Below are 56,649 nucleotides of genomic sequence, written 5' to 3'. Positions count from 1 at the left end.
GCAACGGGCTGCGGACGGGCGGAGCGTGGAGATGACGGTGGAGGAGCTGGCCCGCGCGGTGGGCGCCCGCCTCTGGGACGTCCACCGTGACGAGCCGGCGGGCTGAGCGGTTACCGGCGGGGCCCGTTCGCGGCCACCGGCGGGCTGGCTGTGGCCGGACCGGCGGGCTGACCGGGTAGTTGGCCCGGGGCGCGTGGTGTGTGGGCGGATCGGGCGACTGCTGCCTGGGCCAGGCGGATCGCCGGTTCCCGTTCGGCGGGCAGGGTGGCTTCGCGGGCGTCGATGACGCAGCCGATCGCCTGCAGGGCCGTGCGGCTTTCGGCTTGGGCGACTCGCAGGTCCGCCGCAGACCTGGTGATCCGTTCCAGGTCGTAGAAGGCCGGCGCCTGGCCGGGCCGGGTCATGGCGTGCAGGCGGTCCTGATGCACGACGACCGCATTGGACGACACGACGAGCACGGAGCGGATATGCATCGCCGAGCGCAGCAGCGGGTCCTGAATCGGGTGTTGGACCGCGATGGTCTCCAGTTCCTCGATGGGCTGGGCCCAGGCTTTCTCGATCATCGCGGTGGCCTGGTCGAAGACCGTGGTTTTGGGCATGGGTGAATTCCTTCTGCTCGGAGGGGGTTTGGGTCAGCGGCCCGGCCCGGGGTGCTGCGGGTGTTGCGGAGCGGGGGGCTGGTGTGGTCCCGGGATGACGGGCCGGGTGGCCGTGCCGGGCAGCGCGAAGGTGGTACGGGCGTTGGCGGCGTGGGCGCGGAGGATGTCCAGCAGTGTCGGCACGATGGGCGTGACCGGGGTCGCGGTTGCCTGTGGCGGCAGGTGCCGCAGGTCGTCGCCGTAGCGGATGAGCGGGGCGGGGTCGGTCAGGGCAGTGTTCATCGCCGCGACCAGGCCCTCGGGAGTGAGGGAGGAGGCGGTGGCGTACCACTGGTTGCCGGGCGGGCCGGCAAGGGTGAGCCAGCGCTCCTGGTACCCCGTCATCTCGTCGTCGTGGTCGAGCAGGCTGCGGCGCAGTTGGACCTCGGCCAGGCCGTCCGGGGAGCGGACGGTGAAGACGTCGTCGATTCCGAAGCGCTGGCTCCACCCGGCCGCCGCCAGCGGAGCGATGACGTTCATCACCGCTTGGTAGTCGTCGCTGTAGTGGAGGTAGGAGTCCGGGCCCTGGGCGTAGGCGGCGGCGAGCGCGGTGGTGAAGCCCGCGACGATCTCGGTCGGGGCGCTGTCCTGGAAGGTGACCAGCCAGCGGGCCGTGGCGAAGGAGTCGGAGTACGCGGTGATCTTCCACAGTGCGTCGTCCTCGCCTTCGGGCAGATACCCGAGCCGGACCCGCTGGTCCGGGGCGTCGGCATAGATGTTGCCCAGCTTGTCGTGGGTCCGGGTCCAGCCCTGGCCGAGCAGGGGGCGAAGTGCGGGTTCGCCGGTTTCGGTGGGTCCGGCGAGGTAGCGGGGCGTGACGTGGAACTCGCGCCACCGCTCGCCGTTGGGGTCGTAGACCATGGCTTCCTCCCGAAGTTCAGCGGTGGCGAGCCGGGGCCGGCCGGCTGGCCGGCGGGCTGGACCCGGGGGTTGGCCCGGGACTGGCCGACCGGTTGGATGCCGGGATCGCGGTGCGGCTGCGGGCGGCCCGGACGCGGAGGTCAGCCGGAGTCTGGCGGGTTTGTACGGCGCGTTGGACGGCCTGGGTGACGGCAGTGCGGCGCACATCGAGCGGCGTCGGTGCCCGCGGGGCTGCCGGTGCGGAGGGGTGGACGGGAGTGAGGGTGACCAGGTGCTCCATGGCGCGGTCGATCGCATGGCGTTCCCGGACTACCGGCGCCGGGTCGGCCATGGCGGCGGCGGTGGCGGCGATCAGGTGGGAGGGGGTGCGGGCGGTGAAGACGGCCTCCGCGCGGGTGCCCCAGCCCGGGGGCCCGGCCCACAGCGTCACGGTCTCGTCATCCCAGCCCGAGAGGCGGTTGTCGATCAGAACGCCCGCTTGCTGATCGGGGGCGATGATCTCGACTGTGCCGCGCTCGGCCGCGCCGTCGTACGTCCAGCCGGCATCGGTCAGAGGCTGGATGCGGTCGGCCCAGTACAGCGACGGGCGGTTCAGGAAGCGGGCGTTGCCCTCGGCGGCGTCGGTTTCGGCGTAGTCGCGGGCCAGGGCGGTGGTGAGTCCGGCGACGATCTCTGCCGGGGTGACGTGGTTGAAGGTCGCGGTCCAGCGGGGCGCGGAGACGGCGTCCTCGGCCGCGGTGACTTTCCACAGCTCGAAGTCGTCGCCGAACCAGCCGATGCGGATGCGTCCGTCGGGTGAGGTGACCAGGAGCTGGCAGGGGCCTTCGTCCAGGTGGTGGTGCGGCCAGTGGGCGACGGGTGCGAAGCCGGCGTCTCCGGTTCCGCTGGACCCGGCCAGGTAGCGGGGCGTTACGTGGTACTCGGCCCACGGATAGGCGTTTGCCGTGTACGGCATAGGACTGCTCCTCCGGTGGTCAGCGGCGCCGGAAGGGCACGGGCGGGGCGGAATCGGGGATGGTCGTGCCGGTGGGCGGGGTGGTGGTCGGGTGGGTGTGCGGGGTGCGGGCGAGCGCGGCCGAGCGGCGGTGGTCGGGGCCCGGTTCGGGGGCGGGCGTGGTGGTGACGTAGGGCAGGTTCCGCTCCGGGATGCCGGAGCGGGGCCGCTCGACGGGCTCGGTGCTGCTGAACGCCCGCACGGTCTCGGTGACCAGGTGCAGGGGCGTGCGGCTGGTGAATTCGGCCTCCCAGCACTCGCCGTTCACCTCGTCCACACAGGCGGACATCGTCCACATCGCCTGGCCGTTGCCGTCCAGTTCGTCGTAGTCGTCGAGGTCGTAGCCGCGCTGGCTGAGGCAGGCGTGTCCGTCGGGTGAGCGCCGGCGCAGGTCCATGTCGGTGTCGGCGTTGTGCCAGCCGCGTTCGGCGGGGATGGCGGCCGGTGAGGGAGCCTGGTCGTACGGGCCGAGCTGACCCGGGTAGTGGTCGTCGGCAACGCACTCGGCCAGTGCGTGGGTGAAGGCCGCGACGATCTCGGTGGGAGTGTCCCGGCTGAAGCGGGCCGACCATTCCGGCATGCCGAGCGGTGCGTTGTACTGGGTGAACGTCCAGCCGCCCCAGGAGGTATCGGGCAGATGGGCGGCGTACAGGTCCTGGCGGGGGCTGATGAACAGGTGCCCGGAGGCGGTGGTGGCCTGGCTCCAGTTGCTTTGTGCGGACAGGGCGTTGGAGACGGCGTCGGGGTTGCCGCGCCCGGCCAGGTACAGGGGGCTGACCAGGAGCTGCGGGTCGGGGTGCTGGTCGTCGGGCTGCTGGGTGTTCATGAAAGTGCGCTCCGGGGTGGGGTGGTGGGGCCCGCGCGCAGCCGGGAGCGGCGCGAGGGACGAGGACCGGCGGGACGGTGGTTCTGGTTCTGGTTCTGGTGCTGGCGTCCATGGGGGTCACCTGCCGCGGGAAGGGGTGGATCGGGTGGTGATGGTGACCGGCACCCGCGGTTGCGGTGCTGGGGCGTGGCTGAACAGGCCGTTCGGTGCGGCGGGACTGCGGCGCAGGGCCGCCGCGGTCCGTATCCCGTCCGAGCCGGGCGGGCGCGGGGCATGGGTACGGGTGGCGGTCGCAACAGGATGGGCGGTGAGCCGGGTTGCGGCGGTGGGGTTGCCCCAGTGCTCGACGGCAACGTAGACCGGGCCCAGGGCCTGGCCGGCGGCGGTGAGGGTGTAGGGGTCGCCGTGGCGGGGGCCGGTGCGGGTGACCAGGCCGTCGGCCTGGAGACGGATCAGGCGCTGCCAGGTGTAGGGGTCGTCCAGACCGACCGCCTCGGTGATACGGACGAAGCGCATGGGCCCCTCGTCGAGGGACTGGATCACGGCGGTCGTGTGGCGAAGTTGGAGTCGGCGCAACGCGTCCTCCACACGCTCGGCCCCGGCCGTCGGACCGAGCGGGAGGTGGGCCTGGGACCAGTGGGCCAGAGCCTGATGGACCTGGGACAGTGAGGCGCCGGCCCTGGTGAGCTGGTACGGGGCGCCACGGAGATCTTCGGCACGGGTGACGAGCCCGTCGGTCTGCATCTGGGCCAGCCGCTTGCTGAGGACCGGCTGGCTGGTAAAGGGAATCCGGGCGCTGATGTCCCGCACCCGCATCGGCTCGTTCTGCTGGGCGAGGGTCTGCACCACCCAGGTGGTCCATTTCGGTGCGATCAGGGACAGCGTGTTCTCGACGCGCTGGGCGTCAACGGCGCTGATTTGCGGGGTGCCGGGCTGAACGATGGCGGACACGGAGTACTCCATGAGGTCGGGAAGCTACAGAAGGGCGGGCGGTTCAGCGGGTGCGCTCCGCGCGGAGCTGCTGGAGAAGGAGGCCGAGGCGGCGGTTGCTGATGTGGATGCCGTAGTCGTGCAGGGCCGGGCGCAGTGCGTCGCGGGTGAGGCGCGGCAGGAGGTCGGCGGCCTCGCGGGCGGCGTCCATCAGGTCTGCGTCCTCGGAGGCGGGACCGGTTCGCCGGGACGAAGGACCGGCACCGGGCTGCTCCAGCAGCAGGCGGATGTCGAGCAGGTCCCACACCGCCTCGGCGTGGGACTGCTCCTGCCGTTCCAGGTCGAGGAGTTCGGCGATACAGGGCCGCAGGCGATCGTCCCGGGTGTATCCGTCGGCGCGGGCGTCCTGCCAGGCGGCGTGGAGGGAGCGGCGTGCGGCGCGGGTCTGTTCGCCGGTCCGGGTGAGGGCGTCGAGGCGGCGCAGTACGACTGGTAGGACGGGGTCGTCCGAGCGGCTGCGTGCGGCGTCGCGCCGCAGATCCTCCAGCGGGCGGCCGTACCGGTGCTCGACCAGACGGCGGGTGTGGGTCACGGTGGACATGGACGTTCCTTTCGTACGGAGGCAGCAGTCAGCGGGTGCGGGTCGGCTTCGCCTGACCGGTGGCCCCGGCCTCGGCGGCGGGGGTGTCCGCCGGCGAGAAGGGACGGGTGCTCCTCGCGCTGCGGCTGAGGGCTGCGGCGGCGCGCGGGTCCTGGGCGCGTGCGGCGCGGGCGGCGACATCGTCGGCGGCACGTAGGGCTTCCAGGCCCAGCGGGGTTAGCGACAGGAGCTGTCCCTGTATGGGCGTGGTGCTGGTGTCCGCCTCGAGCAGGCCGTCGGCGAGCATCCGCTCGACGGTCTGGACCCAGACCGGGACCGTGACACCGCTGCCGCCGGAGAGATACCGGTCCTGCTCGGGCAGCGCGCTCTGCTTCAAGAGAAGCCCACCCTGCTCGACTGCCCGCAGGGCCCTGGTCTGCCGGTCGCCAGCAACGGCCCAGTCGTCGTCGTGGCCCGGTGCCTGACCGGTCGTCTGTTTCCGGTTCCGGCCTAGCCCGGCGGATGCTGCTTCAACGGCTGTTTCGGGAAGCAGCCGCCGGTAGGCGGACACCGCGCGGGCCAGGTGCTCGTAGGCCGCGCCTCGCCGGGTCGCGAGCCGTTCGATCCGCGGGCCGGCGGCGCCCAGGACTCCGTACGACCCGCGTATCTGGGGGGCTTTGCCCTGGCGGAGGGGTTCGAGTAGGTCGATCGTGGCCTGGGCGGTACGGATCAGGTCGCTGTGCAGGTCGTCGACCTCCTGCGCGGCGGTGGCGACCATCCGGCCCACGATGCCCAGGGGTTCGTGCGGCAGATGACGGGTGAGGTCCCAGGGACCCCCAGGCCGAGTTCGGCGGCGACCAGGTGGGCGCCGGGCCGGATGGCGGGGTCGTGGGGGTTCACTGGACGTCCTCCATCTCCATGCGGGTGAGCAGGGAGCGGACCAGGGTGGGCAGACTGCCGGGGTCCTCGCCGGTGGCGGCGTGGTCGAGGGAAGACTCGGTGGCGACGTACGCCGCGTCCTGGCGCAGACCGGAGACGATCTCCGCACAGTCGGTCCGGAACGTCAAAGCGGCGGCGTAAGCCAGCCCGGCCGCTGCCACGTATCCCTCGACGGTCAGCCCGGCCGTGGCGGCGGCGTCGGCGACGGTGTCCCACTGCTCGTCGGTGAAGAAGACGCCGAAGTCCTCGAACAGGTCTTCCGTTCCCTCGGCTTCGGCCTCCTGCGCGCTGCCGAGGACGGCCTGGGTCACCGAGTCGATCAGTCCGGGAATGAGATCCACCGTGGTGGTCAGCTCCACCAGGCTCTCGGTCAGCCAGCCGAGAGCGGAGGCGTAGGAGGCCAGGGTGAACAGCCCGCCGCTGCTGGCAGGCAGCGGTTCCGCGACGAGCGTTTCGAGCCGGTCCGTCAGCTCGGCGACGACGCCGGGGCCGGTCAGCAGCACGCCGAGGACCGGACGCAGGTAGGGACGGCTGGTGGGGGCGGCGTACTCGGCGGTCAGGATGCCGGAGATGCTGTGCCCGGCACGGTCGAGCAGTTCGGCCATCCCGGTCCGGTCCAGAGGGGTGCGGTCGGCAGTCATCGCAGGGCCTTTCGGGCGGTGTTGGGTGTGCTGGTGCTGTACGCGACCGGTACGGACTGGTCGGAGGGCGTGAGTGCGCCGGCGTGGGGGGAGCGGGCGCGGGCGGCGCGGACGCGGGCCTCGGTAGCCGGATCGAGTGGCGGGGTCTGGGTGCGGCCGGTGCGCTGCTGGGCGGTGCGGTAGACCTCGTAGTCCGCGCGGGGGCCGGCCGCGACCAGGTACACCTCGCGCTCGTGCTTCGAGGTGGCGGGCGCGGGACGGAACTGCACCACCAGCCGGTGACTGGCCCAGTCCGATCCCACCCCGAGAATCACCTTGTGGAACCCTTCGAGGCGCCCGGTCAGCCGCTTGGCCACCGGCTCACCGTGGACGAGGTCCTGCAGGTGCAGCAGCGCCTGGTCCCGTATCGGCTCGGGAAGATTGCGCAGGTCCGTGATGGCGTCGGGGTGGGCGGCGAAGGCGCGGCGGGCGAAGGTCACCGCGACCTCCCCGGGTCCTGCTGCCGCACAGCGGGGGTGGACGGTACGGGGCCGCGGTCGAGTCCGCAGGCGGCCCCGCGCACTGGTCCGGCGGAGCGGGTGAGCGCGGCCCGGGTGCGGAGTCCCTCGGCGTCGTTGCGGTCTTCGGGCGGCCCCGGCAGGGGGCTGTTGCGGTCGTCGAGCCAGTCCTGGGCGGTGTCCTCGTCGGGGAACGCCCCCTCGCGCAGGGTGTAGGTGAACGCCTCGGGGTTGCCCTGTTCGAGGAAGACCCGAATCGGGTCCTGGGCCGCGAGGGTGTCGCGGGCCAGGGTCCAGGTCTCGCACGGGTCGTAGTCCCAGGTCTGGGTCTCCAGCACTTCGTAGCGCTGACCGCCGTCACGGACCTTCTGCTCGATACGACCGGTGAGGTCGTCGGCGGCCGCCATGAAGTCGCCGTCCCGCACGGTGATCTTCTCCGGCGGGCAGCCGCGCTCGATCAGCCAGGATTGAGCGAACGGCAGCGCCGCGTGACAGGCGCTCTCCAGGGTGAACGTGCCCAGGCTGAAATTACGGGCGATCTTGACCGCGACGAGTTGCGGCGCCCCCGGCGCCCCCCAGGTCGCCGACTGGTCGTGGGCGACGAAGTAGCTGTGCGAACCGTGCGGGGTGGTGTGGTATTCGGCCAGGACGTACAGGTCACCGGCCCACAGGACGCTTTCGGCCTGCTCGGAGTCGAGATCGGCGGGATCGAGATCATCCAGGGCGAAGTCGGGTTCGGCAGTCACGCGGCCAGCCCCCACTGCCGGGGTGCCGGAGTGGCCAGCACACGGTGGGTCGGGCGGGCCGGGCTGGTCGTGCACGCCGCGAACGGCCCATCAGGAGCCCGCAAATGGGCGAGGGTCTGGTCGAGGTGGTCGCGGTGCCAGACAGAGGGACCGGACAGTCCCGCCTCGGCGTCGGTGAACTGCTGCCAGGCCAGCCACAGCGCGTGCAGCCGGGCGACGGCCTCGGGGTGCTCGTACCACTGCTCGCACCACGGGCGGGTGGTACTGATCTCCCGCCCGTAGACCGGCAGGAACAGGTAGTGCACCCAGCCGGCGAGCGCGGCCAGCTCGGTGGCGTACGCCTCGCCCCCCAGGGCGAGGATGAACAGCGAGGCGGGGCCGTCTGCTCGTTCGGTCTCCGTGGCGGCGTCGGCGGGACCGGACTCGGCGGCCGACCGGGCGGGAGGCTCGGGTTCGGTGCTGAGGCGGTCGAGGATGACACCGTGCTGGCGGACCTCGTCCATGGTCCTGGCGAGCGTGCTGGCCAGGTCATCGAGATCCTCGTCGGGGACGCGGAACGGCTCGTGGTCGGGGGCGGGGGCGGCCTTGCTGGGTTCGGACATGGTGGATCCAGGGGGTGAGAGCGAGCAGAGCGGGTCAGGGCGCTCGGCGCTCTTCTGCTGGTCATCACGGGGCTCCTTCGGGTCCGGAAGGTGTTGGGGGAAGGATCTGCCGAATCCGGGATTTGGTCCGACCGGGAAAAGGCGGTAGTAGGCCGCGTACTGTCTGTTCCGGGCGGGCTTCCGCGCTTCCTTTCCGGACCGGTCGTGGGCGGATGACCACTTCACGCTCTACGGTGGACCTCGACATGACGGTGTGTCGGCTGACGAAGGATCCCTTGGAAGTCGACTCGGCGGGGCGGGTGACGAGGCAGCTCGTGGATTGGGTGAGGCGGAGCCTTGCGGTGCGGCTCGGTCGTTCGAGCGGGTGTGTCGGCATCGCGTCACGGGACTCCGGCATCACAGAAGCTTCGGGGGATGGCGGATCGGTGTGAGCAGAAACGGGAGTGGTGATCGGCCGGTGACGTCGGTCAGTAACGATTTGTCGGGGGTCGTCAACGGCCCGGTCGTGCAGACGGGGTCCGTGCTGGGCGACATCCACTTCCACGTGACGTCCCCGGCCGAGCCGGATTTGAGACGGCGGCCGGATCAAATGCCGCCGCGCACCGTGAGGTTTATCAACCGAACGTACGAACTCATCGAACTGGACCAGCTGTTCGGTCCTGCTGACGCCGCCGCCGAGACAGTGCGCCTCGGGACGTTGAGCGGGCTGCCGGGCGTCGGCAAGACCGCCGTGGTCTCACGGTGGGCGCAGACGGCCAAAGACCGGGGCTTCTTCCCGGACGGGCAGTTGTACGTCGACTACGCGGCGCTTCGCCACCGGGCCGGAAGCGACGTGTCGGAGGCGCTGGGGATCTGTCTGCGGGAGCTGGGGGTGGGCGAGAGTAATCTGCCGGCCTCGCTGGAGGAGCGGACCGCTCTGTATCGGCGGCATACCGCCGGGCGTCGGCTCCTGGTGGTGCTGGACGGAGTCAGCAAGGCAGTACAGGTCAGACCGCTGCTGCCCAAAGGATGCGGCAGTGTGGTGCTGGCCACCAGCCACCGCCGGCTGGGCGATCTTGTGGCTGTCGACGGTGCCCGACCGGTACCGGTGGAGCCGTTGGACGACGACGGCGCCCTGCGGCTGCTCGCGGACCGGTGCGGTGCGGAAGTCATTGATGGCGATCCGGCTTCCGCACGAAGGCTGGTGGACCTGTGCGGTGGGTTGCCGGTGGCCCTGCACCTGGTGGCCGCCCGGTTGCAGCTCCGGCGGCGGCTCACCCTTTCCGTACTCGCCGACGAACTGGCGGACGAGTCCCGCAGGCTGGCCGGCATGTTAGAAGGGGAACACTCTGTGTCCGCAGTCCTTTCGCTGGTCTACGGCGACATGCCAACGGATGAGGCCCGCTTCTTCCGGTTGCTCGGATGGCTGCCCGTCCGGGTCTTCGACGCCGCGACGGCCGCGGTCGCGGGCGATCTCGACCTCGCGGCTGCGGAACGCCTCCTGGAGCGTCTCCTCGATGCGAGCGTCCTGGAAGAGTTGCCGGACGGCCGCTTCCGTATGCACGACCTGGTCCGGCTGTACGCCAGGGAGCGCGCCGAGGCAGAGGAACCACCGGCCGAGGAACGCGCCCTGGTGGAGCGGGTCATCGGCCGCTACCTCCTGCTGACCGCGCTCGCCGACCGCGCGGTGCGCGAGGACCGGCTGCGGGTCGCTGACCTGTCCGCCCTGCTGTCGGGGGCACGGGACCCCTTCCGCGCGGTCGGCGGACCGCGTCCGCTTGATTGGCTGGAGGCGGAACGCGCCGGAATCCTCGCCGTGCTGAGAGCAGCGGCCCGCGGTGGGCTTCATACACCGGCGTGGCAGCTGGCGGAGGCATTCACTGTGCTGTTCCTGCACCGCAGGCACTTGGGCGACTGGATGGAGTCGCTGGAACTGGGTTCCCGGGCGGCAGAACACTCCTCGGAACCGGCAGCCGAAGCGAGGCTGCGCAGTCTGCTGTCCCGGCCGCTGATGGACCTCGGAGAGTACGAGCGCGCACGGGAAGAGCTGGACCGCGCGCTCGCCTGTGCGAAGGCCGCAGGTCCCGAGCACACTGATGTCGCCGCGTCCGTGCAGGAGTTCGACGGGCGCTACTGGGACCGTTTCGACCCTGCCAAGGCCGTAAGCGCCTACGAGCGGTCACTTGAACTCAACGCCGTGGCGGAGCTGCCGCGTGGCGAGGCCATCGCCGCGTATTTCCTCGGATGCGCGCAGGACGCGCGAGGCGATCACGTGTCCGCCCTGGTCACCCTCCGCGACGCGCACAGGCGTCTGCTGCGACTGGCCAAGGGGCCCGACTGGAGGATGGCGGCCCGGGCGCGCGCCGCTATGGGGGCCGCGTACGACCATGCGGGAGAAACCTCCGCGGCGGTCCGCCACCTGACCCTGGCCGCCCAGGCGCTCCAGAAGCGGGACGGCAGCCACTACGAGGCCCAGACGCGCGTCGTGCTCGCCGACCTCATCGAGCGGACCGGCGGCTCGCCCGAGCACGTACGGGAACACCTCGCCCGCGCTCTCGCCATCTACGACAGCGGCGGCAGCCCGAAGGCGGACGAACTGCGAGCCCGTCTGAACCGCCTCCGCACAACCGGAGAAGACTAAGAGGGCGTCTCACGTGGCAAGTTTCGCGAGCTTCCTGTAGCAGGTCAGGGCAGCGGCCAGGCCGAACGGAGGCCGCGTCGACGATCGCCGAGGTCCGGTCCACCTCGCCCCGGGCCCCGCGTTCGTCCAGCACCGCCCGATGCAGCCGACGCCACAGGGTCGGCCTCGGTCCGTACCGTGAAGCGGCGGTGCGCGGTGGCGGAGGACGTGCCGAACGTCGGCGGCAGATGCCTCCGGGCACAGCCGCTGGTCAGTACGTGCACCACCGCGGTGAACACGGCCCGCTCGTCACGCGGAGCGGTCCCGCCACCTTGCGGTCGAGCCGCGAACGACGGCAGTAACGGGGCGACTTGCTCCCCTGGTCATCGGGAACCAGACGCTTCGACAGATCAGCGCTCACGGCCGGCATCATGCCGCTCGAACATCACATCATGTGGGACAGCTTTCTATGCCTTGACTGATGCGGCCGATCTGGCGGCCTGCTCGATCTTCGCGCAATAGGCGGTGCGGGCGTCCTCGTCGATCTGCATCTCATGTTCGGGGCGCATCCCGGTTCGGCCGTCGATGCCTTCGCGCAGGATGTCGGCGTGCCCGGCATGCCGGTTGGTCTCGCCGAGGACGTGAACCAGGACGGCGAACAGGTTTGTGCTGGCATAAGGCTCCGGCCACCACGGCACGTGGCCGGCGGCATCGAGGGCAAGCTCGTCGATCGTCGCGTCTGAGTGTTCCCACGTGCGCCGGTAGAACTCGATGATCTGTTCGCGTGCCTCGTCCTCAACCGCCCATAGATCGCTGCCGTCGTGGTCCTGCCAGCGGGGCAGCGGTTCCGGGGAGGGCCGGTCGAAGACCTCGCCGAAGTACCTGGCCTCGACGCTGGCCACGTGTTTGACCAGGCCGAGGAGGTTGGTCCCGGTCACGGTCAAAGGTCGGCGGGCGTCGTACTCGGACAGGCCGTCGAGTTTCCAGATCAGCGCCATGCGGTCCCGCCGCAGTCTGCCGTGCAGGCTGGTCTTCGCGAATTCATCGATCATGCGGCATGAGCCTGCCATGGGCTACTCGTGGCCTCAAGATCCCGTACACGGACCGCAACGACCGGCAGAGCCGAAGCCCGGCCATGGCCACCGCCCTGAGCTACTCAAGAAGCTCGCGGAACTTGCCACGTGAGACAACCTCTAAACCGATGACGTCCGATGAGGCCCGCGTCCCGGAAGCAGGCGGAGTACGGCGTCCGCAAGCCGGCCGGGCCCGGTGCGCAGAGTCAGCGTGGTGTCCAGCGGGAGGTTCGCGCGCAGGCACGCGTAGACCAGCGCCGCGGCCAGTCCGGTGTCCAGATCCGGATCGGTGAAGGCCACTTCCACGACGCGCCCGTCCCGTACTCCCACGCAGTGGCCGCCGCCGGTCATCGCGGTTGATGCCAGCAGGCTGCCGGGGTAGCGCCGGAGCGCGGACTCGATCCACGCCGCCGCGCTTGTGGTGGTGGGCGCGGGACGGGACCGCAGCAGTACGGAGGAGTTCTCCCGTACCCGGATGTCCCGCTCGTCGTCGGTGGCGGCCTGGTGGACGTACCGGCCGGGCGGCTCCTCCTGGAAGTCGTCCCCGGTGTTCCGGATGTCGTCTTCGGCGTGGACAACGGCGGGACGCCGGTCGGTGGTGATCACCACGCCGTCGTCGTCTTCCGTCACCGTGGCAGCAACGAGCCATGACGTCACCCGGACGGAAGGCTGGTCCGGGGCGGGCAGGGAGAGCACGGGCGGCGGGGACCGGTCGGGCTCGGACAGGCGCAGGAGGTCGTAGAGCACGGTCCGTAGCAGGCCGGAGGCTTCCCCGCGGTGTGCGAAGGCACCGGCGACGACGTCCGAGAACCGGTCGGGGGCATGCGTTGCCAGGACCGATTCGATCTGGTGCCGCACGTCACCGCCCGGTTCGAGATGCGGTGCCGTGCTGCCCAGTCGGGCGATGGCCGTGCCGGGCACGGCGTCACTTCCGAAGGCGCCGAGCAGCACAGGCTTGCCGAGCGCCGCACCGTACAGGGTCACCGAACCGTGGTCGCCGATCACCAGGTCGGCCGCCACCAGCGCGGGCCGCCAGATGTGCACCGGTGGGATCAGCAGCAGCCCGGCGTCCAGCGCGTCGGCCAGCAGCGTACGGATCTGCCAGGCGCCGTGGCCGGCCCATACGTTGGGGTGGATGATGGCGGCAACCTGGTACTCGTCGTAGGGCAGTGACGCCAGCAACTGTGCCGGGAGGCCGGGGTGCCGGCCGAGCAGTGACGTCGGTCCCCATGTGGAGCTGAGGACGACGAGCCGTCGGCCAGGGGTGACGCCCAGCCCGATGCGGTAGTCCGCTGCCCGGTCTGTGCTCGTCGACAGTTCGTCGAGAACGGGGTCGCCGACCACCGCGGTTCGGCCTGCGGCCTTGGGACGGGCCGCGATCAACTGCTCCTCTTGAGCGGGGTGCGAGACCGCGAGCAACACCCGGCCCGACTCCAGGAGCGAGTCGGGCACCACACCGGACAAGCGGGTCCCGGCCGTACGGGAATCGGGCACCATCTTCTGGAAGCCCACACCGTGCGGCAGCACCAGCACGGGCCAGTCGCCCCGCGGCACGTCGATGTTCTCGCTGGCCGATATCAGGAGGGCCGGGTCGGCATCGGTCATCCTGGGCCAGGGGATGGTCCGGCAGCCCGCGTCTTTGAGCAGGTCGAGCACCCCGGTACTGAACGCGGAGGTCGCGTCGTAGGCGAACACCGTGCTGATCCGCCCGTCACCTCGTACGAGCGCGGGAAGCGTCTCCAGCATCCGTACGGTCGAGGTGACGGTACGCGCGGCGACCACGAGAGTCCGCTCGCTGCGGAACGTACGCCACCGCTCGGCCTCCTGGCCGACGGGAACACGGAGCGGTCTGCACGGGCTAGTGTCCACGGCTACCTTGCATGCCTACCGGTGTGCCCACGGAGGTAATACCGCGGTAACTCGCGGCTCGCGGCTCGCGGCTCGCGGCTCGCGGCTCGCGGCTCGCGGCTCGCGGCTCGCGGCTCGCGGCTCGCGGCTCGCGGCTCGCGGCTCGCGGCTCGCGGCTCGCGGCTCGCGGCTCGCGGCTCGCGGCATTGTGGTGTTAGCGGATGTCACGTCGCGCTTCAACCCTTTCAACGTGATCGACGGCATTGCCACGGTACCGCCCTGCGCCCAGGCAGAGGCGGCACGGCAGGCACTGGGTAGCGCGGTATACCCTGTTCCGCTCTCTCGGGCTGCTTCGGATTCCTGGACCGGTGGAGTCAGCGATCGCGGCAGCCACAGCGCCGGTGAAACGGCGGTGCGAGCAACTGAAGCGCTCGGGCGGCTTGTTGGGGGATGACGCCGTTGCCGAGTGCGGTGAGCTGGGCCGGTCGGCCGAGGCCTGGGGTGTCGGCGACCCAGCCCGCGGGGAGCCCTTGCATCCATTCGACGAAGTCAGCGCGCAGGCGTCCGGCCGCGTCGGTGGGTGGTGGTGCGGGGCGGGTGAGGGTCTCCCATCGGGTGATGGCGGCGGCGTACGGTCCCCATCGCCTTTCGCTTCCCCCTCCGATGGGTCCTCCGCCCACAGCGGCAGGACCGCCGCCGACAGCCGCGGCCGCCGGCTCTTGCCCGGACGCTTTCCCGGGGCGCCGGTGTTGCTCGCCCTGGGGGTGGGCCGCAGCGAGGCCGCCGCGCTCGGCAGGGTCAGGTCGCCGTTGCCGTGGCGCTGGTTCGGTGAGCCCTTGATTCCGTCCGATGCCTTCGGGGTGGGCAGCAGCCACTCGATCTCGTCGGCTAGGTTCGGTCCGTGGCCGCCGCTCTTCCGCTTGACCGGGTGCTGGGAGCCGCCGTTGGAGCCGATGTTGCTCGTCGGCGTTTTGAGGAGGGTCGTCGGCGGGCCAGGCGGTGAGGAAGGTCCGTTCGCGGCGGTGGGGTGCTCCGATGTCGGAGGCGCGTAGCACGAGCCAGCGTGCGTCGTACCGGAGGTCGGCCAGGGAGCCGAGTACGGCGCCAAGTGCCCGCAGAGGAGGCTGGGCTGGGTCGTCTCCCAGACACCACGGGCAGGGTTCCACGTCGCCAGGGGTACCGGCGCTCGCGGTGAGGAGTCCTCGGACATTTTCGATCACCACCAGGCAGGGGCGGAGGGCTTCGACCGCGCGGGCGACGTGCAGCCACAGCCCCGAGCGGGTGTTCGCGTTGAGTCCGGCGCGGCGGCCGGCGACGGAGACGTCTTTGACACGGGAAGCCCGCGGTCAGCACGCAGATGCGCGGTACGTCGGACCAGTCGATGGTGGTGATGTCGCCGAGGTTGGGTACGCCGGGCCAGTGGCGGGCCAGGATCCGTGAGGCGTCGGGGCTGGTCTCGGCGTGCCAGGCCACGGTGCCGCCGAGTACGGCCTGTACGCCGAGGTCGAGTCCGCCGTAGCCCGAGCAGAGGCTGCCGATCGCGGGCCCGGTGGCTGATGGGGGCGGCATGTTATCGGCCCTTCGCGGCGGTGGGTGCCACGGTGGAGGGGGCCGGGGCGGGCGGGGTTGCGGGCATCGGGGCGCTTTGTCCGAAGAGGGAGGCGTGGGGCGAGCGGGCGGTGGCCTGTGCGTGGGTGGGGGACGGTGCCAGGCGGCCTGCTGCCGTGCGGAGATCGTCGGCTGCGGCTTCGAGGATCTCGTCGGCTGCCTCGCAGCAGCCGGTGATGATCTCGTTGGCCTGTCGGCGGGAGTGGTCAAGGCCCGACGGGTTGTCGCGGTGGGCGGGGTGGGTGGTGAAGTTGAAGTACGCGATCTCGGCTTGCGCGCGTCCGAGTTCGGTCATGGCCTCGCTCAGCGGGGGGAGGACGGCGCTGTATGCCTCGACGGTCTTCTTCCCGTCGCCGTCGAACCCCCCTTCGGTCAGACGGTGTTTGACCTGGTCGCTGACCGAAAGGGTGATCGCGGCCAGGGTATGGACGTAAAAGGACACCTCGCTCACAGACGGGATAGCGGGATCACGGTCCAGGGCGCGCAGTTGGAAGTTGAGCCGGTCGATCTGATTGGCCGTGTCGTACAGGGCCAGGGCCTCGGTGATGCTGGTCATGGTGCGTTCCTCGGGGAGTTGGTGGTGAGTGGGGCGCCCCTGGGACGGGTGACGGGTGTCCGGACGGGGCTGGCTCGCGGATGGCCGGTGCATCAGCGCTTGTGCCCCGGGTTCGGCGGTAGCGGCGTGTTGGAGCTGGCGGGGGATATGGCGGCGCGGCCTATGGCGGTGGTGCCCGCCTGGCGGCTGCGGGCGTGGGCGGCGCGCAGGAGTTGTCCGCCGGCGGGGTTCGGTGTGCGTCAGGTGCCGCAGGTAGCCGCTGGCCTCGGTGAGGTTGGCGCGGGCGGTGGTGAGCGCGGCGGCGATCCGGGTGCGGGCGAAGGCGGTGTCCGCGTCGGGGTTGCCGTACCGGTCGGCGGCGCCGACGGCGTGGCACAGCTCTGTTGCGGTGGCCGCGTGGGAGGACCGGTCGGCGGGTGAGCAGGTGGCCAGCGCGTAGTGGGCGTCGTGGATCTTGGAACCGAGGCGCGCGGCGAGGTCAACGACGGTGGTCATGCGCTCGGACAGGTGGTGCTGGACGGGGTCCTGGGCGCTGAAGGAGTGCAGCACGGTGCCGAACTCAACGGCGAGCGCGTCAAGTTCGGCGTCCGGATGGTGCGGCTGGTTCATGTGTGGCTCCGGTAGGACGGCCGTACCGGCGGCACGGCAGAGGGAGTGGCGGGCGCCCCGGGCGCTGAGGCGGGCGGGGTACTGCGGGCGCGAGCGGCACGGACTTGCGCGGGAGGCGGCCCGGCGGCGGGTTCGCCGTAGACCGGGGGCGGTCCGGGCGGGTGGGTTCCGGTGGTCCGGCGCTGCCGGACACCGTCGAGAACACCGAGGGCGGCCAGGGCCTGGTTGATGAGCTGGCCGGGCGCCAGTGCGTCGGTTGCGGCCAGGTCGCGGATGGTGCGGGCGGTGGCGGCGGCAGTCCGCAGCAGCGCGGAACGGGTCACCTGCTCGCCGAGCCACTGCGCGCTGCCGGGTCCGACGCCGTCGCAGATCGCGGTGATCTGCTCGCCGGTCACCGTGCCGTCGGCCAACAGGCCGCGCCGCTGGGCCTCCCACAGCAGGGTCAGCCGGTCGATGGGTTCGCCGCGGTGGTGCAGCGCGCTCAGACAGCGGTAGAGCTGGCGATGGGCGGGGCCGGTGAAGTCCTGGGGCCGTAGCCAGCCGACGACTTCGTCCATGCCGGACGGCCGCTCGGTCAGAGCCGCCAAGAGCAGCCGCTCCTCGTCCGCGACCATCTCGGCCTCGGCCGGGGCCGGACTCGCGGGAGCGAGGAGCGGCGCCGGGCCGGCGGGGCGGGGTTCGGTGCCCCAGCGCCGGGCGAGGTCCTCCAGCACAGCGGCCAGTACGTCCGCGTGGTGGAGGGTGGTGCCGACTTCGCCGCGCACCGCGTCGGCTCGGGCGGTCTGGTGGAGGCGTACGGCGTGCTCGGTCACCGTGCGGTGGATCGCGCCTTCCAGCACCATCCGCCCGTAGACCGGGGCGTGTTCGGGGCGGGGGCAGGCCGAGACCAGCGTGTGCGCGTACACGACCGTCATACCGGGCGAGTGCCGGGCGGCTTCGGCGACCGCGTCGTTCACCCACGACAGCGGGACGGTTCCCGTGGCGGTCCGGGCGGGGTGGCCGGCGGTGCGGAGTTTGCGCAGCGCGGTGAACAGCGCCTGGTGGGAGGGCCGGTAGAAGTGTTCCGGGTCCAGCCAGTCGAGCTGGTCGAGTCGGCCGGGGTCGAGGAGTACGGCCCCGAGTACCGCCTGCTCGGCGGCCAGCAGCGGCTTCACGGCTACCGCCCGGACCCGGGGGTGGGCGGTGTGTTCGGCGCGGCCCGCAGGTCGGCAACGGCGCGGTCGGCGGCTGCCATCGCTGTGGCGAGACGGTCCAGTTCGGCGGCGAACGCCGGGTCGGTGGCGGGTATGGAGCCGGCGTCGCTGACCAGCCACCACCGGCCGCCATGTCGGACGATCGGCGACGTTGCGAGCCTTCCGGTTCGCGGCGGCCGGGCGCTCACGACGCCGCCTCGAAGTCGTCACGGACCAGGGTTTTGGCGATGGCCCGCTTCGTGATGGCGGACGTGGCGGCGGCCGAGGCGGGGCTGATGGCCTTGGCGGAGGGTTCCTTGTACCAGGGCTTGAGGTCGAGCATCGCGGCCCGGATTCCGGTGGCGAACAGCAGCGCTTTGCCCTTGGGCAGCGCGCGGATCGCGTCAGGGGGCAGGATCCGCTCGGTGCGCATGCTGACGGAGGTCGACTTGCCGGACTCGGAGGTGGAGACCGAGGTGGTCTGTACGTCGTGGTCGCCGATCATCCGGGAGAGCCGGTCGGCGAAGTCGGCGTCGTCGATACCCGATCCGATGACCTTGACAGTGGCGGCGGACCACAGGGCGTCCATCCCGGCCTCGCCCCAGCACTTCTGCCCCTGCCGGTAGGACTGCAGGATCGTCATCGGGATGACGCCCCGGCTGCCCAGGTGGGAGTAGAGGTCGGGGAGGTCGGAGATTTTGCAGACGTTGGCGGCTTCGTCCAGGACGCACAGCGCGGGCGGGTCGAGGCGTCCGCCGGAGCGTTCGGCGACGACGACGGCCGCGCGCATGACCGCGTCGGCGGCAGCGGCGATGATCGCCGAGGCGGAGCCGCCGCCGTCCTTGCTGAGCAGGTACAGGGTGTCGCGGGAGGTGGCGAAAGCCGTCGGTCGGAACTGCGGCAGGTGTTTGGCCGGGGTGACCCAGGCGGCGACGTCGGGGTCGAGGAGGCAACTGGCGTACTGGCGTGCGGTCTCGTAGATGCCGTCCCGTGTTTCGGTCGCTCCGGAGACGGTGCCCTGGAGCTGGGCGGCGACCGCGTCGTGGCCGGCATCGGTGAGCAGGTCGACCGGGGTGCGGTCGGCGGGGGCGGCGAGCCAGGCCAGGACGTCGGTGATCGGGCGCCGGTGGGAGGCGGCGGCCAGGAACAGCGCGCCGAGGGTGTTGGACGCGGCGGTGGACCAGAAGTCGGAGCCGTTCGATTCGTCCACCGAGGCGGCGACGAAGTGCCCGGCCAGGCGTTTGGCTCCGGCCAGGTCGCGGGCGTCGGCCAGAATGTCCCACCACATCTGCCTGGGGTGGTGGGCGATCTGCTGCGGGTCCAGCGTCCAGACCGTACCCACATCGGCGCGGGCGCCGACCGTGGTGGTGAAGGCGTCGTTCGCGGCCTTGTTGCTGGTGAGCAGGACCGGTCCGGGGGCGGCGAGGATCGCGGGGATCGCCAGACCGGACGTTTTCCCGGAGCGGGGGGCCATGATGGCGACGATCACGTCTTCCCAGGAGGCCCGGATCTCGGTCCGGCCCTGGGACAGGGTGCCGAGGAGGATGCCGCGGTCAGCGGGCGCGACGTCTTTTGTACTCCCGGCCATTCAGGCTCGGCCGCAGGCTGCGGGCCTTGGCGGTGATCTCCTTGCCCAGCAGCGGGGCGAGATCCTTCTTGCGTGCCAGGCCGGTCTTCGCGCCGCCGCGTATGCGCAGCCACCACGCGATGCCGGTCACGGCCAGGCTCGCGGTGAGCAGGCCGGGGATGATCCGGGCCCCGGTCAGCAGGGCGACCGGGCTCAGGGAAGGCCACAGCACGTCGGGGTGGAGCAGGGCGACGGTGGCCCGGAACGGCGCCCAACGGCCCGAGCCGACAAGGGCGTTGGTGAGGTTGCCGGTGATCCAGGCCAGGGAGCCGAAGGCGAGGGCGGCGCCGAGGACGCCGAACAGGAGGACCAGGAGTGCGTCGGTGCCGGTGGTGGTCGAGGGCGCGCGGGTACGCGGGGTGGGCATGGCGGAGTCCAGGAGTGTGAGGTGGCCGGGCGGGTGGCGGGGCGGCGGGTTCTTCTGCAGGTCACGGCGGGGTTCCTATCGGGTGCGGCGGATCAGCGTGGGGGCGGCCGTTGGTGATGAGGGCGACGCCGCGGGCGCGGGGGCTGTGGGCCGGTGGGTGCCGGTGGCGGGGGATGGGCGGGTGGCCGCCGCGTGCTGCAGGCGGCGGGCTTCGGCGAGGCTGGGGGGAAGGACGACGTCGTCGTAGAGGTCGGGATCGATGTTCACGCTGAAGCCCGACAGGGCCAGGGATTCGGCGACCTTGCTGGCGCGGATCTTCTGTTCGGGCCAGGACAGGTCCGCGACCAGTTCGTGGGCGTCGATGATGCCCGGGTGCCAGATCCGGGCGAAGCCGTACGACTGCAGGAGCTGCCGTGCGCTTTCGGGTATGCCGGTGCGGGTGTCGGCCCAGATACTGCGGTCGCGCCAGAGGAAGATCTCGACGTCCACATCGAAGTCATCGGCACGGTTGAGGTGTGCTGCGCGAGTGATCGTGTTCTCCTGACCGGTGTTGTGGGCTATGGCCGCACCGGTGGCGTCGCCGATGCTCGGATAGGACTTGGGCACGAGGGCTCCTTCGGGTGGGGGCCGGGCGGGGAGCACATGGTGGTGCGCGCCCCACTGCCGGGCGGGATGGGACGTGGGAATCCGGGCTGGTCTGACGGCGGGTACTGCCGTCACGGGGGTCATGCGGACACCGTCAGGGTCAAGCCCTCCGCCACAGCTCCCAGCCGCTCGTGGGCGGCTCCGGGGCTGTCGGCGGTGATGATGGCGAAGCCGACGCGGGCGGTGTCGAGGTTGCCGTGCGGGGGCAGGGCGACCCGGTCGCCGGCTTCGCGCAGCCAGGTGACCTGGTGCAGCCAAGGGTGCCGAGGGCCGGGCTGGAGCGGGAGCGCGCGGGCGGTGAGGGTGCCGGTGGCCGGGGGATACAGGATCTTGATCGCGGCAGTTTGGTGTGCTGTCTCGGTCAGGGAGGGAACGTTGCCGCAGGCGATGTCGGCGGCGATGCGGGGCAGCTCCAGGCCGGTGGCGAGGCGGACGAGTGTGCCGATGAGGTCGCCGCCGATACGGGAGTTGACCTCGATGATCCGGGGGCCGGAGGCGGTAAGCCGCATCTCGACGTGCTGCACGCCGTCGGTGATGCCCAGCGCCCGTACGGCCTGGGCGGCGATGGGCGCGACGCGGGGCAGGAGCGGGTCGCCCGCGGTGACGGTGTGGCCGGTCTCCTCGAAGTACGGGGCGAAGCCGACCTCCTTGCGGGTGACGGCGACTGCCGTGGTCATGCCGCGGAAGGTGACGCACTCGACCGATATCTCGGGGCCGTCCAGGTACTCCTCGACCAGGACTCCGTGGCCCTCCGGCCCCTGCTCACCGGCTCCGGCGGCGGCGAACTCCCAGGCTGCGGGCAGCTCTTCGGGCTTGTCGACGCGGATGACGCCGATGCTGGCCGCGTGCGAGGCGGGCTTGAGGACGACGGGGAAGCCGGTGCGGGACGCGGCGGCCGTGGCCTGGTCGAGGGTGTCGACGCGGGTGGACGTCGCGGAGGGCACGTGGTGCTCGGCGAACAGGTGGCGGCCGGCGGCCTTGTTGCGGGCTGCGTTCATCGACTCGACGCTGTTGCCGGGCAGGCCGAGGCGGACGGCGAGGTTCGCGGCCGGGACGAGGGCGTATTCGTCCCAGGTGACGACTCCGGCAATCGCGTGCCGCTCGCCCAGCGCCAGGCCGGCGGCCACGATGGCGCCCGGGTCGTGGGTGTCGGCGACCTCGTGGTCGACGACCAGGTGCTGCTGCCAGGTCGGCGGCTTGGTGTCGATCAGCGCGATGTCGTACGCGGCGGCGACCTGCTCGGCGCAGTAGCCGCGGTACACCGGGTCGGTTCCGCCGACGACGATGAGCAGCGGGCGGGCGGTTCGGGGCATGGGAAAGCCTCCAGGCGGCGGAAGTCGGACGGAGAAGAAGGGGCACGGTGCTGCGAGCGGGGGCGGGACGACGGTGGTCACGGCGCGTCCACCGTCGTGTCGGCTCCGGCGCGGTGCAGCGCGACGATCCGCGGGGGTGGGTCGCAGTCGGCTCGGTGACGTCGTAGGCCGCTGAAGCCCGCGGCGAGCACCACGCCCTGCAGAACGGCGCAGGCCAGCAGCAGGTGCGGAAGACCGGCGGCGGGTACGGCCGCGACCAGGGCTCCGGCCACCGGCAGAGGCAGCAGCACCAGGATGATCGTGACCGCGAGCGTCGAGCCGAACGCGGTGGCGGGGATGAGCCGGGCCCGCAGGGTACGGAGCACTACGGTGAGCGCGCCTTCGGCCGCCATCAGGACCGCGACGGCGGCGGTGTAGGCGGCGAAGCCGGGGGCCAGGGCAACGCCGAGGCAGGCCGCGGTGGACACGGCGGCGGCCACGGCACCGACCGGCCACACCGTCCAGCGGTCGATGGCCCGCCGGGTGGCGATCACGGTGAGCAGGGAGGCGACGGCCGCGGCACTCCACACCGCTCCGACATCGGCGGTGGAGTAGTGGAAGCGGTGGATGACGGTGATGGGGGCCGCGGCCTGAAGGACGCCGCTGGCCAGATTCGACGCGGCAAGTCCGCCGACCAGCCAGACCAGCGCCGGGGTACGGCGCAGGGTCCGCCACCCGGTCAGCAGACTGCTCGGCGCACGGTGGCGTTCCGCCGGGGCATCGTCCTCCTGCGTGGCGGCGGCTGCGGTCATCGCCAGCAGCGCGACGACGGCCAGCAGGACGCTGGGTCCGGCGAGCAGCAGCAGTCCGCCCAGCAGCGGGCCTACGAGCGCGGCGCCTTGGTCGATCCCGGTCTGCGCGGCCTGCAGACGGTGCGCCTGGCCGCCCAGGTGGCGGCCGGCCTGCGCGGCGAGGGTCTCCACCGCGACGAAGGAGACCTCCGCCAACAGCCCGGAGACCGCGCCGAACGCCAGAACAACACCTGTTGTCGCCGTTCCCCCGCTGGGCAGGGCCGTCAGTACCCCGGCGGCCAGGGCGACCACGGTGGCGCGGACGAAGTTGGTGCAGCGGAAGACGTGGCCGGCACCGAAGCGGTCGGTCAGTGATCCGGCGAAGGTGAAGGCGCCCAGACGCGGCGTCCACTCCAGCAGGAACGCGATGCCGGTCAAGGCGGTGGAGCCGGTGGTGATCAGCACCAGCAGCGGGATGGCGTAGGTGGCCGTCACGCTGGCCAGGGCATCGGCGGCCCGCATCAGGTAGAGGGGGCGCCAGGCCGTCGGAACGACGACGGCGGAGGACGGCAGCAAACGCATCGCCGGTCACCGGGCTCGGGAGGCGGAGTCTCGCGCCGGACCGACGGTCGGTGCCGCGGCCGGGGCAGCCGGGGAGGCGTTCCGGGCAGCCGATACCTGATCGGCGGCGGGTGACGTGGCCAGCGCCGCACTGCGGGAATCGCGCACCGCAGCCGACCGCGCCGCCGCACGCTCGTGCGCCGGGACGGCGACACGGCGCAACTCCTCATCCGCGCCGACCAGTTCCCCCTGCGCTGCGGTGATGAACTCGCTGGCGAAGCCGAACCCGTCGCCCAACTGGTACGCCTCGTCGTCCAGGTCGGTGATCTGCTCGCCGGCGGCCTCCAGCGCCTCCCGTACCCGTTCCAGGACGCCGTGCTCGGTGTGGAGGAGCGGGGCGAGCGCGTCCGCCAGTTCGGCTCCGCTCTGGGCGCCCCGGATCCGGTTGGTCAGCGCCAGGACCTGGTCACTGAGGGACAGCGCACGCTGCGGGTCGGCGGAAGCGGCGTCGAGTACGGGGTCGAGTTCGACGGTGTACCGGGCGGCACGGAGCATCCGCGCGGCGTGAGAGGCGATGGCCGCCTGCTCCTCGCGGTCCATGGAGGTCGGCAGGCGGTGGCGGGGGCCGTGCCAGTCGTTGGCGAAGGCGAATCCGGCATGGTCGAGAAGGGAGTTGGCCAGGCTGTCGCCACCCCGGGCGACGACACTGCCGCTCCGCTCGGCGGCGATGGTGACGGTGATGGGCACGGAGTTCTCCAAGGCTGGGGCTGCGGTCGTGGGCATGGGCATGGGGGGTGCCGGCAGGTGGCCGAACTCGGTGGCGATGCGGTGGCACTCCTTCTGCAGGCGGAAGGCGTCGCGATACGGGTTGTGAATGCCGCCGTCCTCGCGGGCGAGGGTCGCCACCACGTGCACCTGCCGGGGCTGGTTGCGCAGCGCGATCCACCGGCAGGCGTCTGGATTGCCTCCGGGTGCGACGGTGACCGCCGCCAGGCGTCGGGCGACCTCGGCCCACTGGGCATCGCTCAGGTCGGGGCGCTGGGGGTCGGAGCGGACCGAGCAGACCCACACCGGCCGCTCGGGCGCCCGGGTGCCCAGGTGCTCGACGGGCGCGTCCAAGGCGTGAGCCAGGTAGGGCAGGGCGTCGGCGTGGGTGAGCAGATCGATCGGGGCTCCGTGGCAATCCCCTTCCACCAGGCGGAGGTTGCCCTGGTCGCCGCGCTCGCCCGGCCCGTACAGGTAGGCGAGCAGACCGGCGGTGTTGCTGGCGCGCTGAAGGCGGACGATCACGGCACTGACCTCGAAGGAGAGCGAAGGAACGGGGCCCGTGGTCGGGCTTCCGGGAGACGAGGATCCGCAGATTCTGCGATTTGGCCCTGCCGCAGATCGGTGATAGACAGCCGCGCTGTCGTCATCCCGACCGGCTGAGGCCGTGGTTGTGGTCGAAGTTCTCGGCGGCGATCCGCGCGAAGTACCCGTCGTTGTGGAGGCGGGCCCAGCGGCCGTCCTGACGGATGACGGTGGCGACGATGTCGAGCCCGTCGGCCTGGTTGCGCAGCGCCGCCCAGCGGCAGGCGTGCGGATCGTCGTCCGGCTCGATGCCGGTGGCGTCGAGGACCTCGCGGGTCAGCTCGAACCAGTCGTCGTCGCTGAGGGCGGTGGAGGTGGTCTTGCGCAGGGCGCAGTGCCAGGTGAGCCGCCGGGCCGGGGTGTGACCGGTGCGTGACCTGCGCAGGGCCACCGGCTCGTCGAGCAGCGCGGCCAGCAGCGGAAGGGTGATGACGTCCTGGTCGGTCAGCTCCGGCGACCAGGCGGTGAGCAGGTAGTTGTCGAAGCCGGGTTCGCTGCCGTGGAGTTCGGTGAGCAGCTCGGTGGTGCTTTCGGTGCGCCGTACGTCGCAGCGCAGCGGGTACTCGGGCATGAGGTGTCCCTTCCGGGAGGGTGGGGGCGGGGGGCTCGATGCCCTGCCTGGCAGGCGGGCGACCGTGGCGGGTCAGAAGTGCGGGTTCTCGGTCGGCCGGTCGGCTTCGGTCGCCGCGTCTAGCAGCTCGGTCAGGTCTTCGGGCTCGGAGGAGCGCTGGTCGATCCACCACCCGGCGCGGGTGATGGTGCGCGCCGCGTCCTCGACGGCCTCCCACTCGGCCTCGGTGGTCTCGCCCTCGATGACCAGGGCGGTGTAGGCGGCGGCCAGGATCTGGTGCCGGCACCGCACGGCCCAGGCCACGGCGCGCTCGGTCCCCTCCAGGGGCGGCATCGCGTACTGCGCCGACCAGGCTTCGGACTCGGCCTGCTCCTGGGCACGCTTGGCCTCCAGCCAGGCGGCCTTGTCCTGAGCGTCACCGTCGCGTGCGGCCTTCCAGCAGTCGGTGCACTCCTGGGTGGCGAGCCATTCGGCAAAGCCCGCGCGGCGGTCGGCAGGCCGGGCGGACAGGTCCCTGGACGCCGCGTGGCCACACGAGTGCGTGATCTGCCAGATCGTTTTCACAGCCATGGGAAGCGCTCCTTGCACGAAGTGGTCTCAGCGGTGGCGGGAGTACGCGATGGGTGGATCCGCCGGAGCGGCCGGCGGTGTGGCGGTCGGCGTGGGAACCGGCGGCTTGCCCGGAAGGCCGGCTCGGGCGGGGCTGGGTGCGAGGGCGGTGGCGTTCGTGGCGGGGAAGGTGCGGGTCGCGGAGGAATGACCTTGCTCGGGGTGCTCTGTGCCCGTGCCCGGGGTCCTGTGCGCGGTGATGTCCTGGGCGAGAGCGGGCTGTACGGCGACTTGCAGGCCCGCGTGGTTCATCGCCACCGTGGTCCGGGCGACCGTGTCGAGTCCGTCGGCCCGGCCCGTGTCGGGTGGCAGCGTGTAGATGTCCAGGCGCGGGTGGGGCTGCCAGCCGTGTTCGCCGAGCAGTTGATGGGCCGGGGGGACACTGTCGGTGGTGGCGGCGACCATGCCGAGCTGTGGGTGTTCGGCGAAGGCGATGTCCGGTGCGATACGGACCGGCGCCGCATGAGCCGGACGGTCGGGGCCGGAGGAGTCAGCCAGTGACGGGTCGAAGACGAGGTCCGCGTCGACTTTGTAGCCGGCCTTGCGGAGCAGGGCCACGGCCCGGGTGGCGCGTTCGCGTCCGTCGTGTTCCTGGTCGGTGAGCGCGTACAGGTCGGGGTGGCTGGGGACGGGGTGGAAGCCGAAACCTTTGAGCATCCAGGCGCTGGTGGCGCGGTGCTGGGGGTTGGCAGCGACGATGCCGAAGTCGGGGTGGTGGCCGACCGTGATGTCGGGGAGCGGGTGGTCGGGGGTGGGCATGGCGGATCCGTTCGTGAAGGACGGTGGCGGGGGAAGGGGCGGAGGCGCGGGCGGATCTGCGGGGCGGGTTCACCGGTTCTCCAGAGCGGGGTGCGGCCAGCGCCGGGTGGGTGGCGCGGACCATTGGGCGTGGACGGGCTTTTCAGCGGCGGCGTTCGGGCGCGGGCGCAGCGTTCGGCGGAGTCGGCGTCACGGTCTCTGCGGTTGTGGCGGAACCGTAGTGTTGTGCTGCGGGGGAGACGGCCTGGGCGGCGGCGCAGCGGTCACCGGACCCGGCCGGTACGGCTGTCGGGGGCGCGGCGGACATCAGGGCGGCGGCGCGGGCCGGGTCGCGGGCGGCGTCTGCCTCCAGTTGGGCCAGGCGCTGTTCCAGGGCGCGGGCGTGGTCGTCCCGGTCGGTGATGTGGGTTTCCAGGGCGGTGATGGCCTGGCAGATGGTGGTCACCAGAGGGCCGTCCACGTACCAGCGGCCGTTCGTAAGGGCGTTGATGCGCATGCGGTAGAAGAGGCAGACGAGTTCCGCATTGCTCAACGTCAGATGACTGTTGTTCAGCTCGCGCAGAGCGGGATCGGCTTGTGGCTGGTCGGTGAGCGCCCGTAGCTGGTCGAGGTCGCCGACGAGTGCTTCGATCCGGGCATCGAAGCCGGAAAGCGCGGCCTTGGGGGGCGGCGTGTGCGTCTCAGGGCCGGGGCCCATGTGGGACAGGGGGCCGGCCTTTGTGGTGCGGGCGGTGCCTATGGCGGGGGTGAGGTGCCAGTGGGGGTCGAACATGTGGGCGGGTTCGTGTTCGGGTGCGGGGAGGCCGAGCCGCTGTTCCAGGCTGAGGGCGATGTCGTCGCGGAGGTCGACCAGTTCGGACATGTCGTTGAGTACCGGGTCGAGCTGCGCGATCAGTCCGGTGCGGGGGTAGTTGCCGGTGGCGGTGAGCGTCCAGAGGCGGGAGCGCAGCTCTTCCAGTGTCTTCTCGTTCTCGGTGAGCCGGATGTGGTCGAGCGCGGGGCTCCATTCGGCGGGGTCGGGTGAGTTGCGCAGGGCGTGGAAGGCGTCGATGCTGCCGAAACGCTTGATGAGCTGGGTGTCGTAGTGGGTGGCGGGTCGGGGCATGACAGATCCGTTCGGGACAGGGTGCGGGGGCAGGGCGGGCGGGGAGGGGGTGGTTCTGCTGGTGCTGGTCAAGGCGGGCGTCGGGAGGGTTTCCGGTCAGCGGCCGGGGGCGGCGGAGGAGGGGCGGGCCGGTGGCGGGGCAGCAGCAGTGGCCGGGTCTGCGGGTGTGGGTGCTGGTTGTGTTCGCCGGGCGGCCGGTGAGAGCGCCAGCGCTGCGGCGACACGGGGTTCCTGCGTGGTGGTCGGGCCGGGTGGGGCGTACAGGGGATGCCGGGTGTGCCGGTCGGCCAGTTCGTTGCGCAGGGCCTGGATCTCCTGGACGGATACGCTCATGTGCTGGTTGATGCGGCGAAGGCGTGTGGCGTGGAGGGGATCGGCCGCTTCGCCGAGGTGTTCCCACCAGTCGGCTGTGGCGTCGAGGATTTCGGTGAGTCGGTCCAGGACGCCTTCGCCGGGGGCGGTCAGTTCGCTCAGGGCCGCAACGGCTTGGCTGGTGTGGCCGGCCCGGGAGATGGACTGGGCGAGGTCGCCGAGCTGGTCGCCGAGGTTCGTCGCGTGGCCGGTGTCGACCGGCAGGCTGGTGTCGAGCAGGTCGCCCTGGCAGGCGTAGGTGAAGCCTTCGGCGCGCAGCATGCCGACGGCCCGGGTCACCGCGTGGCGCTGTTCGGCCGGGTCGGTCATGGCGGCGGGCAGGTGGTGGAAGCGTCCGCGGTGGGTTACTTCGGAGACGAAGCCGGCGCGGTGAAGTACGGCGTCTGCGGCGTTGAGGGGTTCGAGCGTACGGTGCCGTTCTGGTGGGGGCAGGCCGAGCTGGTCCAGGCGGGCGTCGATGGCGGCCAGGAGCGCAGCGGTGCTGCCCCTGTTGCGGGCGTGGGGGCCTGCGGGCTCGGAGTTGTAGAGGACTTCGGGAACTGTGAGGTCGTAGGGATGTTCTCGGGTGACCAGCCAGCTTTCCGGGTACCCGGGCGGATGGTCGGTGGCCGGCTCCTGGGGCGGGGAGATGATCAGGGCGCTGCCGTCGGGGAGTTCGGCGTGGACGATGTAGTCGCTCAGGCCGTACTCGACGGTGCACACCAGGCCGCGCTGCCGCAGCGGGGCGGTGAGGTGGGCGTACGGGTAGTCGTTCCGTCCGTCTTCGGCGGCGTCTTGGTGCGCCGGGTCTCTGGTGCGGGCGATGACGCGCCTGCCTTCTCGCTGGATGGTGACGACGGTCGGGTCAGGGCGCATGGGGCTTCTCCGCGGTAGGTCTCTCGGCGGCTGAGGGAAAGCGCTGGGCTGGGTGGGGTTCGGTCGGGGTATCGCGTGCGTCGAGGATCCGCAGAGCGCGCGATTTGGCCTCGCTGCGGATCGGTGATAAGTGCGTGAGCGCACGCCTGGTCTACGGCGGAGGTGTCCGGCACGCCGAGAGCTTTGGTGACCTCTTCCAGACACTGGAGGCAGGGGGCGTGGGTGGCTCGGACCGGCGTGTCGGGCGGGGGCCGCACCGTCGCCAGCGGTGCGCGCGCCGATGTCAGGGGGTGAGCCCTGCTGCCTTGCGGGCGCCGCGTATCTGCTGACAGCGGCGCCCAGTTGCGCATGGGGCGCGTTGGAACTTCCGGGAGTCGCGGGTCGTAGTCTGTAACCCATTCGGGTCAGATAGAGTGCTGACAGTAAGGATATGACTTCAGCTCATAAAATGGCTGGGGCCTAAAAATTAGCTAGTAGCTGAAAGTTGGGCGCGTGACGATAGGCGGCGAAGTGCCGTGTGACGTACCTGTCCGTCCGGGTGAGGGGAGTGGCATGGCCAGGCATCTGGATCCGAGCCGGCATCGCCGAACGCTGCGCCGAGAACTGCGTCGGGGCCGTGAGGCCCAGGGAATGACTCAGCGTCAGGTGGCCGAGACGCTCGGGTGGTCACCGTCGAAGTTGGTCCGGGTCGAGGCCGGGCAGGTCGGGCTGTCGCTCAAGGACGTCCGGGCTCTGCTCGCCCTCTACAAGGTCACCGATCCAGACCTGGTCGCCCTTGTGGAGAAGGCCGCGCGCGGAAGCAAGGGGTCAAGCTGGTGGGCGAAGTACCACGACCTGCTCAGCCCGCAGTTCAGCCAGTATCTGGGCCTGGAGCAGGCGGCGGTCTCCGTGCGCGCTTTCCATCCGATCGTCATACCGGGGCAGTTGCAGACGGCCGAGTACTCAGCGGCGCTGCTACGACCGCGTGTGGCGGACTCCGACAGGCTCCAGCGGCTGATCGACATGCGTGTGGAAAGGAGCGACTGGCTGTTCGATGAACAAGGTGAAGTCGTTACCCGGTTCGTCGTCGCCGAAGAGGCGCTGGGCAAGAACCCTGGCAGCCCCCAGGTGCTGCGCGGCCAGCTTGCCCGGTTGCTGGAGCTGGGCAGCCGACCCCGTGTCGACATCGCGATCCTGCCCAGGACGTTTCCCTTCCACTACAGCACTCTCGGCAGCTTCGTGCTGCTCGGATACTTCGACGACACCGACCTGCTGTACCTGGAGCACGCCACCGGCAGCATGACCAGCGGCACGGACCCCTTGCTCGCCGCTTACCAGAGGTGCTTCGACGAAATCTTCGCGGGCGCGCTGCGCGGGGACGATTCCGCCGCTCGCATCGAACAGGCCATGGCGGAGGTCGGCGGCAACTGAGAGTCCCCAAGCTCAGCGTTCTGAAGAGAGCCGGAGAGTCCCAGGTATATGAGCCGGGAGCAGGAAGCGCGAAATGACGCTCGTGCTGCTGGCGGTGGGCAGCGGGAGCCCGCCGATCAGGAGGCGCGACCGTCGAGCGACGGCACTGACGACGGTCCGTGTCCGCCGACTCGTGCGGTGCAGGACGACGCGACCACCGACCGGTGGCTGAAGGTCCGGCAGGAGGAGACCAACTCCGCGATCCGCCGCGACCAGGCCGCAACGGACAACGCGATCCGTCGGCTGGAGGCGGAGTCGCAGGCCCGTATCCAGGAGGAGGCCGCTCACGCCCGGGAACAGCGCCGCACGCTGCACGCATACGGCTCATGGGTGCTGATTCTGGTCGTGGCGCCGGTCGTGTTCATCGGCGTCACGGCCGGAGCGCTCGCAGTGAGCGGACGCCTTCTCGATGTCTCGCACGCGATCCCGCTCTCGGCCGTCGGAGGCCTGATACTCACCTTGGGGGCGGCCGGGATCCGGCGGTGGATACGTCGGAGGGCCGGCCGCTCCGGATCAGGCCCTCCCCGTACCGGCGGCTCCCCGCTACCTCCAGGTGGAACTCCGCCGAGCGGCAGCGCCGAGTAACGCGCACCGTCGGCCTTCACCTGAACGGAACGTCATGCGGCCCGCCGTCCCCTCGTGGACGCCCATCCGCATCGACGGCGTTCTGGCCTGCGGAATTCCCGCCAACGGCCGAAGCATCCGGACAGTCCGGTGTCACGGTGGGTCTGCCGACGGCTGAACGCCGTGCCTTGAGGGTTTCCCACGCCCAGACTCCCGCTCCCCACAGCAGCAGCAGAGCCACGAGCGTTGCGGCCCAGACAATCAGCTTGGCCCGCGGATGGTCGACCGAGACCGACGCGGCGCCGGCAGCAAGCAACCCGAGCCCGCCTCCCAGGACGTATACACCTGCGCGGCGCAGCCAACTCCAGGCCCGCTGTTGCAGTGCCTCGTCCAGTAGCAGGTCGCGTGCGGGCCTCACGAGGCTCCTACCCCCGGCCTCACACCGGCCACGGGCCAGCCAGGCGTCCGCAGGCCACGTCGGCCACGAACGCACGCCACGCGGAGGCTGAGACCTGAAGCTCCGGCCCTAATCGGTCTGTCGAGTCGCGCACCCGCACTTGGCCGGGGTCCAGGGCCACTTCTACGCACTCGTACTCGTTTCCGCTGTAGCTGCTCTTGCGCCATCGGCCAGACATGCTTGTCACGCAGTCACCCTCCCCGACCGGCCGGACGTTTCACCGGCCTGAGCCACTAGCAGCACTGCCTGGCCGTTCCGCGCACCTTTGACCGGGAAGCGCAAATACCGCTGCGAATCCAGATGCCACGGAACCGGTGGGCAATGGTGCACCTTCGAATCCAGGGCATACCCAGAATTCTGGAAACAGACACAACGGGCCCGCAGTTGTACCGTAAAACATCGGCTTCACTCGCGGCAAGGAGCATACCCAACCCCGTGTCGCCTATAGGCAGAAGCACAGGTGGCGTGGCCTGGACAAAGGGCGCAGGGGCAGGCATCGTCGCAGGAGCATGTGCCCCTGGACCAGCAGCTGGCCGACCAGGCCTCGAGCGGCCGAATGAGGACCGCGCTGCCTCCTGCGGACTACTCGAATGAGTGATTTGTCCGGCCGGTCACGGGTGAATCGCGCTACGAAGCTCACGTGCCCGGTCGCATACGCTCAGGTTCGGTCGGTCTGTCGCTTGAATGAAGCGGACCATGACGTCCCCCTGTCGGCGGAAATATGAGCTGCCATGCGGACCGTGAATATGCCAATAGTGCATGCCATTCTGGCTCTTCGTGCTGGGCTCATTGCAAACAGTAATCCGATAGGGCGAGGAAGGGAAAGGGTGCACGTGCGCGCGGGGAGTGAGGGGCGCCCCGGAGTCGTGAGAGGGGCGCATTCGTTCAAGCGAAGTGAGCCTTGTCGCCTTACTGATCATTTCAGAATGGGGTTCGGAGGCATCGCAAGCAGTCGATGCTGCAGGCGAGTTGGGGTAGTCCGAGGTGGAGGTCGGCGCGTATCTCGTAGCAGGGCCGCAGGCGCTTGAACTGGTGGAGCCAGGCGAAGGTTCGCTCGACGCCCCAGCGGGTCTTGCCCAGGCCGGATCCGTGGGCGGTGCCTTTGCGTGCGATCTTCGGTGTGATGCCGTGAGCGCGGAGCAGGCGACGGTATTTGCCGTAGTCGTAGCCGCGGTCGGCGAACAGCCGCCGTGGTCGGTGACAGGGCCGGCCCACCAGGCCGCGGATGCGGGGGATCGCGTCGAGCAGGGGCATGAGCTGGGTGACGTCGTGACGGTTTCCGCCGGTCAACGACACCGCAAGGGGTGTTCCGTGCCGGTCGGTGATCAGATGATGCTTGCTGCCCCGGCGGCCGCGGTCGACCGGCGAAGGTCCAGTGTGAGCCCCCCATTCAGGGCCCGGACGTGCGAGCCGTCGACCGCGGAGCCGTCCATGTCCAGCAGCCCGGCTCCGCGGAGTTCCGCGAGGAGCATCTCGTGCAGGCGGGGCCAGACGCCAGCCGCGGTCCAGTCCCGCAGACGCCGCCAGCACGTCACCCCACTGCAGCCGATCGTCTCGGTCGGCACGTCCGCCCAAGTCACACCCGTGCGCAAGACGTAGACGATGCCCCGCAGAGCCGCACGGTCATCCGCCGGCAGTCGCCCTGGATGCCGCCGACGTCGCGGCGGGCGAGAAGGAAGCAGCGGGGCGACACGATCCCACAGATCATCAGGCACAAGATCATCCGACACCTGCAGAACTCTGCCGCCCACCGGCCCAACTGCCAAGACTCTGAACCAAACTCATTCTGAAATGATCAGTAAGCGAAACCGAGCGGCGGGTCGAATCGGTACGGTTCCCAGCAGTACAGGCGCCATTGGCCGGGCAGAAGCGACGATACGGGTTGCCCGTCGGCGTCCTCGTACAGCCATCGAATCGCGGTCCGCAGGGGTTCGTCCTCGTGTTGGCCGGCCAAACGCAGTTCGACATCTACCAGGCAGGAGGCCGGCGCGATGTGGTCGACGGCCAGGATGGCGAAGGCCGTCAGCGCGTGGTCTGCGTACTGCATTCGCACCTCGCGGGGCATGGCAGCGCCGTACGTGTCCTGGGAGGGCTGTGAGATCCACTGCGCCATCTGCCCGTAGTTGCGCCGGGTCCAGGCAGTCAGGAACTGCTCGGTCGCCGATGCTGGGGCCTCCTGGGCGAAGTTTGAGTCGTCTGCGCTGACGCGACACGGCTTCCAAGCGTCGTTGGCCTGCTGGTTTCTGCTCAGTTCGGACAGTGATCGCCACAGCTGTTTCCAGGTTGGCCGCGGTGGTGGTGGGGTCTTTTCCTTGATCGTGGCGTTGGCCCAGTCGACGACTGCGAACAGGCGGTTCCAGGCTTTGGTGGCCACCACGACGTTGTCGTAGTTGAGCAGGCTGCCGTGGACGATGCCGTTGCGGTAGAGCTCGTAGACGGGCTCCTCGTTGGTGGCGCTTTTTCCCTTGGTGAACGTCTTGTGTGCGTTGGCCAGGCCCATGTGGTGCCCGACGACGCTGTCCCAGGCGTGGAGATCCTCGGCCTGCCGGGCATGCAGGCCCCGGCGTACGGTCTCGAACTCGTTGACGAAGCCGTCCATGACGCTCAACAACAGGTGGATGCAGCTGTAGTAGCGGCCGGCGGCATAGTCCTCGTGGGCCTTGAGGATCAGCTGTCGACGCTTGCGCAGGGCCGGCAGCCTGTTGATGACGTGGAGCCGAAGCGCGAGGGCGTCGTAGTCGGTGTACAGGGCGATGAACGCCTCCTCGGCGGCATCGGGCCCATCACCAGAGGCAAGGAGTTCCTCGACGGCATCGACGGGGAGACTCTCGTGGAAGATCCAATTCCTGGGTCCCAGAACCCGGTAGAAGTCGTCCACCGTGTCGCACAGCCGTTGCAACTGGTGTTCGATGGCCGCAAAGTCAGTGCGCTGGTCACGGGGGATCAGGAACCGAAGCGCCCGCGCCTGTCCCAGCTGCTGACGCAACTGGCGAACCGACGGCAGGTCCCGTGCCGAGGCATAGCCGGTGGAACCGCCCACGCTCGGGTCGTCAGCCGCATCTGTCGTCCCGCTTTTCATTGTGTCAAGTTATGTAAGCGGAAGGCAGAGCGCTACCGGTTTGCGGCTTGCGCCGGACCCGTATACGGGAGCCCGGCAGCCCAGCACACGTCCTGCCCCAGCTCACTGTGAGGTTCCCCCGAGATGCGGGGAATGGTGACAGCAGGTCAGATGGGTTTCATGAGAGGAGCCCTGACGATGCCTGCCCCGAGGAAGTACCCGCTGGAGTTGCGTGAGCGTGCGGTGCGGTTGTACCGGGCGGCCGAGCCGAAGCCCGTGATCCGTCGCATGGCCGAGGAACTCGGCGTGCACCACGAGGCCCTGCGCAACTGGATCCGCCAGGCCGAGGCGGACGCCGGCGAACGGGACGATGTGCTGACCACTGCCGAGCGGGAGGAGCTGGCCGCCCTGCGCAAGGAGAATGCCCAGCTCAAGCGTGCCAATGAGGTCCTGCGGACGGCCTCGGCTTTTTTCGCGGCCCAGCTCGACCCGACCCGGCCCAGATGACCGCGCTCCTCGATGAGCACTCGCACCTGGGGGTCGAGCCCGTACTCCGGGAACTGGACATCCCCTCCTCCACCTACTACCGCTGGCGCCGAGCCGTGACCGAGCCGTGCGAACGGCGCCGCCAGGACGCCGGGCTGACCAGCAGGATCCGCCAGATCCACGACGAGTCCGGCGGGATCTACGGCTCGCCCCGCGTGCACGCCGTCCTCAAGCGCGAGGGTGTCCATGTCGGCCGCAAGCGCGTCGAGCGGCTCATGCGCCAGGCCGGCCTGGCCGGGATCAGCCCCCGCCGGGGCAAGAGTTTCACCCGCCGGGACCCCGACGCCGAACTCGCTCCTGACCTGGTGCAACGCGACTTCACCGCGAACGGGCCGAACCGATTGTGGGTCACCGACCTCACCATGATCTCCACCCAGGAGGGGCCTTTGTGGCTATCGGCGATCCGGGACGCGTTCTCCCGCCGAGTCGTGGCATGGGAGACCTCCGCCCGCGCGGACGCCGACCTGGTCCTGACCTCGCTGGAATACGCCCTGGCCAGCCGCGAAGTCGCGCCCGGCGAACTCGTCCACCACGCGGACCACGGCACCCAATACACCTCGGTGAAACTCACAACACGCCTGGTCAGGGTCGGGATCCAGGCATCCATGGGCTCGGTCGGCGACTCGTTCGACAATGCCCTCGCGGAGAACCTGTGGATGCTGGTCAAGACCGAGTGCATCCGCGGCCGCGTCTTCGCCACCAGAGCCGAAGCAAACCTCGCGCTCTTCGAGTACATCGACGGCTTCTACAACCCCCGCCGCATCCAAAAACGGCTCGGCTACCTCAGCCCGATCGAGTACGAAGAGAAGCACTACGCCAACCGGGCGACGACCGAACCAACGAACCCGAAACCACGTCAACCCGCCCCGACCAGCTAGTCAGCCACACCCGCACACCGGGGGAACCTCACTGAAACGATCAGTTGGTCGCCCCCATGTAAGCAGATCAGGCGGACATCGGGCGTCCGTGTCGAACACGTACCGTCTGGGTGGGAACCTGCAAACGGGTGGAGGTGCGGTCGAGAATCCGGGGTTTCGCCGGTTTGGCCCGCGCGGAATCCGGTGGTCGGGGGCGTCAGCGTGTGCGGCGCTCGACGGGCGGAGCGGCCGGGCCTGCGGTGGGAGGACAGCCCCAGAAACAGCCGTCGTACTCCGCAGAGCGGGCGTGGAGCGGATCAGCGCTGCCTGCTCGCAGAGGACAGGCTGCCGTTGTTTGGTGCCGATCCGGGCGGCCTCGCTGTGCTCGGCGTCGGCCAGGCGGTCGGTCCAGGTGGTGATGGCGGGCCCGACCGGTTCGGGTACGGAGCCCTTCTTGACCGACCAGCGGAGCAGGTCGTCGCGCGTCGGCGCGCCGGTGCGGGCGGAGTTGATCTGCTCGGTCGTGCGTCCGGTGTTGTCGTAGAGTTCGAAGTCGGGGTGGGGGAACACGGGTCGGCCCTTCTGTTGCCGTGCGGGGGTCAGCGCATCCTGGCGTCGGTGTCGAACAGGGCCCGTTCGGCTGGGTGGAGCAGGTGCTGGGTGATGAAGCTGCGGCCGGCGACTTTCCACAGGCCGCGGCCTTTGGTGAGGGCGGCGACGGCCTGGGTTTCGACGCCGGTCAGGCCGAGGAGGGATGCCGCGGCGGCGAGCTGGTCGGGTTCCTGGCGGTAGATGATGCGGGTGGAGCAGTCGGCGAGCAGGCCCTCAGCGAGCACGCGGCCGCGTGAGCCGGCGTCGCCTGCGGACAGCAGGTCGCTGAGCCGGTGGATGACCATGAGGTTGGCGATGCCGAGTCCGCGGGAGAGTTTCCACTGGGACTGCATGCGTTCCAGCAGGCCGACGTGGCGCATGACGCGCCATGCTTCGTCGTAGATGACCCAGCGCCTTCCGCCGTCGGGGTCGGCGAGGGCGGATTCCATCCATGCCGAGGCGCAGGTCATGGCCAGGACCAGGGCGGTGTCGTCGCCGGTGCCGCCGAGGCGGGACAGGTCGATGGACAGCATCGGCGTGGCCGGGTCGAAGGTAACGGTTGAGGGGGCGTCGAACATGCCGGACAGGTCGCCGTGGACGAGGCGGCGCAGGGCGTGGGCGAGGTCCTGAGCGGCGGTGCCCATGTGTCCGCTCTGGTGGCCGAGGGCTTGGTCGAGGCGTTCGGGGGAGCTGAGGGTGTGGGCGATCTGGCCGAGCAGCGGCACGGTGCCGTTTGCCTCGGCCTGGGTGACGACGAGGTCGAGGGCGAGGTCGAGTGCGGTGTGCTCCATCGGCAGCAGGTCGCGGGCCAGGACGGTGCGGGCGAGGCCGGCCAGCAGCAGGAGGCGGCGCTTGCGGGTCTCGGTGGCCCAGTCGGCTTCGCTGACCGAGGCGGGCTTTGCGGGGGCGTCCAGCGGGTTCAGCCGGCCGGGCAGACCAGGGCCGAGGGCGATGGTGTAGCCGCCCAGCGCCTCGGCGACGGTGGTCCATTCGCCCTTGGGGTCACAGGGGACGTAGACCTTGTAGCCGTGGGCGATGGCGCGGGTGGCGATGGACTTGGCCAGCGCGGACTTGCCCATGCCGATGATCCCGGCGAGCACGGCGTTGGGGTTGGTGAAGCCTTCGATCCGGCCCGAGCTGTACAGCGAGAACGGGTCGTAGCAGAACGCGGCTTCGGCGTGGACATCGCGGCCGATGAAGATGCCCTCGGCTCCGAGTCCGCCTTCGGCGAGGAAGGGGTAGGCGCCGGAGACGGTGGCGGTGGTCATGCGGTGGGCGGGCAGGCGGAGCTTTCCGCCGCGGGCGGAGGCCGGACCAGGGCGGCCCGAGGGCGGGTAGGTCGGCCGCAGCTCCTCGTCGCCGGTCGCGTCCTCCCGGCGTTGGGCCGGCGTTGCGGCGCGGCGGGCCTGGCGGCGGGCTTCGGCGAACCCGGTGCGGGCGGCGCGCTGCTGCTCGCGGGTGGTTTTGCGGGGGACGAAGAGCTGGGTGGCGGTGGCGCGGGTGCGGGGCACGGACGTATCTCCTGCTCAGGGTGGGGTCAGTGGCGGATCAGGCCGGTGAACGGCCCGTGCAGATCAGCCGGGGTGCTGCGGCGACGCACCAGCCGGGCGGCGCCCTGGTGGCGGCGGCAGACGGTCAGCTCGGGTGCACCTTCGGGCAGTCCGGCGTGGCACGCCTCACGGTCGGGGACTTCGCCAGTACCAGGGCGGGGGCTGAGTGGTAGGCGGCGTGGATATCGGTGGCGGCCTGCCAGATCCGGGTACGCGCGGCGCCGAGGTGGTCTGCCTCGGCCGGTACCAAGGAGCCGGTACGCAGCGCGTGCGCGTCGAGCAGCTCGTACACGGCGACCAAGTGCTCGTGCAGCGAGTCGAGTTCGGCTCGGGAGGTGACGAGCGGGCCCGCTGGGATGTTGAGGGCGCGGTGGAAGTCGAGGGCGGCGGTGGCGAACGGCACGAAGTCCTGCGCGAACGGTGCGGCGGCGGTGCGGGACATGGGGGTGCTCTTTCAGCGGGAAGGGACAGGGCCGGCATCAGGCGGCAAGGGCCAGGGGCATGGCGGCCGTGGTGAACGCCTCGGCCTGCTGCCAGCGCAAGGCCCGCAGGTCGAGCTGCGCGCCGACGGCCGCTGTTTCCACGACCGCGCACGCCGAGCGCAGCTCGTCCTCGGAATCGGCCGAGACGGTCAGCAGGCCGGTCAGCGCCACGTCGGCGTGCCCGGCGATGAGCTGACGCTCACGCGACTTGATGTCCTGGTACTCGATCGAATCGGCCTCGGAGTCGACCTGGCCGCGCCGGGCCCGCTCGGCGGCGTCCGCGATCACGGACGCCTTCTTGCGCTGGACGTCGCGCAGCGCGGCGTCCAATCCCTTCGGCTCGTAGGACAGCGACAGGGTGCGGCGGACCCCGGCGGTGAACAGCAGCTGGTGCAAGAAGCCCGCGCTGGTCTCGATGCGGGGCCAGTTCTCGATCCAGTAGGTGGTGTGGAAGGCCGTGTCGGTGGCGATGTGGTCGGCCTTCTCCACCACCACGACGGGCCCGGCGGCAGCCGGGTCGGCCTCGGGGCGGCCGTTGGGCGACCAGCGGTCCAGTGCGGCGAGGGACTTGGGGTCGTACGCGGTCCGCACCACCGCCGCGATCTCGGCGGCCGTGAGCCAGCCGGTGGGGTTGAGGCCGGCGGTACGCGCGGCCTGGTCGAACGTCGAGGTGAGCTGGGCGAGCACGGAGAAGGCACCGGTCAGGCCGCCGCCGGCCTGGTTGATCAGCCGCCGGGCGGCCTTGGCGTCGAGCGAGATCGCGACGTACGCCTCGTGCGGTGCCGCGGCCGGCCCCGCGCTGGCGATGAGTTCGCTGTAGAGCGCCCCTGCCAGGGGGGTGTTGGGGTTGCCGTGCTCTTCCCAGTAGCGGCGCAGCGAGTCGCCGGAGTCGGGGACGGTGCGCTCGACGACCTGGACGCGGGCGACCTGCCCGGTGCGGGCCAGCGCCGCCAGGGCGCGCCCCCACCCGGACACGTTCGTGTTCTGGGTTCCTGGGTCAAGCAGCGCGTAAGCGCGGGCGGAGACCTTGACGACGGCGGTCAGGGTGCCGGTGCCCGGGTGGTGGACGGCGCCGTACCGGCGGTCAGGGGCGGTGACCACCCGCAACGAGGCAGCGGTACCGGGCAGATGAAGCAGTCCTTCACGCACCGGGCGCCGGGACGGTCGGGCCAGCCAGACGAGCTGGCCTTCGACGCGGCGCAGGGCGTAGCGGACGACGATCGGTGTCCAGTCGGCCAGCGACCGGCCTCGGGAGCGGACGAAGACGACGAGGGCGATGAGTGCCCACAGGGGAATGAGTTCGAGGGCGCCGACAATGCCGCGGCTGAGGATCACGGCGAGCAGGAGCAGACCGGTGAGGGTGACGGCGGTCAGTTGCGGGGCGGTCAGGCCGAGGAGGATTCCGCGCTTTGAGCGGTGCGGGAACTTCACGGTCGCGGGGGTGGTGGGCTGGGAGCGGTCAGACATGGCAGGTCCAGGGGGTGAGAGTAATGGGGTTCCGGGGGCGGGGCGGGCCACCGGCTGTGGAGTGCGGCCCGCCCCGGGGTGGTCGGCCGGTCAGGAATCGGGCGGCGGCTGCTGCGGGAGGACGCCGCTGGCCTGGGGGCCGGTGGAGGACGGCCGGTTGCTGTCGGGTGGCGGCGTGGGTACGTCGGCACCGGATATGGCGGCGCCGGGAGGAGGGGCGGCGCCTTCGGGCTGACCGGCGGAACCTCCACCGGAAGACGCAGGCCGGGTGATCAGCGGGGGGATGCCCGGTCGTCGGATGAGAGCGCGCCCCTTGTCCCCGGCGGCGTTGTCGTCCTCGCCGTAGCGGAAGGTGTTCCTCGCCCTGGGTGTGCCGTCGATGCCTTCCTTGCTGAGGTGGGTTCCGGCGGGGTTGATGCCGGAGGCGACTCCGTCGGCGTTGGCGCCGGGTACCTGGCTGGGTCCCTGGGGGGCGGGTGCTCCGGTGCCGGCCTGCATGGCGAGGCTGCCGGCGGTCTTGGCCGCGCCCGCGGCGACCGCCATCCCGGCGATACCGGTGCGGTGCACATCGTCGTGGCCGCCGCCGTCGGACGCCCAGTGGACGAACTTGTACGTCGCGTACGGGCAGAGCAGGACCAGGACCATGACGACCAGGCCCGCCATCGCGTCGGACAGGGCGGACAGCCCGTCGTGGGAGTCGGACTTGCCCATCGCGGACACGCCGATCAGGAACACGACGGTCATCAGGAGTTTGCTGACCACGAGGGTGGCGGTGGCTTCGATCCAGCCGCGCCTCCAGCGTTTGGCGGCTTCCCAGCCGCCGCCGGATCCGGCGAAGACCGCGAGCGCGACCAGGATGAGCACGCCGACCTTGCGGGCGACCATGACGCCCCAGTACATGAACGCTCCGATGGCCATGCCGAGGGCGACCAGGGAGGGGACGCCCCAGCCCAGGCCGAACATCGCCCCCAGCTCGTTGACTTCGACCACGCGGCGGATCGCATCGTTCACGGAGGTGTTCGCGGCCTGGAACAGGCCGTCGGACAGGGCGTCGACCACGGTGATGGCAACCGAGGTGAAGGCGACGGCGCAGAAGGAGAACAGGACGCCGGTCATGGTGCCGATGGCGGCCTGGGCCAGGGCTCGTTCGTCGCGCCGCCAGGCGGCGAACATCAGCTGGAGGCAGAAGGTGCCGACCGTGATCGCCAGCCCGATCGGCAGGAGCAGTTCGTAGTTGTCGCGGAACCAGGGGGCGTTGAGGTCGATCGCGGTGGTCTCGTTGACGGCCCTGGCGGCGAGGTCGGCGGCGCTGGCCGCCAGGTCGCCGGCGGACTTCGCCAGCCAGGCGCCGATGCCGTCGGTGACGGCCTGGCCGGTGCTGGAGACGACGCCGCCGATGGTGTCGCACACCGTCGACATCAGGGGGAGATCGCAGGCTCCCATGGCGGAACCTCCTTTCAGGGGTTGGCGGTCAGGGGGCGACGTTCGGCAGGACGCCGATGAGCGCGCAGGGCTGGTCGGGGCGGCACTGGACGGCGAGGGTGACCGCGCGGGCCTCGGCGCCGCCGCGGGGGGAGCCGGTCCAGGCGATGGACTGGCGGCCGGTGACGGTCACGGCGTAGACGTACGCGGTCGTGATCGCACCCGGGTCGGCTTGCAGGGCCTGGGTGAACGAGGTGGGGAGGTGCCCCTCGGACGCGGTGGCGGTGGCGAACTGGGCGTTGTCGGCCATCCGCCCCCACAGCACGGGCGAGGGCACCAGAGCATCGACCGACGCGGCATCTGCGTACCTGGCCTCCGTGGTCAGCCACCGGTGCAGGGCCGAGACCAGCTCGGGCTGGGAGTACACGCGGGTGTCGTACGACCACAGGGCGACGGCCGCCGCCTTCCCGAAGACGACAGGGTCGTACGTATCCGGCGGGACCGGCAGCGCGCTGTTCACGCCGTGCGGCGGAGGCGTGGTCTCTACCGTGGCTGACGGCGGCAGAGGAGCGGCCGAACTCGCGGCCCGGTCAAGGGGTTTGGTGGAGGAGCGGCTGTCTCGGGTCAGGAAGGCGGCAAGGGCCGCGAGGGCGACGAGCACCACCAGGACAGCGGTGCCGAGCAGTGCTCGGCGGCGCATACGCGAGACACCGTCGGGGTTCGAGGACGTAGACGGCATCAGTGGACCTGCGTTCCGAGCGTGGAGAAGAACGCCACGATCCCGTTGGCGGCACCCAGCAGGAGAGCCGCGCCCGCGGAGACGAGGACGCCCTTCTTGCCGTTGGCCTCGGCCTGGTGGCCTCCGGAGTGGTGGCCCCAGGCCCACACTCCGGCGCTGACCGCCAGCGCCCCGACCACCGCGATGATCCCGAACAGGTTGACCGAGCCCATCACCTGCTTGAGCACGGACAGGCCCGGCAGCCCGCCTTCGTTCGGCTTGATCCCGGGGTCGTAGGCGAGCCGCACTACCTTGTCGGCGAGATACATGTGAACTCCAAGTTCGATTCAGGGCACGTCAAAGCAGGCAGGGGTGCAGCCGTGGCGCGGAAAGGGAAGTAAGAGGAGGGAGGGGGAGGGGAGGGAGCTGTTCAGACGACGCGGCGGGCCGCGAGGATCTGCGGCTTCCACTCGGCGAGGGTGTTGATGTCCACCACGGCGCCGGTGTGCGGGGCGTTGATGATCAGCCCGGCGCCGATGTACATCCCGACGTGCTCAGGAGCGGCAGCCGTGCCCTCGGTGAACAGCAGGTCACCGGGCTGAAGGGCACCGACCGGGACGGGCTTGCCCTCCTGCACTTGCGTGTACGTCGTCCGCGAGAGGGTGACCCCGGCAGCTGCGTACGACTGCTGCATCAGCGACGAGCAGTCGCAGCGGCCCATCGGGTCCGGCCCGTGGGAGTCGGTACACGATCCGCCCCACTGGTAGTCGGTACCGAGTTGGCCGAGCGCCCAGCGGATCGCGGTCCGCACCTTCACCGGAGCGTCGGCCGGGATCGTGTACCCGGCCGGCACTGAACCCGGCGGGATGACCCCGAAGTCCGTACCGTCCCCCTCCGCCGAACAGCCGCCCCCGATACCCCCCACTGTGGTGTCGGTGCCCGAGGAGGTGGGGGAGGACGTAGGGCCGGTGGACGGGAGCAGCGGTTCGATGGCCTTCTGCAGGGCGGTCGCCAACGGTTCCCACTTCGCGTACGCGTCGGGAAAACCTGACTTCTGCACCGCCTGGGCCGCCTGGGCGACCGACAGCGACTGCCACCCGGAGACCTGCTCCAGCGCCTCGAAGAACCTGGTCGAGGCGTGGACCGGGTCGAGGATCTGCTCCGCGGTGCCCCAGCCCTGCGACGGCCGCTGCTGGAACAGCCCCAGGCTGTCGCGGTCGCCGTAGGTGAGATTGCGCAGGCCGCTTTCCTGCAGCGCGGTCGCCAGAGCAACGACCTGCCCGCGGGCGGGAATGCCCATGGCCAGGCCGGTGGCGGCGATGGTCTTGGCGTTGGGCACCTGCTCAGCCGGATTGTCCAGCCCCGCAACCGTGCCGGTGCCGGGGCTGCCACCGTCCAAAACGGCCTTCACCTGCGCGGCCACCGCCGCGGTATCCACGGACTGTGCACCACCGGTTGAACACGAGGCCGCCGCACTCCCGGCGGTGATGCCGAGCAGCGGAACGGCCAGCAGCAGCGGACCGGCGGCGGCCAGGCCGACCACGGCTCCGGCGGTCTTCTTCACCGCCGCCACCGCCGGTCGGCGCGGCGCGGTATCGGATCGGGGTCTGGGTGGATCAGGGCAGGCTGCATCGCAGCGGCTCCTCGGTCTTCGTAGGAGGCGCGGTGCCGGCCTCTCGTGCAAAGCCGCCGGCACCGCGCCGGTGTGAATCCGCCTGGGGCGGGCCCGGATCACAGGAGTTGGTAGCTCCCGGACGCCGGTCTCAGGTCATGCGCGGCAGCCGGCCGCGCTCGTAATCTCAGCCAGTGCACGTGGGGCTCCTCGCAGGACTCGGGTACGCACGGGTGAATGCGCCGCAGCGGCAGCGTCGTTGGACGGAGCAGCACGCATCAGCACAGGTCAGCAGAGGTGAAGCGGTGCTCCGCCCCGATGACGTGCCCGGACTGTAGACCGCAAACGCGGTCGCACCAAACGGCCCTGGAACTCACCCAGCGCGCACCCCGCGGCCGGTTAGGTACGACCGCGAATCACGGCTACCCTCCCGCGCAACCCCCTGCTCCGCGTCTCGTCTCCCTGGCGTTCGCCGGAGCGGGGCCGAGACCGTTGCGCCCAGAAGAGAGGCCCGCGCATGACCTACACGCTGCACCGAGGCGACGCCCTCACCGTGCTCAAGACCCTCCCCGACCAGTCCGTCCACGCCGTCATCACCGACCCGCCGTACAACTCCGGCGGGCGCACCAGCTCGGACCGCACCGGCCGTACCGCCCGCGCCAAGTACGTCACCACCGGATCCGCCCACGACCTGCAGAACTTCCCCGGCGAGAACCGCGACCAGCGTTCGTACCGCTCCTGGCTGACCGAACTGCTCACCGAGGCGTACCGGGCCGCGGTCGAGCACGCGGTAGCCGCCGTCTTCTCCGACTGGCGTCAGGAACCCACCACCAGCGACGCCCTCCAGATGGCCGGCTGGACCTGGTCGGGCACGATCCCCTGGATCAAGCCCGCGAGCCGGCCGAGGAAGGGCGGCTTCAAGCAGGCGTCCGAGTTCATCACCTGGGGCGTCAAGGGCACCCTCGACCACAGCCGGGACCTCTACCTGCCCGGCCACTTCATCGCCTCCCAGCCCCGCAAGGACCGCGTCCACATCACCCAGAAGCCCGTCGAGATCATGCGGCAGCTCGTCCGCATCTGCCCCGAAGACGGCACCGTCCTAGACCCCTTCACCGGCAGCGGCACCACCGGAGTCGCCGCCCTCCGCGAAGGCCGCCACTTCATCGGCGTCGAACTGTCCGACCACTACGCCTCCGTCGCCGAGCGCAGGCTCCAGGCCGAACTGACCCAGGACGACTTCGTCCTGGCCGGACCGGAGGAATGAGCATGAGAACCGCGCCGCCAGAGCTGGCGGACCACAGACGCCCAAGGGCGGCTGGCGATCGGAGAGCCGATACGCCAGCCGCCCTTGCCCGTCGCGTCAGGCCGCCTCGAACGCCCGCCGGATCAGAGGTCCTGCCTTGTCCAGGTCGGCCGCCGACGCTATCCGCACCTCCAGGTCGCCCGTCCCGAGGTGCCCGATCCCGCGCATGTCGCGCGTGAAGCCTTCCTCCAGTTCGACCGTGTCCGGATCGAGGGAGAGGTACGCCAGGATCACCCCGTGCGACGGACGGAAGAGGACCGAGGCACGGTTCACCATCCGCCGGTACGCGATGTAGTGGCGCAGCCGGGCCACCTTCACCTCACCCAACGCGGTCAACGCCTCGTCCAGCTCCGCGTACAAGTCCCGCAGCCCGTCAGGAACACCGTCCGGCACTGCCCGAAGCCCGTCGCCGGCACCGGTCGCCGCCTGCCCCCGCTGGCTGCGCTGCCTCACCGGACCCGGACCGGCAGACCCAGGCGAGGACTCGATCAGTATCAGGCTCAGCAGCCCGCCGTCGAAGACCCGGTAGCGCACCAGATCGATCCGTTTGCGGTTCTCGTACACCGCGACCCGGTCATGTTTGGAAAAGTCGCCTGCGATACACACCGCCCGCGCATTCCGCCAGTCGATCTCCCCGACCGCCTCGGTGCCGAGCCGCTCCCGCACCAGCGCCTCGAACTCATGACGCGCCGAACACAGCCACGACAAATAGGAAGAAGCCTGGGACAGCACCCCGCTGTCCGCCGTTTTCTTGTACTCCACGACCACCGGGGCACCGTTCTCGTCCAGGCCCAGGGTGTCGATCCGGCCCCGGTGCCACGGCCCCGTCGGGTACTCCGACGCCAGGAAGCGAATCCCGAGCATCGCCTCCATCCCGGCCTCGACCCGACGCTGCAACCCCACCTCCAACGCAACTGTTGAGCCGTCCAGCTCAACATCGTGGCCATCGTCGGTCTGCCGGAATAGCTTCAACTCAGTCACCCGCAGTCCCTCCCCTGATTGCTACAGGAGAGGCAATCGAAAGTGGCGGCGTAGTATTCCGGATCGTTCAAACTCCCAAACCGGGAGCCACTCTTCAGGCATTGGCTCATGGCGGCCTGATCGGGGTCATGGAAAATCTGGTTGAGGCTGCCGGGCTGGGTTCTCGTGAGGGCGGGGGTGATGGGCTTGTACGAGCCGTACCCCCAGCCAACGATGAGCGGGCCGTTTGAACGAACCATTCCGCCTACGAGGGGAGGACCACACCACCGAGTCCCCCAAGGGGGGCGACTACGGCTCACCCCCGCCTGCGCGGGGAGGACGCCCACGGGCGTGAGGACTGGTACTGCCTGAACGGCACACCCCCGCCTGCGCGGGGAGGACACGCCGAGGTCGGTCCGGCCGAACCGGGAGTACGGCTCACCCCCGCCTGCGCGGGGAGGACGGCTTGGTGCCCTCCATGTAGGCCGCGACGGCCGGCTCACCCCCGCCTGCGCGGGGAGGACACGCCCTGGTACCTGTTCGTCGGCCGGAACTACGGCTCACCCCCGCCTGCGCGGGGAGGACCTCGCCGTCGCCCTGATGGGCGACTGTCACCCCGGCTCACCCCCGCCTGCGCGGGGAGGACGTGTGCAGCTGGGTGATGACGTATTCGAGGCCCGGCTCACCCCCGCCTGCGCGGGGAGGACTGTGCCGCGGCCAGCCGCACACTGACCGGTGCCGGCTCACCCCCGCCTGCGCGGGGAGGACGGAACGTACGTCGGACTGGGGACAAGCCGCGGCGGCTCACCCCCGCCTGCGCGGGGAGGACGGCTTGAGGGCGATCTTCCACAGCCACGACGCCGGCTCACCCCCGCCTGCGCGGGGAGGACGCCCACGTCCCCGAGCACGGGCCGGGCGTGTACGGCTCACCCCCGCCTGCGCGGGGAGGACATGCGGCGCTCCAATCGGTGGAGCCGGCCAACCGGCTCACCCCCGCCTGCGCGGGGAGGACATCTGCTCGCGGTGGGATTTGCGGGTCAGGCCCGGCTCACCCCCGCCTGCGCGGGGAGGACCCTTCGCGACCTGCGGCGTTAGAAGGGCTTTGCACTTTCTTGACCGGAAATCGTGCACCGCATCGTGGTTCCTGTCGCTGCCCCCTGAGCGCCGTACTTTACAGCGTTGCTCGGTCACCCAGCCTGCGGCACGGGACCAATGGTGGGCTTTGTCGGGGGCGTTGTCAGTGCCGGCTGCTATCTCTGTACCCGCGGCAACGGCGCCGCACGGAGATGGGAGGTGCCGCATGGCGGTGCCGGTTGTGGATGCACGGCTGTGGGGGAAGAACAAGGGCCTGACGCGGTCCTACCCGGTGGTGTGTCATCTGCTGGACGCGGCGGCGGTCGCGGGCGCGTTGTGGGACTTGACGTTGACCGTTGAGGCCAGGGCGCGGACGGCCGAACGCCTCGGTGTGCCGGAGGAGGTGTGCCGGCAGTGGCTGTGCCTGTGGGCGGGGTTGCACGACATCGGGAAGGTCAGCCCCCCGTTCCAGGCCATGGTGCCCGAAGCGTACAAAGCGCTGGCTGGTGATCCGGAGTACGCGCATGAGCCGGGTGCCGAACGGGAGAGGCTGCGCCACGACGCTGCCGGGCACTGGGCTTTGACGCAGATCCTGGCCGACTGGGGCTATCCACAGGCGCGTCATCCGTCCCGGTCCCCGCATCACCAGGTCGCCCAGCTGCTGGGGGGTCATCACGGCTGTTTCCACCGCCCGTTGGAGCGCAAGCACCTCCAGGACGTGCAGGGCTGGATGCCGGGTCTGGGCGGTGCCGGGTGGGCGGTGCAGCGACGCGAGCACGCCGACGCGGTGCGGCGCCTGGTGGCGGGCGACGGCGTGGTGCCGGTTCCGCAGGGCCCGTTGCCGGCTGAGGTCGCGGTGCGGTTCCTGGGTCTGATTGTGGTCGCGGACTGGCTGTCGAGCCAGGAGAGCGTGATTGAGAGCAGATTGACGGTGCCGGGCTGGCAGGCCGGAGAAGAGGAGTTGCGGCGGCACTGGGAGGTGGCTGTCAGCGGGGCCGAACGGGTCGTAAAGGTAGCCCGGTTGGGGGTGGCTCGGTTTCCCGAGCGCCGCTTCGGCGAGCAGTTCCCGTTCGTGCCCAACCCCCTGCAGTCCAGTCTGGCGGCGGACTTGCCGCGGTTGACGGCATCGGGCGGCCCCGGGCTACTTCTGGTCACCGCTCCGACCGGCGACGGAAAGACCGAGGCGGCGCTGCACGCGGCGACGATCATGGCCCGGGCCTCGGGGGCCGGGGGGTTGTATTTCGCGCTGCCCACGATGGCCACGGCTGACGCCATGTTCGGCCGGGTCGCCGGCTTCGCCGCGGACAATGTGGGCGGTGACCGCGCGCTGACCCTGCTGCACAGCATGGCGTGGCTGAGCGAGGTGTACGGGCAGAGCCCGGTGCCTGCCTCAGCGGCGGAGGGGGGTCTCGACGCAACGGTGTCCGACGGGCATGCGGGCATCGATGCCGGCCAGTGGCTGCGTGGGGGCAAGCGCGGTCTGCTCGCGCCGCTGGGCGCCGGCACGATCGATCAGGCGCTGACCGGCGTGCTGCCGGTGCGTTACAACGTGCTGCGCCTGCTGGGTCTGTCGAACAAGGTCTTCGTGGTGGACGAGGCGCACGCCTACGGGCCGTGGATGCACAGCCTGCTGGTGCGACTCCTGGAATGGCTCGGGGCGATGGGCACCCCGGTGGTGCTGTTGTCCGCGACGCTCGCCGGCCGGGCGGCCACCTCGCTGGTGGAGGCGTACCGGCGTGGCTGCGGCTTCGTTGACCCGGCATTGGTGGAGCCGGTGTATCCGGGATGGCTCTACGTCGACGCCGCCACCGGCGCGGTGTCGCCCCCGCGGGCAGTGGCCAGCGACCGGCCGCGGAGGGTGCGATTGAACGTCGAAGGCGTGGTCTGGGACACCGGTGACCGAGGCGGCTCGCTGGCCGGCACCCGCAGCCGAACGCTGGTTGAGCATCTGAAGCCGGTGGTGGACGGCGGCGGCTGCGCCCTGGTGTGCTGCACGACCGTCGCGGAGGCGCAGCGGACGTACCGGTTGCTGCAGACCCGATTCCCGGAACTGGCAGCCGAACCCGACGGGCTGATGCTGCTGCACTCGCGGTACCCGGCACAGCGGCGCCGGGAGATCACCGACCGTTGCGAGAAGGCTTTCGGCAAGCCCGAGGCCGACAGCGGACCGGAACGGGGTCTACGTCCGCGCAGCGTTCTGGTGGCGACTCAAGTGGTGGAGCAGTCACTGGACTTGGACTTCGACCTGGTGATCTCCGATCTGGCACCGTTGGCGCAGCTCTTGCAGCGTGCGGGCCGGTGCATGCGCCATGAGCGCCAGGACCGCCCCGCCTGGGTCGGTGACGATCCCAGGCTGGTGGTCCTGGAGCCCACCGTGGACGGCGAGGTCAGGGCACCGCGCACGTGGGGGACGGTCTACGACGCCGCCCTGCTGCGACGCACCTCGGAGTTGCTGCGGGAGTCGCGGGCGGCGGGGATCGAGGTGCCGGCCGATGTGCAGCGGCTCGTCGACGAGGTCTACGCGGTGGACTTCGCCGACCGCCTGCCGGAGGCGGCTGCCGCGGAATTGCGCCGACAGGATGCCGAGAGGGAGGCATCGGATTTGGCCGAGAAGCAGTTGGCCGCGATGACGGCCGTGCCGCCGCCTGCGGGCCTGCTGGACTTGGCCAAGCTGAGCGACGCCGGCCTGGGCCTGCTGGACGAGGCGCTGGTGACCACCCGGTTGGGGGCGGACTCGGAGCGGGCCGTGTGCTTTTACCAGCAGCCCGGTGGCGATTGGACGCTCGATCCGGACGGTGCGGTCCCCGTACCGGGCTCCTCAACCGCTGGCGGCGGCGAGCGACTGACCCGGAGAGATGTCCGCCTGGTCATGCGGCAGACCGTACCCGTCCCGGGCCGCTGGCTCACTCAGCGCGGCGACGGACAGGAAGCGCCCGCGCCGTGGGCCGAGCAGCCCGTGCTGTCCGCTCTGGTGGTCCTGCGGATGAGTGCGACACCGCCGGAGCTGCTGGACGGAGACCCTCCCGGCGGCAGCTGGTCGTGCCGGGTCGGGGATCAGCTGCTGACGATGTCCGACATCGGACTTCGGCATTCCTGTGAAGTTTCCCCGTGATCTCGGACACTCGTTCTTATGCGGCGATGGTGTGCCGCTGTCGGGTCTCGTGCGGGGTCAGGTAGCCCCAGTTGGGGTGTTTGCGTAGTCGGCGCCGGTTGTAGAAGGTCTCGATGAAGGAGAAGACCTCGGTGCGGGCGGTTGCCCTGTCGGGCCAGGTCCGGGTGCCGATCTCGGCTTTGAGAACCGCCCAGAAGCTCTCGGCTGCGGCGTTGTCGTAACACGAGCCGGTGCGTCCGGTGCTCGCCCTCATGCCCAACCTGGTTACCTCGCTGCGGAATTGAGCCGAGGTGTATTCGCTTCCGCGGTCGCTGTGCGCGATGCAGTCCGGTTCCAGGCGACCGCGTCCGTGGGCCATGTGCAGGGCGTCGACGACCAGGTCGGCGCGGTGGTGGTCGGCCATCGCGTAGCCGACGATCTCGCGGGTGGCCAGGTCCAGCCAACAGGCGAAGTAGAGCCAGCCCTCCTCGGTCGGCAGGTAGGTGATGTCGCCGACCAGGCGGGTGCCGGGCCGGTCCGCGGTGAAGTCACGGCCGATCAGGTCCGGTGCGGGCCGCGCCTGCTTGTCCGGCCGGGTCAGCGACCGACGGTGACGGCGGGTGACTCCGGCGATGCCTCGTTCGCGCATCAGCCGCTCGACACGCTTGCGGTTCACGCCATGGCCCAGCCGCCGCAGCTCGGCATGAACGCGCGGGACGCCGTAGGCGCCCCTGGAGGCCAGGTGGACCACCGTGATCTCGTGCACGAGTGCTTCGTCGGCCCGACGGCGCGCGCGCCGGGTGTCCTCGCCGTCGCTCCAGGCGTAGAAGGAGGAGCGAGGAACACCGAGTACGCGGCAGAGCAGGGTGACCGGGTAGGTGGCCTTCTCCGCCGCGATGAACCGGTAGACCTCGCTCACCGGTCGCTCTCCCGCGCGAAGAAGGCCGTGGCTTTTTTCAGGACCTCGATGGTCTTCTGCTGTTCGAGGTTCTGCCGGCGAAGGCGACGCAATTCCTCGTGCTCGGCGCTGGTCAGTTCGCCCGGGCCGCCCTCGCCGCGGTCGATCTTGTCCTGCTTGACCCAGCTCCGCAGCCCCTCGGGGCTCACTCCCAGGTCCCGGGCCACCTCGGTGACCGTTTTGCCGGAGGACCGGGCCAGCGCGACGGCATCACGCTTGAACTCCTCCGAGTACCGCTTGCCCTGCTTGTTGCTCACCTGGCTCTACTTCCTCTGGGACCACGTCCCAGTCTCCAGGTGTCCAGGTCAACGGGGAAGCTTCAAACTTGCCCTGCCCCTGGCGGGCGGACTTCGCCGCCACTTGCAAGGCCACGCTGTAGAATCGATCGTCGTCGGCCTCGGCGTGGGCACTCACCAGAGCCTTCAGGTGCTCGGCGTTCGCTGTCATACGCCTGTCACCCTTCCTGCGGCTCGGCTGTCGAAATGTCGCCCTGAGGTTCCCCCGAGATGCGGGGAATGGTGACAGCAGGTCAGATGGGTTTCATGAGAGGAGCCCTGACGATGCCTGCCCCGAGGAAGTACCCGCTGGAGTTGCGTGAGCGTGCGGTGCGGTTGTACCGGGCGGCCGAGCCGAAGCCCGTGATCCGTCGCATGGCCGAGGAACTCGGCGTGCACCACGAGGCCCTGCGCAACTGGATCCGCCAGGCCGAGGCGGACGCCGGCGAACGGGACGATGTGCTGACCACTGCCGAGCGGGAGGAGCTGGCCGCCCTGCGCAAGGAGAATGCCCAGCTCAAGCGTGCCAATGAGGTCCTGCGGACGGCCTCGGCTTTTTTCGCGGCCCAGCTCGACCCGACCCGGCCCAGATGACCGCGCTCCTCGATGAGCACTCGCACCTGGGGGTCGAGCCCGTACTCCGGGAACTGGACATCCCCTCCTCCACCTACTACCGCTGGCGCCGAGCCGTGACCGAGCCGTGCGAACGGCGCCGCCAGGACGCCGGGCTGACCAGCAGGATCCGCCAGATCCACGACGAGTCCGGCGGGATCTACGGCTCGCCCCGCGTGCACGCCGTCCTCAAGCGCGAGGGTGTCCATGTCGGCCGCAAGCGCGTCGAGCGGCTCATGCGCCAGGCCGGCCTGGCCGGGATCAGCCCCCGCCGGGGCAAGAGTTTCACCCGCCGGGACCCCGACGCCGAACTCGCTCCTGACCTGGTGCAACGCGACTTCACCGCGAACGGGCCGAACCGATTGTGGGTCACCGACCTCACCATGATCTCCACCCAGGAGGGGCCTTTGTGGCTATCGGCGATCCGGGACGCGTTCTCCCGCCGGGTCGTGGCATGGGAGACCTCCGCCCGCGCGGACGCCGACCTGGTCCTGACCTCGCTGGAATACGCCCTGGCCAGCCGCGAAGTCGCGCCCGGCGAACTCGTCCACCACGCGGACCACGGCACCCAATACACCTCGGTGAAACTCACAACACGCCTGGTCAGGGTCGGGATCCAGGCATCCATGGGTTCGGTCGGCGACTCGTTCGACAATGCCCTCGCGGAGAACCTGTGGATGCTGGTCAAGACCGAGTGCATCCGCGGCCGCGTCTTCGCCACCAGAGCCGAAGCAAACCTCGCGCTCTTCGAGTACATCGACGGCTTCTACAACCCCCGCCGCATCCAAAAACGGCTCGGCTACCTCAGCCCGATCGAGTACGAAGAGAAGCACTACGCCAACCGGGCGACGACCGAACCAACGAACCTGAAACCACGTCAACCCGCCCCGACCAGCTAGTCAGCCACACCCGCACACCGGGGGAACCTCACCCTGCTGAGATTCCTACCCGGGATCCCGGGAGAACCCCGTCCGCATCGTACGGCCCGCCGCTCTGTGCCGTCGCCCGTACGCGAGCAGCCCGAAGGGTCGCGGCACTATACGGACAGTGTCGGAAGGCTGCCATCTTGGTCGGACAGCAATGCCCGAGAAGGAGGGGGCTCATTCCGTGCGCTCTGGAACGCTGCGCCAGCGAAGGATGTGACGATCCGCGTGCTCGTGGTTGCGGACCAGCCGGCTCCGCGGGGTGAATTCCGCGGTGCGCAGGAAGGCTCGCCACCGGGTGCCCTGTGACCACAAAGGCCGATGTCACCGGTTGCTAACGATCGGTAGCAGTCTGTTCACTGCTGGCTTCGGCACGCGCTACGCCGCGGCGATGGGCAACTGCTAGCGGTGCAGTGACGGTGACAGAGGAATTGTCACCTGTGGTGATGTTGATGCTCTGTACGGTTGTGCGACCTGGTCTGGTGTCGGGTCCTTCTGGCCGTGCGGCATAGCGGCCCGGAGCTCGCCGACCAGCTGGACCAGGCGGGTCCGGACCTGATCCAGGATGCCTTCCAGGGCGGAGGGGTCCACCGTCCAGTACAGCCTGAGCACCTGCCGGTGGGAGTTCTGGCTCATGAACACGGCAAGTTCGGCAGCCATGGGCGGGGCGATCCGCACGCTGTCGCCTGGTTGTCCAGCGATCAGCGACTCAATTTGGCCGACGCTCTTCCCGAACCGGATCCCGTCGCCCAGGCTGTCGCGGGCGAAGTCAGGCAGGTCGAAAAAGCTGACCGGTTGTTCCCGGAACTTGAATCTGGCGGTGAGACCGTCCATCACCAGAGGTGCCGGGATCCTCCGGTAGTCGGGAATCGGCACATCCGTGCCTTCGTAGCCCTGGAGCTCCCGCAGTGCCCACGTCCTCAGGGGCAGGGAGCAATGGCCATGAGTTAGCGGTTCGGGTGCGATGATCTTCGGATGGAGCGGAGTGGTGTTGCGGTCGCGGGGCGGCTGACGGATGACGTGTCGATCGGGTTGCTGGCGACGGTGTTCTCCGAGAGATGGTGCAGGCTGCGATCGATGAGGCGGGTGCGCGTGAGGAGCGGGTCCGTTCGCTGCCGGCGCGGTTGATGATGTATCTGGCGATGGCGTTGTGGCTGGAGCCGGGCAAGGGCTATGTGCGCACGCTGCGGGGCCTGTTGGAGGGACTGCGGTGGTCGCGGGGCGGTTGGGACGGCTACCGGGTGCCCACTGACGGGGCGATCTCGCTGGCCCGTTACCGGTTGGGCGAGGCACCGCTGCGGAACTTGTTCGACGAGGTCGCGGCCCCGGTGGGTGATGAGCACACCCCGCAGGCGTTCTGGCGGGGTCTGCGTCTGATGGCGGTGGACGGTACGGTCTTCGACCTTCCCTCAGGGGCCGAGAACGAGGCTGCTTTCGCTGTTCCGGCTGGTGGCAGTCGTCCGCAGGCGAGGCTGGTGGCGCTGGCCGAGTGCGGCACCCTGGCCTTGGTGGGGGCCGCCTTCGATTCCATCGAGGTCGGCGAACGCACCCTGTTCGAACGGCTGTTGGACCGGTTGCGGCCGGACATGCTGCTGCTGGCCGACCGTGGCTTTCCCTCCTACGACCTCTACACGCGCGCCGCCGGCGGCGGGGCCCAGCTGCTGTGGCGCGTCTCGGCCTCTTTCGCCCTGCCGGTGAAGAAGCGGCTGGCGGATGGCACCTATCTGTCCGAACTGCGCGGCACCCGGCGCGGACAGCGCACCGCGGTCCTGGTCATCGAGTACAGCGTCGCCGACGACGACGGCGTCAGCGAGGTGTTCTGCCTGATCACCACACTGCTGGACCCGAAGGCCGCTCCGGCTTTGGAACTGGCCCGCTGCTATGCGGAGCGCTGGTCGGTGGAAGTCCTGTTCAAGCTGGTGAAGGTCGATCTCCGAGCGCCCGGCGGCATCCTGCGTTCGGGCAAGCCAGAGGGGGTACGGCAGGAGATCTGGGCCCTGCTCTGCGTCTACCAGGCCCTACGCACCCTGATCCACAAGAGCGCGGTGATCGCGGGCATCGACCCGGCCCGTATCAGCTTCCCTCCCGTGGTGGACGCGGTCAAAGGCTCCGTCCGGGCGGCTTTTTCCCCCTGAACTCCTCGCACAGGCCCTGCGCTTCCTCATAGCCGATCTCCCCGACATGCTCATCCGGGACCGGCCCCCAAGAACCGCACCCCGCAAGACCAAGCGCCCCCACCTCAGCTACCAAACGCGCAGCTCAACCGACCCCGGAACCCGACTCGTCACCCGCACCATCGTGCTCCACCAACTGAACCCCCACGGCATCTAACTCATGACCAGGGTCTATCAGGATTTAGGCTCTGTCCCGTAATCGGTGGTAACGAAGGGTGACGGCCGTCGTTGGCATGGTGTGCGCGATGTCAATGAGCTTGTGGCTGTGGTGTTTTCAGGGTTGTCGGCCCTGGTCATCGAGGGCGTGACGGACGAGGGCGAGGTCATCCGGGTTTCGGCGCGGACTCGGGACTATCCGGTACCGTGCCCCGCGTGCGGGACGCGAACAGCGCGGATGCACGGGTTTCATGGGCGGGTGATCGCGGACGTGCCGGTGGACGGACGGCGGGTCGTCGTCTCGGTGCGGGTCCGTCGCCTGGTGTGCCCGGTGTCCGGCTGCCCGCGGCAGACGTTCCGCGAGCAGGTTCCCGGCGTCGTGGAGCGCTACCAGCGCCGCACCAACCGCCTGGCCGACCAACTCGGCTCCGTTGTAAAGGAGTTAGCAGGCCGGGCGGGCGCCCGCCTCTCCCGCGTCCTGGCCTGCGCAGTCTCGCGCTCGACCGCCCTGCGCATGCTCATGCGCCAGGCAGTGACGCCGCTGCGCGTCCCGCGCGTGCTCGGCGTCGACGACTTCGCCCTCAAACGCCGGCATCGCTACGCCACCGTGATCATCGACGCTGAGACCGGCGAGCGGATCGACGTCCTGCCCGACCGCACCGCCCAGACCCTGATCGCGTGGCTGCGCGAGCATCCCGGGGCCGAGTACGTCTGCCGTGACGGCTCCGCCTCCTACGGCGAGGCGATCCGCCAGGCCCTCCCCGAAGCGGTGCAGGTCAGCGACCGGTGGCACCTGTGGTCCAACCTGTGCGGCAAGGTCCTGGCCGAAGTCCGCTCCCACGCCGTCTGCTGGGCCACCGCAGTGAACCCCGCCCGCCCCGGAGGCGTACGCGAGCAGACCACCCGCGAGCGCTGGCAGCAGGTCCATCACCTGCTCGACAGGGGCGTCGGCCTGCTCGAATGCGCCCGCCGCCTCGATGTCGCCCTGAACACCGTCAAGCGGTACGCCCGCATGAAGGAGCCCACCACCGAGCGCCGCGCACCCCGCTACAAGCCCACACTCGTCGACCCCTACCGCGACCATCTTCGCCGCCGCCGAAACGAAGACCCCGCTGTGCCCGTCACCCACCTCCTGCACGAGATCAGGGAACTCGGCTACACCGGCAGCGCCAACCTGCTGGTCCGCTACATCACCCAGGGCCGCGCCGAAGGCGACAAGCCGGTCACCACCCCGCAGCGCTTCGCCCGCCTCCTCCTCACCCGCCCCGAGAACCTGCGCGACAAGGACGCCGCACTCCTCAGGGAACTCACCCGGACTTGCCCCGAGATGACCGAACTCGCCCGCCTCACCGGCGAGTTCGCCCAGCTACTGACCCCAGCGGACGGCAACGACGCCAAGCTCGGCGAGTGGATCACCACAGTCCGCGCCACCGACCTGCCCCACCTGCACTCCTTCGCGAACGGCCTCGAACTCGACCGTGCCGCCGTCGACGCCGGACTCACCCGCCCTTACCACAACGGCCGCACCGAGGGCGTCAACACCCGAACCAAACGGATCATGAGACAGATGCACGGCCGAGCCAGATTCCCCCTGCTCCGCCACCGCATCCTCCTCCAATGATCACTACACAGCGCTACCACCGATTACGGGACAGAGCCTAATTCATGACACACCCCCGCCTGAGGCTCCGCCTGTTCACCATGACCGGACAACTCGTGACCACCGG

Annotated in this window: 51 protein-coding genes, 5 pseudogenes and 1 CRISPR repeat array (2 of these 57 running past the window's edge); of the genes and pseudogenes, 13 read left to right on the top strand and 43 right to left on the bottom strand. The window is 70.4% G+C overall.

Annotated features, from left to right (window positions below):
* Positions 1-106 carry the 3' portion of a hypothetical protein gene (locus tag OHA30_RS04445; RefSeq protein WP_328912477.1) on the top strand. The gene continues 161 nt to the left of window position 1, outside the view, so only the last 106 of its 267 coding nucleotides appear in the window; its start codon lies beyond the left edge, outside the window; the stop codon is at positions 104-106.
* Between the two features lie 4 nt (positions 107-110).
* On the opposite strand, the gene OHA30_RS04440 is transcribed toward OHA30_RS04445, so the two are convergent.
* The 11 genes from OHA30_RS04440 to OHA30_RS04390 form a co-directional block, all read right to left on the bottom strand.
* Entirely contained in the window at positions 111-599 is a 489-nt protein-coding gene (locus tag OHA30_RS04440) for a hypothetical protein (RefSeq protein ID WP_328912476.1), read from the bottom strand.
* A gap of 33 nt (positions 600-632) precedes the next feature.
* Positions 633-1,499, bottom strand: coding sequence for a DUF317 domain-containing protein (locus OHA30_RS04435; protein ID WP_328912475.1), 867 nt, complete (start codon positions 1,497-1,499; stop codon positions 633-635).
* Between the two features lie 16 nt (positions 1,500-1,515).
* Positions 1,516-2,454, bottom strand: coding sequence for a DUF317 domain-containing protein (locus OHA30_RS04430; RefSeq protein WP_328912474.1), 939 nt, complete (start codon positions 2,452-2,454; stop codon positions 1,516-1,518).
* A gap of 19 nt (positions 2,455-2,473) precedes the next feature.
* Positions 2,474-3,319, bottom strand: a complete 846-nt coding sequence (locus OHA30_RS04425; protein ID WP_328912473.1) for a DUF317 domain-containing protein — start codon at positions 3,317-3,319, stop codon at positions 2,474-2,476.
* A gap of 117 nt (positions 3,320-3,436) precedes the next feature.
* Complete coding sequence (locus OHA30_RS04420) at positions 3,437-4,270, bottom strand: winged helix-turn-helix transcriptional regulator (protein WP_328912472.1); 834 nt, start codon at positions 4,268-4,270, stop codon at positions 3,437-3,439.
* Positions 4,271-4,313: 43 nt separating this feature from the next.
* Entirely contained in the window at positions 4,314-4,850 is a 537-nt protein-coding gene (locus tag OHA30_RS04415; RefSeq protein ID WP_328912471.1) for a hypothetical protein, read from the bottom strand.
* A gap of 28 nt (positions 4,851-4,878) precedes the next feature.
* Positions 4,879-5,607, bottom strand: coding sequence for a hypothetical protein (locus OHA30_RS04410; protein ID WP_328912470.1), 729 nt, complete (start codon positions 5,605-5,607; stop codon positions 4,879-4,881).
* Between the two features lie 118 nt (positions 5,608-5,725).
* Positions 5,726-6,409 carry a hypothetical protein gene (locus tag OHA30_RS04405; protein ID WP_328912469.1) on the bottom strand — a complete coding sequence of 228 codons (684 nt, stop codon included), beginning with the start codon at positions 6,407-6,409 and terminating at the stop codon, positions 5,726-5,728.
* The gene (locus tag OHA30_RS04400) at positions 6,406-6,888 is read right to left on the bottom strand and encodes a hypothetical protein (RefSeq protein ID WP_328912468.1); all 483 of its coding nucleotides are present in this window, start codon (positions 6,886-6,888) and stop codon (positions 6,406-6,408) included. The genes OHA30_RS04405 and OHA30_RS04400 overlap by 4 nt, the downstream gene beginning before the upstream one ends.
* On the bottom strand, positions 6,885-7,652 hold the full coding sequence (locus OHA30_RS04395; protein WP_328912467.1) for a glycosyl hydrolase: 768 nt from the start codon (positions 7,650-7,652) through the stop codon (positions 6,885-6,887). The genes OHA30_RS04400 and OHA30_RS04395 overlap by 4 nt, the downstream gene beginning before the upstream one ends.
* Positions 7,649-8,254: a DUF4913 domain-containing protein gene (locus OHA30_RS04390; RefSeq protein WP_328912466.1), complete on the bottom strand. Its 606-nt coding sequence runs from the start codon at positions 8,252-8,254 to the stop codon at positions 7,649-7,651. The genes OHA30_RS04395 and OHA30_RS04390 overlap by 4 nt, the downstream gene beginning before the upstream one ends.
* A gap of 604 nt (positions 8,255-8,858) precedes the next feature.
* Here OHA30_RS04390 and OHA30_RS04385 point away from each other — a divergent pair.
* Positions 8,859-10,874, top strand: a complete 2,016-nt coding sequence (locus tag OHA30_RS04385) for an NB-ARC domain-containing protein (protein ID WP_328912465.1) — start codon at positions 8,859-8,861, stop codon at positions 10,872-10,874.
* 44 nt (positions 10,875-10,918) lie between these two features.
* Here the strand turns inward: OHA30_RS04385 and OHA30_RS33905 are convergent.
* The 18 genes and pseudogenes from OHA30_RS33905 to OHA30_RS04300 all read right to left on the bottom strand — a co-directional run.
* Positions 10,919-11,218 (bottom strand): annotated as a pseudogene (locus OHA30_RS33905) (transposase); the annotation flags it as partial.
* A gap of 102 nt (positions 11,219-11,320) precedes the next feature.
* A complete protein-coding gene (locus OHA30_RS04380; protein WP_328912464.1) occupies positions 11,321-11,905 on the bottom strand; it encodes a DinB family protein in 585 nt (194 codons plus the stop codon).
* A 141-nt stretch (positions 11,906-12,046) separates the two neighbouring features.
* Positions 12,047-13,795: a hypothetical protein gene (locus OHA30_RS04375; protein ID WP_328912463.1), complete on the bottom strand. Its 1,749-nt coding sequence runs from the start codon at positions 13,793-13,795 to the stop codon at positions 12,047-12,049.
* A gap of 353 nt (positions 13,796-14,148) precedes the next feature.
* Positions 14,149-15,039, bottom strand: coding sequence for a DNA cytosine methyltransferase (locus OHA30_RS04370; RefSeq protein ID WP_328917719.1), 891 nt, complete (start codon positions 15,037-15,039; stop codon positions 14,149-14,151).
* A 121-nt stretch (positions 15,040-15,160) separates the two neighbouring features.
* Positions 15,161-15,343 (bottom strand): annotated as a pseudogene (locus OHA30_RS04365) (DNA cytosine methyltransferase); the annotation flags it as partial.
* 1 nt (position 15,344) lies between these two features.
* Positions 15,345-16,547 (bottom strand): hypothetical protein, encoded by a 1,203-nt coding sequence (locus tag OHA30_RS04360; protein WP_328912462.1) that lies wholly within the window; start codon positions 16,545-16,547, stop codon positions 15,345-15,347.
* On the bottom strand, positions 16,544-17,701 hold the full coding sequence (locus tag OHA30_RS04355; RefSeq protein ID WP_328912461.1) for a DnaB-like helicase N-terminal domain-containing protein: 1,158 nt from the start codon (positions 17,699-17,701) through the stop codon (positions 16,544-16,546). The genes OHA30_RS04360 and OHA30_RS04355 overlap by 4 nt, the downstream gene beginning before the upstream one ends.
* A gap of 2 nt (positions 17,702-17,703) precedes the next feature.
* Positions 17,704-17,928, bottom strand: coding sequence for a hypothetical protein (locus OHA30_RS04350; protein WP_328912460.1), 225 nt, complete (start codon positions 17,926-17,928; stop codon positions 17,704-17,706).
* A pseudogene (locus OHA30_RS04345) lies at positions 17,925-19,713 on the bottom strand (type IV secretory system conjugative DNA transfer family protein). Before OHA30_RS04345 ends, OHA30_RS04350 begins: the two are co-directional and overlap by 4 nt.
* Positions 19,714-19,788: 75 nt before the next feature.
* Complete coding sequence (locus tag OHA30_RS04340; protein ID WP_328912459.1) at positions 19,789-20,319, bottom strand: hypothetical protein; 531 nt, start codon at positions 20,317-20,319, stop codon at positions 19,789-19,791.
* A 119-nt stretch (positions 20,320-20,438) separates the two neighbouring features.
* On the bottom strand, positions 20,439-21,671 hold the full coding sequence (locus OHA30_RS04335; RefSeq protein ID WP_328912458.1) for an ATP-grasp domain-containing protein: 1,233 nt from the start codon (positions 21,669-21,671) through the stop codon (positions 20,439-20,441).
* A 77-nt stretch (positions 21,672-21,748) separates the two neighbouring features.
* Positions 21,749-23,023 (bottom strand): MFS transporter, encoded by a 1,275-nt coding sequence (locus OHA30_RS04330; RefSeq protein WP_328912457.1) that lies wholly within the window; start codon positions 23,021-23,023, stop codon positions 21,749-21,751.
* A gap of 6 nt (positions 23,024-23,029) precedes the next feature.
* Positions 23,030-24,292 carry a hypothetical protein gene (locus OHA30_RS04325; RefSeq protein WP_328912456.1) on the bottom strand — a complete coding sequence of 421 codons (1,263 nt, stop codon included), beginning with the start codon at positions 24,290-24,292 and terminating at the stop codon, positions 23,030-23,032.
* A 121-nt stretch (positions 24,293-24,413) separates the two neighbouring features.
* Positions 24,414-24,923 (bottom strand): hypothetical protein, encoded by a 510-nt coding sequence (locus OHA30_RS04320; protein WP_328912455.1) that lies wholly within the window; start codon positions 24,921-24,923, stop codon positions 24,414-24,416.
* Between the two features lie 72 nt (positions 24,924-24,995).
* Positions 24,996-25,493 carry a hypothetical protein gene (locus OHA30_RS04315; protein ID WP_328912454.1) on the bottom strand — a complete coding sequence of 166 codons (498 nt, stop codon included), beginning with the start codon at positions 25,491-25,493 and terminating at the stop codon, positions 24,996-24,998.
* Between the two features lie 27 nt (positions 25,494-25,520).
* Positions 25,521-26,291 (bottom strand): hypothetical protein, encoded by a 771-nt coding sequence (locus OHA30_RS04310; RefSeq protein ID WP_328912453.1) that lies wholly within the window; start codon positions 26,289-26,291, stop codon positions 25,521-25,523.
* 142 nt (positions 26,292-26,433) lie between these two features.
* The gene (locus tag OHA30_RS04305) at positions 26,434-27,396 is read right to left on the bottom strand and encodes a hypothetical protein (RefSeq protein ID WP_328912452.1); all 963 of its coding nucleotides are present in this window, start codon (positions 27,394-27,396) and stop codon (positions 26,434-26,436) included.
* 96 nt (positions 27,397-27,492) lie between these two features.
* Positions 27,493-28,623 (bottom strand): hypothetical protein, encoded by a 1,131-nt coding sequence (locus OHA30_RS04300; protein ID WP_328912451.1) that lies wholly within the window; start codon positions 28,621-28,623, stop codon positions 27,493-27,495.
* 552 nt (positions 28,624-29,175) lie between these two features.
* On the opposite strand from OHA30_RS04300, the gene OHA30_RS04295 reads away from it, so the two are divergent.
* Together OHA30_RS04295 and OHA30_RS04290 are read left to right on the top strand one after the other, a co-directional pair.
* Positions 29,176-30,033, top strand: a complete 858-nt coding sequence (locus OHA30_RS04295; protein ID WP_328912450.1) for a helix-turn-helix domain-containing protein — start codon at positions 29,176-29,178, stop codon at positions 30,031-30,033.
* A gap of 177 nt (positions 30,034-30,210) precedes the next feature.
* Entirely contained in the window at positions 30,211-30,657 is a 447-nt protein-coding gene (locus OHA30_RS04290) for a hypothetical protein (RefSeq protein ID WP_328912449.1), read from the top strand.
* Between the two features lie 416 nt (positions 30,658-31,073).
* On the opposite strand, the gene OHA30_RS04285 is transcribed toward OHA30_RS04290, so the two are convergent.
* The 3 genes from OHA30_RS04285 to OHA30_RS04275 all read right to left on the bottom strand — a co-directional run bounded on the left by OHA30_RS04285 (position 31,074) and on the right by OHA30_RS04275 (position 34,172).
* On the bottom strand, positions 31,074-31,271 hold the full coding sequence (locus OHA30_RS04285) for a DUF397 domain-containing protein (protein WP_328917718.1): 198 nt from the start codon (positions 31,269-31,271) through the stop codon (positions 31,074-31,076).
* Between the two features lie 743 nt (positions 31,272-32,014).
* A protein-coding gene (locus OHA30_RS04280) for an IS5 family transposase (RefSeq protein WP_405785798.1) occupies positions 32,015-32,823 on the bottom strand; the annotation gives its coding sequence in 2 pieces (ribosomal slippage) (positions 32,015-32,475 and positions 32,475-32,823; 810 coding nt in all).
* 65 nt (positions 32,824-32,888) lie between these two features.
* Positions 32,889-34,172 carry a hypothetical protein gene (locus tag OHA30_RS04275; protein WP_328912447.1) on the bottom strand — a complete coding sequence of 428 codons (1,284 nt, stop codon included), beginning with the start codon at positions 34,170-34,172 and terminating at the stop codon, positions 32,889-32,891.
* Positions 34,173-34,349: 177 nt separating this feature from the next.
* Between OHA30_RS04275 and OHA30_RS04270 the strand changes: the two genes are divergently transcribed.
* Complete coding sequence (locus OHA30_RS04270) at positions 34,350-34,658, top strand: transposase (protein WP_328912434.1); 309 nt, start codon at positions 34,350-34,352, stop codon at positions 34,656-34,658.
* Complete coding sequence (locus OHA30_RS04265; protein ID WP_328912446.1) at positions 34,655-35,575, top strand: IS3 family transposase; 921 nt, start codon at positions 34,655-34,657, stop codon at positions 35,573-35,575. The genes OHA30_RS04270 and OHA30_RS04265 overlap by 4 nt, the downstream gene beginning before the upstream one ends.
* Positions 35,576-36,153: 578 nt before the next feature.
* Here OHA30_RS04265 and OHA30_RS04260 read toward each other — a convergent pair.
* The 7 genes and pseudogenes from OHA30_RS04260 to OHA30_RS04230 all read right to left on the bottom strand — a co-directional run bounded on the left by OHA30_RS04260 (position 36,154) and on the right by OHA30_RS04230 (position 43,348).
* On the bottom strand, positions 36,154-37,656 hold the full coding sequence (locus tag OHA30_RS04260; protein WP_328912445.1) for an ATP-binding protein: 1,503 nt from the start codon (positions 37,654-37,656) through the stop codon (positions 36,154-36,156).
* A 26-nt stretch (positions 37,657-37,682) separates the two neighbouring features.
* Positions 37,683-38,137, bottom strand: a pseudogene (locus OHA30_RS04255) (DUF6238 family protein).
* Between the two features lie 37 nt (positions 38,138-38,174).
* Positions 38,175-39,644, bottom strand: a complete 1,470-nt coding sequence (locus OHA30_RS04250) for an SCO6880 family protein (RefSeq protein ID WP_328912444.1) — start codon at positions 39,642-39,644, stop codon at positions 38,175-38,177.
* Positions 39,645-39,734: 90 nt separating this feature from the next.
* Positions 39,735-41,087 (bottom strand): SCO6881 family protein, encoded by a 1,353-nt coding sequence (locus OHA30_RS04245; protein WP_328912443.1) that lies wholly within the window; start codon positions 41,085-41,087, stop codon positions 39,735-39,737.
* 28 nt (positions 41,088-41,115) lie between these two features.
* Positions 41,116-41,766, bottom strand: coding sequence for a hypothetical protein (locus OHA30_RS04240; protein ID WP_328912442.1), 651 nt, complete (start codon positions 41,764-41,766; stop codon positions 41,116-41,118).
* Between the two features lie 38 nt (positions 41,767-41,804).
* Positions 41,805-42,113 carry a DUF6112 family protein gene (locus OHA30_RS04235; RefSeq protein WP_328912441.1) on the bottom strand — a complete coding sequence of 103 codons (309 nt, stop codon included), beginning with the start codon at positions 42,111-42,113 and terminating at the stop codon, positions 41,805-41,807.
* 101 nt (positions 42,114-42,214) lie between these two features.
* A complete protein-coding gene (locus OHA30_RS04230) occupies positions 42,215-43,348 on the bottom strand; it encodes a C40 family peptidase (protein WP_328912440.1) in 1,134 nt (377 codons plus the stop codon).
* Positions 43,349-43,913: 565 nt separating this feature from the next.
* Between OHA30_RS04230 and OHA30_RS04225 the strand changes: the two genes are divergently transcribed.
* Positions 43,914-44,660 (top strand): DNA-methyltransferase, encoded by a 747-nt coding sequence (locus OHA30_RS04225; RefSeq protein WP_328912439.1) that lies wholly within the window; start codon positions 43,914-43,916, stop codon positions 44,658-44,660.
* A 96-nt stretch (positions 44,661-44,756) separates the two neighbouring features.
* Here OHA30_RS04225 and OHA30_RS04220 read toward each other — a convergent pair whose 3' ends face one another.
* On the bottom strand, positions 44,757-45,680 hold the full coding sequence (locus OHA30_RS04220) for a DUF5655 domain-containing protein (RefSeq protein ID WP_328912438.1): 924 nt from the start codon (positions 45,678-45,680) through the stop codon (positions 44,757-44,759).
* A 291-nt stretch (positions 45,681-45,971) separates the two neighbouring features.
* Positions 45,972-46,732: a CRISPR direct-repeat array (repeat unit 29 nt; unit sequence CGGCTCACCCCCGCCTGCGCGGGGAGGAC).
* Positions 46,733-46,959: 227 nt separating this feature from the next.
* Here OHA30_RS04220 and cas3 point away from each other — a divergent pair.
* Positions 46,960-49,845 (top strand): CRISPR-associated helicase Cas3', encoded by a 2,886-nt coding sequence (gene cas3, locus OHA30_RS04215; RefSeq protein ID WP_328912437.1) that lies wholly within the window; start codon positions 46,960-46,962, stop codon positions 49,843-49,845.
* A 16-nt stretch (positions 49,846-49,861) separates the two neighbouring features.
* Here cas3 and OHA30_RS04210 read toward each other — a convergent pair whose 3' ends face one another.
* Positions 49,862-50,743: an IS3 family transposase gene (locus OHA30_RS04210; RefSeq protein ID WP_328912436.1), complete on the bottom strand. Its 882-nt coding sequence runs from the start codon at positions 50,741-50,743 to the stop codon at positions 49,862-49,864.
* Positions 50,740-51,039, bottom strand: coding sequence for a transposase (locus tag OHA30_RS04205; RefSeq protein WP_328912435.1), 300 nt, complete (start codon positions 51,037-51,039; stop codon positions 50,740-50,742). The genes OHA30_RS04210 and OHA30_RS04205 overlap by 4 nt, the downstream gene beginning before the upstream one ends.
* 303 nt (positions 51,040-51,342) lie before the next feature.
* On the opposite strand from OHA30_RS04205, the gene OHA30_RS04200 reads away from it, so the two are divergent.
* Positions 51,343-51,651: a transposase gene (locus tag OHA30_RS04200; protein ID WP_328912434.1), complete on the top strand. Its 309-nt coding sequence runs from the start codon at positions 51,343-51,345 to the stop codon at positions 51,649-51,651.
* Positions 51,648-52,568 carry an IS3 family transposase gene (locus tag OHA30_RS04195; protein WP_328912433.1) on the top strand — a complete coding sequence of 307 codons (921 nt, stop codon included), beginning with the start codon at positions 51,648-51,650 and terminating at the stop codon, positions 52,566-52,568. Before OHA30_RS04200 ends, OHA30_RS04195 begins: the two co-directional genes overlap by 4 nt.
* 426 nt (positions 52,569-52,994) lie before the next feature.
* Here OHA30_RS04195 and OHA30_RS04190 read toward each other — a convergent pair whose 3' ends face one another.
* Complete coding sequence (locus OHA30_RS04190) at positions 52,995-53,516, bottom strand: AbiTii domain-containing protein (RefSeq protein WP_328917717.1); 522 nt, start codon at positions 53,514-53,516, stop codon at positions 52,995-52,997.
* 134 nt (positions 53,517-53,650) lie between these two features.
* Between OHA30_RS04190 and OHA30_RS04185 the strand changes: the two genes are divergently transcribed.
* The 3 genes and pseudogenes from OHA30_RS04185 to OHA30_RS33900 all read left to right on the top strand — a co-directional run.
* Positions 53,651-54,727, top strand: coding sequence for an IS4 family transposase (locus OHA30_RS04185; protein ID WP_328912432.1), 1,077 nt, complete (start codon positions 53,651-53,653; stop codon positions 54,725-54,727).
* A gap of 277 nt (positions 54,728-55,004) precedes the next feature.
* Positions 55,005-56,543, top strand: coding sequence for an ISL3 family transposase (locus OHA30_RS04180; protein WP_443045036.1), 1,539 nt, complete (start codon positions 55,005-55,007; stop codon positions 56,541-56,543).
* 56 nt (positions 56,544-56,599) lie between these two features.
* Positions 56,600-56,649: pseudogene (locus OHA30_RS33900) on the top strand (IS1380 family transposase) (its annotated part continues 95 nt past the right edge of the window); the annotation flags it as partial.

This window comes from Streptomyces sp. NBC_00223 (assembly GCF_036199905.1).
Classification (GTDB): Bacteria; Actinomycetota; Actinomycetes; order Streptomycetales; family Streptomycetaceae; genus Actinacidiphila.
Note: the sequence above shows the minus strand (reverse complement) of the source record. Positions and strands in the feature narration are given on the sequence as shown.

Bases quoted from the DNA above. Each gene is read 5' to 3' on its own strand.
- OHA30_RS04185 (WP_328912432.1), top strand. From the start codon at position 53,651: ATGGTGCAGGCTGCGATCGATGAGGCGGGTGCGCGTGAGGAGCGGGTC.
- OHA30_RS04435 (WP_328912475.1), bottom strand. From the start codon at position 1,499: ATGGTCTACGACCCCAACGGCGAGCGGTGGCGCGAGTTCCACGTCACG.
- OHA30_RS04305 (WP_328912452.1), bottom strand. From the start codon at position 27,396: ATGCCCCGACCCGCCACCCACTACGACACCCAGCTCATCAAGCGTTTC.
- OHA30_RS04405 (WP_328912469.1), bottom strand. From the start codon at position 6,409: ATGACTGCCGACCGCACCCCTCTGGACCGGACCGGGATGGCCGAACTG.
- OHA30_RS04425 (WP_328912473.1), bottom strand. From the start codon at position 3,319: ATGAACACCCAGCAGCCCGACGACCAGCACCCCGACCCGCAGCTCCTG.
- OHA30_RS04270 (WP_328912434.1), top strand. From the start codon at position 34,350: ATGCCTGCCCCGAGGAAGTACCCGCTGGAGTTGCGTGAGCGTGCGGTG.
- OHA30_RS04330 (WP_328912457.1), bottom strand. From the start codon at position 23,023: ATGCGTTTGCTGCCGTCCTCCGCCGTCGTCGTTCCGACGGCCTGGCGC.
- OHA30_RS04240 (WP_328912442.1), bottom strand. From the start codon at position 41,766: ATGCGCCGCCGAGCACTGCTCGGCACCGCTGTCCTGGTGGTGCTCGTC.
- OHA30_RS04275 (WP_328912447.1), bottom strand. From the start codon at position 34,172: ATGAAAAGCGGGACGACAGATGCGGCTGACGACCCGAGCGTGGGCGGT.
- OHA30_RS04390 (WP_328912466.1), bottom strand. From the start codon at position 8,254: ATGTCCGAACCCAGCAAGGCCGCCCCCGCCCCCGACCACGAGCCGTTC.
- OHA30_RS04310 (WP_328912453.1), bottom strand. From the start codon at position 26,291: ATGCCCACCCCCGACCACCCGCTCCCCGACATCACGGTCGGCCACCAC.
- OHA30_RS04235 (WP_328912441.1), bottom strand. From the start codon at position 42,113: ATGTATCTCGCCGACAAGGTAGTGCGGCTCGCCTACGACCCCGGGATC.
- OHA30_RS04285 (WP_328917718.1), bottom strand. From the start codon at position 31,271: ATGTCTGGCCGATGGCGCAAGAGCAGCTACAGCGGAAACGAGTACGAG.
- OHA30_RS04250 (WP_328912444.1), bottom strand. From the start codon at position 39,644: ATGTCTGACCGCTCCCAGCCCACCACCCCCGCGACCGTGAAGTTCCCG.
- OHA30_RS04225 (WP_328912439.1), top strand. From the start codon at position 43,914: ATGACCTACACGCTGCACCGAGGCGACGCCCTCACCGTGCTCAAGACC.
- OHA30_RS04200 (WP_328912434.1), top strand. From the start codon at position 51,343: ATGCCTGCCCCGAGGAAGTACCCGCTGGAGTTGCGTGAGCGTGCGGTG.
- OHA30_RS04300 (WP_328912451.1), bottom strand. From the start codon at position 28,623: ATGCGCCCTGACCCGACCGTCGTCACCATCCAGCGAGAAGGCAGGCGC.
- OHA30_RS04360 (WP_328912462.1), bottom strand. From the start codon at position 16,547: ATGAACCAGCCGCACCATCCGGACGCCGAACTTGACGCGCTCGCCGTT.
- OHA30_RS04195 (WP_328912433.1), top strand. From the start codon at position 51,648: ATGACCGCGCTCCTCGATGAGCACTCGCACCTGGGGGTCGAGCCCGTA.
- OHA30_RS04440 (WP_328912476.1), bottom strand. From the start codon at position 599: ATGCCCAAAACCACGGTCTTCGACCAGGCCACCGCGATGATCGAGAAA.
- OHA30_RS04320 (WP_328912455.1), bottom strand. From the start codon at position 24,923: ATGCCCGAGTACCCGCTGCGCTGCGACGTACGGCGCACCGAAAGCACC.
- OHA30_RS04245 (WP_328912443.1), bottom strand. From the start codon at position 41,087: ATGGGAGCCTGCGATCTCCCCCTGATGTCGACGGTGTGCGACACCATC.
- OHA30_RS04415 (WP_328912471.1), bottom strand. From the start codon at position 4,850: ATGTCCACCGTGACCCACACCCGCCGTCTGGTCGAGCACCGGTACGGC.
- OHA30_RS04410 (WP_328912470.1), bottom strand. From the start codon at position 5,607: ATGGTCGCCACCGCCGCGCAGGAGGTCGACGACCTGCACAGCGACCTG.
- OHA30_RS04315 (WP_328912454.1), bottom strand. From the start codon at position 25,493: ATGGCTGTGAAAACGATCTGGCAGATCACGCACTCGTGTGGCCACGCG.
- OHA30_RS04380 (WP_328912464.1), bottom strand. From the start codon at position 11,905: ATGATCGATGAATTCGCGAAGACCAGCCTGCACGGCAGACTGCGGCGG.
- OHA30_RS04430 (WP_328912474.1), bottom strand. From the start codon at position 2,454: ATGCCGTACACGGCAAACGCCTATCCGTGGGCCGAGTACCACGTAACG.
- OHA30_RS04265 (WP_328912446.1), top strand. From the start codon at position 34,655: ATGACCGCGCTCCTCGATGAGCACTCGCACCTGGGGGTCGAGCCCGTA.
- OHA30_RS04295 (WP_328912450.1), top strand. From the start codon at position 29,176: ATGGCCAGGCATCTGGATCCGAGCCGGCATCGCCGAACGCTGCGCCGA.
- cas3 (WP_328912437.1), top strand. From the start codon at position 46,960: ATGGCGGTGCCGGTTGTGGATGCACGGCTGTGGGGGAAGAACAAGGGC.
- OHA30_RS04335 (WP_328912458.1), bottom strand. From the start codon at position 21,671: ATGCCCCGAACCGCCCGCCCGCTGCTCATCGTCGTCGGCGGAACCGAC.